The organism is Nocardia aurantia, from assembly GCF_009604425.1.
Classification (GTDB): domain Bacteria; phylum Actinomycetota; class Actinomycetes; order Mycobacteriales; family Mycobacteriaceae; genus Nocardia; species Nocardia aurantia.
This window is the reverse complement of sequence record NZ_WEGI01000020.1, coordinates 57,672-103,623: the sequence shown is the minus strand read 5'-3', so window position 1 is coordinate 103,623 and position 45,952 is coordinate 57,672. Positions and strand designations below refer to the sequence as shown.

Annotated in this window: 49 protein-coding genes (1 of these 49 running past the window's edge); 27 read left to right on the top strand and 22 right to left on the bottom strand. The window is 69.1% G+C overall.

Features of this window, described 5'->3' with window-relative positions; genetic code table 11:
* Positions 1 to 174: 174 nt before the first annotated feature.
* Complete coding sequence (locus NRB56_RS35760) at positions 175 to 1,071, bottom strand: RNA polymerase sigma-70 factor (RefSeq protein ID WP_194291116.1); 897 nt, start codon at positions 1,069 to 1,071, stop codon at positions 175 to 177.
* Between the two features lie 178 nt (positions 1,072 to 1,249).
* Between NRB56_RS35760 and NRB56_RS35755 the strand changes: the two genes are divergently transcribed.
* The gene (locus tag NRB56_RS35755) at positions 1,250 to 1,831 is read left to right on the top strand and encodes an NADPH-dependent FMN reductase (RefSeq protein ID WP_153348789.1); all 582 of its coding nucleotides are present in this window, start codon (positions 1,250 to 1,252) and stop codon (positions 1,829 to 1,831) included.
* Positions 1,828 to 2,529: an NAD(P)-dependent oxidoreductase gene (locus tag NRB56_RS35750; RefSeq protein ID WP_319944014.1), complete on the top strand. Its 702-nt coding sequence runs from the start codon at positions 1,828 to 1,830 to the stop codon at positions 2,527 to 2,529. Before NRB56_RS35755 ends, NRB56_RS35750 begins: the two co-directional genes overlap by 4 nt.
* Positions 2,530 to 2,536: 7 nt before the next feature.
* Here NRB56_RS35750 and NRB56_RS35745 read toward each other — a convergent pair whose 3' ends face one another.
* From NRB56_RS35745 to NRB56_RS35725, 5 genes are read right to left on the bottom strand one after another with little or no spacing between them, the layout of a single operon-like run.
* Entirely contained in the window at positions 2,537 to 3,718 is a 1,182-nt protein-coding gene (locus tag NRB56_RS35745; protein WP_153348788.1) for an acyl-CoA dehydrogenase family protein, read from the bottom strand.
* Between the two features lie 14 nt (positions 3,719 to 3,732).
* Positions 3,733 to 4,791 (bottom strand): acyl-CoA dehydrogenase, encoded by a 1,059-nt coding sequence (locus tag NRB56_RS35740; RefSeq protein WP_153348787.1) that lies wholly within the window; start codon positions 4,789 to 4,791, stop codon positions 3,733 to 3,735.
* A 23-nt stretch (positions 4,792 to 4,814) separates the two neighbouring features.
* Complete coding sequence (locus NRB56_RS35735) at positions 4,815 to 5,651, bottom strand: amidohydrolase family protein (RefSeq protein WP_153348786.1); 837 nt, start codon at positions 5,649 to 5,651, stop codon at positions 4,815 to 4,817.
* Positions 5,648 to 7,303 carry an AMP-binding protein gene (locus NRB56_RS35730; RefSeq protein ID WP_153348785.1) on the bottom strand — a complete coding sequence of 552 codons (1,656 nt, stop codon included), beginning with the start codon at positions 7,301 to 7,303 and terminating at the stop codon, positions 5,648 to 5,650. The genes NRB56_RS35735 and NRB56_RS35730 overlap by 4 nt, the downstream gene beginning before the upstream one ends.
* 6 nt (positions 7,304 to 7,309) lie before the next feature.
* Complete coding sequence (locus NRB56_RS35725) at positions 7,310 to 8,536, bottom strand: amidohydrolase family protein (protein WP_153348784.1); 1,227 nt, start codon at positions 8,534 to 8,536, stop codon at positions 7,310 to 7,312.
* 300 nt (positions 8,537 to 8,836) lie between these two features.
* On the opposite strand from NRB56_RS35725, the gene NRB56_RS35720 reads away from it, so the two are divergent.
* The 3 genes from NRB56_RS35720 to NRB56_RS35710 all read left to right on the top strand — a co-directional run bounded on the left by NRB56_RS35720 (position 8,837) and on the right by NRB56_RS35710 (position 12,261).
* Complete coding sequence (locus tag NRB56_RS35720) at positions 8,837 to 9,592, top strand: TetR/AcrR family transcriptional regulator (RefSeq protein ID WP_153348783.1); 756 nt, start codon at positions 8,837 to 8,839, stop codon at positions 9,590 to 9,592.
* Positions 9,593 to 9,708: 116 nt separating this feature from the next.
* Complete coding sequence (locus tag NRB56_RS35715) at positions 9,709 to 11,424, top strand: class I adenylate-forming enzyme family protein (RefSeq protein WP_153348782.1); 1,716 nt, start codon at positions 9,709 to 9,711, stop codon at positions 11,422 to 11,424.
* A gap of 36 nt (positions 11,425 to 11,460) precedes the next feature.
* On the top strand, positions 11,461 to 12,261 hold the full coding sequence (locus tag NRB56_RS35710; RefSeq protein ID WP_153348781.1) for an enoyl-CoA hydratase/isomerase family protein: 801 nt from the start codon (positions 11,461 to 11,463) through the stop codon (positions 12,259 to 12,261).
* A gap of 45 nt (positions 12,262 to 12,306) precedes the next feature.
* Here the strand turns inward: NRB56_RS35710 and NRB56_RS35705 are convergent, their stop codons facing one another.
* Positions 12,307 to 12,960: an arsenate reductase/protein-tyrosine-phosphatase family protein gene (locus tag NRB56_RS35705; RefSeq protein ID WP_153348805.1), complete on the bottom strand. Its 654-nt coding sequence runs from the start codon at positions 12,958 to 12,960 to the stop codon at positions 12,307 to 12,309.
* 364 nt (positions 12,961 to 13,324) lie between these two features.
* On the opposite strand from NRB56_RS35705, the gene NRB56_RS35700 reads away from it, so the two are divergent.
* Positions 13,325 to 14,152 (top strand): crotonase/enoyl-CoA hydratase family protein, encoded by an 828-nt coding sequence (locus NRB56_RS35700; RefSeq protein ID WP_153348780.1) that lies wholly within the window; start codon positions 13,325 to 13,327, stop codon positions 14,150 to 14,152.
* Here NRB56_RS35700 and NRB56_RS35695 read toward each other — a convergent pair whose 3' ends face one another.
* The gene (locus NRB56_RS35695; RefSeq protein WP_194291115.1) at positions 14,153 to 14,782 is read right to left on the bottom strand and encodes a TetR family transcriptional regulator; all 630 of its coding nucleotides are present in this window, start codon (positions 14,780 to 14,782) and stop codon (positions 14,153 to 14,155) included.
* A 131-nt stretch (positions 14,783 to 14,913) separates the two neighbouring features.
* On the opposite strand from NRB56_RS35695, the gene NRB56_RS35690 reads away from it, so the two are divergent.
* From NRB56_RS35690 to NRB56_RS35670, 5 genes are all read left to right on the top strand, one after another.
* Positions 14,914 to 15,357, top strand: coding sequence for a hypothetical protein (locus NRB56_RS35690; protein ID WP_153348778.1), 444 nt, complete (start codon positions 14,914 to 14,916; stop codon positions 15,355 to 15,357).
* Positions 15,358 to 15,413: 56 nt separating this feature from the next.
* On the top strand, positions 15,414 to 15,812 hold the full coding sequence (locus tag NRB56_RS35685; RefSeq protein ID WP_153348777.1) for a hypothetical protein: 399 nt from the start codon (positions 15,414 to 15,416) through the stop codon (positions 15,810 to 15,812).
* Between the two features lie 35 nt (positions 15,813 to 15,847).
* On the top strand, positions 15,848 to 16,147 hold the full coding sequence (locus NRB56_RS35680) for a hypothetical protein (protein ID WP_153348776.1): 300 nt from the start codon (positions 15,848 to 15,850) through the stop codon (positions 16,145 to 16,147).
* 310 nt (positions 16,148 to 16,457) lie between these two features.
* Entirely contained in the window at positions 16,458 to 18,497 is a 2,040-nt protein-coding gene (locus tag NRB56_RS35675; protein ID WP_227838608.1) for a TPR repeat region-containing protein, read from the top strand.
* Positions 18,494 to 19,102 (top strand): hypothetical protein, encoded by a 609-nt coding sequence (locus NRB56_RS35670; protein ID WP_153348774.1) that lies wholly within the window; start codon positions 18,494 to 18,496, stop codon positions 19,100 to 19,102. The genes NRB56_RS35675 and NRB56_RS35670 overlap by 4 nt, the downstream gene beginning before the upstream one ends.
* 8 nt (positions 19,103 to 19,110) lie before the next feature.
* On the opposite strand, the gene NRB56_RS35665 is transcribed toward NRB56_RS35670, so the two are convergent.
* Both NRB56_RS35665 and NRB56_RS35660 read right to left on the bottom strand, forming a co-directional pair.
* Complete coding sequence (locus NRB56_RS35665) at positions 19,111 to 19,275, bottom strand: SDR family NAD(P)-dependent oxidoreductase (RefSeq protein ID WP_153348773.1); 165 nt, start codon at positions 19,273 to 19,275, stop codon at positions 19,111 to 19,113.
* Positions 19,272 to 20,117, bottom strand: coding sequence for an SDR family NAD(P)-dependent oxidoreductase (locus NRB56_RS35660; RefSeq protein WP_153348772.1), 846 nt, complete (start codon positions 20,115 to 20,117; stop codon positions 19,272 to 19,274). Before NRB56_RS35660 ends, NRB56_RS35665 begins: the two co-directional genes overlap by 4 nt.
* Before the next feature lie 121 nt (positions 20,118 to 20,238).
* Here NRB56_RS35660 and NRB56_RS35655 point away from each other — a divergent pair, with 121 nt between their 5' ends.
* Entirely contained in the window at positions 20,239 to 20,772 is a 534-nt protein-coding gene (locus NRB56_RS35655) for a PadR family transcriptional regulator (RefSeq protein WP_153348771.1), read from the top strand.
* Positions 20,773 to 20,778: 6 nt separating this feature from the next.
* On the opposite strand, the gene NRB56_RS35650 is transcribed toward NRB56_RS35655, so the two are convergent.
* The 6 genes from NRB56_RS35650 to NRB56_RS35625 all read right to left on the bottom strand — a co-directional run bounded on the left by NRB56_RS35650 (position 20,779) and on the right by NRB56_RS35625 (position 25,653).
* A complete protein-coding gene (locus NRB56_RS35650; protein WP_319944012.1) occupies positions 20,779 to 21,546 on the bottom strand; it encodes an SDR family NAD(P)-dependent oxidoreductase in 768 nt (255 codons plus the stop codon).
* Positions 21,543 to 22,232: an acetoacetate decarboxylase family protein gene (locus NRB56_RS35645; protein ID WP_319944011.1), complete on the bottom strand. Its 690-nt coding sequence runs from the start codon at positions 22,230 to 22,232 to the stop codon at positions 21,543 to 21,545. Before NRB56_RS35645 ends, NRB56_RS35650 begins: the two co-directional genes overlap by 4 nt.
* 178 nt (positions 22,233 to 22,410) lie before the next feature.
* Complete coding sequence (locus NRB56_RS35640; RefSeq protein ID WP_153348769.1) at positions 22,411 to 24,021, bottom strand: acyl-CoA synthetase; 1,611 nt, start codon at positions 24,019 to 24,021, stop codon at positions 22,411 to 22,413.
* 46 nt (positions 24,022 to 24,067) lie between these two features.
* Positions 24,068 to 24,616: a nuclear transport factor 2 family protein gene (locus NRB56_RS35635; protein WP_153348768.1), complete on the bottom strand. Its 549-nt coding sequence runs from the start codon at positions 24,614 to 24,616 to the stop codon at positions 24,068 to 24,070.
* Between the two features lie 27 nt (positions 24,617 to 24,643).
* Positions 24,644 to 24,847, bottom strand: a complete 204-nt coding sequence (locus tag NRB56_RS35630) for a ferredoxin (RefSeq protein ID WP_153348767.1) — start codon at positions 24,845 to 24,847, stop codon at positions 24,644 to 24,646.
* Positions 24,847 to 25,653, bottom strand: coding sequence for an SDR family oxidoreductase (locus NRB56_RS35625; protein ID WP_153348766.1), 807 nt, complete (start codon positions 25,651 to 25,653; stop codon positions 24,847 to 24,849). The genes NRB56_RS35630 and NRB56_RS35625 overlap by 1 nt, the downstream gene beginning before the upstream one ends.
* Before the next feature lie 408 nt (positions 25,654 to 26,061).
* On the opposite strand from NRB56_RS35625, the gene NRB56_RS35620 reads away from it, so the two are divergent.
* The 8 genes from NRB56_RS35620 to NRB56_RS35585 all read left to right on the top strand — a co-directional run bounded on the left by NRB56_RS35620 (position 26,062) and on the right by NRB56_RS35585 (position 33,885).
* On the top strand, positions 26,062 to 26,814 hold the full coding sequence (locus NRB56_RS35620; RefSeq protein WP_153348765.1) for an SDR family oxidoreductase: 753 nt from the start codon (positions 26,062 to 26,064) through the stop codon (positions 26,812 to 26,814).
* 71 nt (positions 26,815 to 26,885) lie between these two features.
* Positions 26,886 to 27,779, top strand: a complete 894-nt coding sequence (locus NRB56_RS35615) for an NAD(P)-dependent oxidoreductase (RefSeq protein ID WP_153348764.1) — start codon at positions 26,886 to 26,888, stop codon at positions 27,777 to 27,779.
* Positions 27,776 to 28,174, top strand: a complete 399-nt coding sequence (locus NRB56_RS35610; protein ID WP_153348763.1) for a carboxymuconolactone decarboxylase family protein — start codon at positions 27,776 to 27,778, stop codon at positions 28,172 to 28,174. The genes NRB56_RS35615 and NRB56_RS35610 overlap by 4 nt, the downstream gene beginning before the upstream one ends.
* Before the next feature lie 10 nt (positions 28,175 to 28,184).
* A complete protein-coding gene (locus tag NRB56_RS35605; protein WP_153348762.1) occupies positions 28,185 to 29,717 on the top strand; it encodes an FAD-dependent oxidoreductase in 1,533 nt (510 codons plus the stop codon).
* A 36-nt stretch (positions 29,718 to 29,753) separates the two neighbouring features.
* A complete protein-coding gene (locus tag NRB56_RS35600) occupies positions 29,754 to 30,614 on the top strand; it encodes a TIGR03619 family F420-dependent LLM class oxidoreductase (protein ID WP_153348761.1) in 861 nt (286 codons plus the stop codon).
* Between the two features lie 58 nt (positions 30,615 to 30,672).
* A complete protein-coding gene (locus NRB56_RS35595; protein WP_319944010.1) occupies positions 30,673 to 32,097 on the top strand; it encodes a glycosyltransferase in 1,425 nt (474 codons plus the stop codon).
* Entirely contained in the window at positions 32,091 to 32,822 is a 732-nt protein-coding gene (locus NRB56_RS35590; RefSeq protein WP_153348760.1) for a class I SAM-dependent methyltransferase, read from the top strand. The genes NRB56_RS35595 and NRB56_RS35590 overlap by 7 nt, the downstream gene beginning before the upstream one ends.
* Positions 32,809 to 33,885, top strand: coding sequence for a glucosidase family protein (locus NRB56_RS35585; RefSeq protein ID WP_319944009.1), 1,077 nt, complete (start codon positions 32,809 to 32,811; stop codon positions 33,883 to 33,885). Before NRB56_RS35590 ends, NRB56_RS35585 begins: the two co-directional genes overlap by 14 nt.
* A 92-nt stretch (positions 33,886 to 33,977) precedes the next feature.
* On the opposite strand, the gene NRB56_RS35580 is transcribed toward NRB56_RS35585, so the two are convergent.
* Together NRB56_RS35580 and NRB56_RS35575 are read right to left on the bottom strand one after the other, a co-directional pair.
* Positions 33,978 to 34,337: a DUF1304 domain-containing protein gene (locus NRB56_RS35580; RefSeq protein WP_153348759.1), complete on the bottom strand. Its 360-nt coding sequence runs from the start codon at positions 34,335 to 34,337 to the stop codon at positions 33,978 to 33,980.
* 64 nt (positions 34,338 to 34,401) lie between these two features.
* Positions 34,402 to 36,036 carry a GMC family oxidoreductase gene (locus tag NRB56_RS35575; protein ID WP_153348758.1) on the bottom strand — a complete coding sequence of 545 codons (1,635 nt, stop codon included), beginning with the start codon at positions 36,034 to 36,036 and terminating at the stop codon, positions 34,402 to 34,404.
* A gap of 249 nt (positions 36,037 to 36,285) precedes the next feature.
* Here NRB56_RS35575 and NRB56_RS35570 point away from each other — a divergent pair, with 249 nt between their 5' ends.
* Together NRB56_RS35570 and NRB56_RS35565 are read left to right on the top strand one after the other, a co-directional pair.
* Positions 36,286 to 37,533: a cytochrome P450 gene (locus NRB56_RS35570; RefSeq protein WP_319944008.1), complete on the top strand. Its 1,248-nt coding sequence runs from the start codon at positions 36,286 to 36,288 to the stop codon at positions 37,531 to 37,533.
* 60 nt (positions 37,534 to 37,593) lie between these two features.
* Positions 37,594 to 38,079 carry a glutathione peroxidase gene (locus NRB56_RS35565; protein ID WP_319944007.1) on the top strand — a complete coding sequence of 162 codons (486 nt, stop codon included), beginning with the start codon at positions 37,594 to 37,596 and terminating at the stop codon, positions 38,077 to 38,079.
* Between the two features lie 16 nt (positions 38,080 to 38,095).
* Here NRB56_RS35565 and NRB56_RS35560 read toward each other — a convergent pair whose 3' ends face one another.
* Positions 38,096 to 38,656 (bottom strand): TetR/AcrR family transcriptional regulator, encoded by a 561-nt coding sequence (locus tag NRB56_RS35560; RefSeq protein ID WP_319944017.1) that lies wholly within the window; start codon positions 38,654 to 38,656, stop codon positions 38,096 to 38,098.
* 139 nt (positions 38,657 to 38,795) lie between these two features.
* Here NRB56_RS35560 and NRB56_RS35555 point away from each other — a divergent pair, with 139 nt between their 5' ends.
* The 3 genes from NRB56_RS35555 (at position 38,796) to NRB56_RS35545 (ending at position 41,741) form a co-directional block, all read left to right on the top strand.
* Complete coding sequence (locus NRB56_RS35555; protein WP_153348756.1) at positions 38,796 to 39,470, top strand: class I SAM-dependent methyltransferase; 675 nt, start codon at positions 38,796 to 38,798, stop codon at positions 39,468 to 39,470.
* Between the two features lie 301 nt (positions 39,471 to 39,771).
* Positions 39,772 to 40,263 carry a Fur family transcriptional regulator gene (locus tag NRB56_RS35550; RefSeq protein ID WP_153348755.1) on the top strand — a complete coding sequence of 164 codons (492 nt, stop codon included), beginning with the start codon at positions 39,772 to 39,774 and terminating at the stop codon, positions 40,261 to 40,263.
* 11 nt (positions 40,264 to 40,274) lie between these two features.
* Positions 40,275 to 41,741, top strand: a complete 1,467-nt coding sequence (locus tag NRB56_RS35545) for a catalase (protein ID WP_153348754.1) — start codon at positions 40,275 to 40,277, stop codon at positions 41,739 to 41,741.
* Positions 41,742 to 42,332: 591 nt separating this feature from the next.
* Here the strand turns inward: NRB56_RS35545 and NRB56_RS35540 are convergent.
* Positions 42,333 to 42,971, bottom strand: coding sequence for a LutC/YkgG family protein (locus NRB56_RS35540; protein WP_319944006.1), 639 nt, complete (start codon positions 42,969 to 42,971; stop codon positions 42,333 to 42,335).
* A 332-nt stretch (positions 42,972 to 43,303) separates the two neighbouring features.
* Between NRB56_RS35540 and NRB56_RS35535 the strand changes: the two genes are divergently transcribed.
* The gene (locus NRB56_RS35535; protein WP_153348753.1) at positions 43,304 to 44,662 is read left to right on the top strand and encodes a serine hydrolase domain-containing protein; all 1,359 of its coding nucleotides are present in this window, start codon (positions 43,304 to 43,306) and stop codon (positions 44,660 to 44,662) included.
* Here NRB56_RS35535 and NRB56_RS35530 read toward each other — a convergent pair.
* Complete coding sequence (locus NRB56_RS35530; protein ID WP_153348752.1) at positions 44,659 to 45,072, bottom strand: nuclear transport factor 2 family protein; 414 nt, start codon at positions 45,070 to 45,072, stop codon at positions 44,659 to 44,661. The two genes, NRB56_RS35535 and NRB56_RS35530, sit on opposite strands and share 4 nt — an antisense overlap.
* Before the next feature lie 105 nt (positions 45,073 to 45,177).
* On the opposite strand from NRB56_RS35530, the gene NRB56_RS35525 reads away from it, so the two are divergent.
* Positions 45,178 to 45,756: a TetR/AcrR family transcriptional regulator gene (locus tag NRB56_RS35525; RefSeq protein WP_319944005.1), complete on the top strand. Its 579-nt coding sequence runs from the start codon at positions 45,178 to 45,180 to the stop codon at positions 45,754 to 45,756.
* Positions 45,757 to 45,816: 60 nt separating this feature from the next.
* On the opposite strand, the gene NRB56_RS35520 is transcribed toward NRB56_RS35525, so the two are convergent.
* Positions 45,817 to 45,952, bottom strand: the 3' end of a protein-coding gene (locus tag NRB56_RS35520) for an aspartate-semialdehyde dehydrogenase (RefSeq protein ID WP_153348751.1). Its footprint extends 899 nt past the window's final position; only the last 136 of its 1,035 coding nucleotides appear in the window; its start codon lies beyond the right edge, outside the window; the stop codon is at positions 45,817 to 45,819.

The following is a 45,952-nucleotide window of genomic DNA, read 5'->3' as shown; positions in this document are numbered from 1 at the left end:
ACCGGTAGTAGCGGCTCGATAACCGACCACAACTCGTCGTTCACGACCCAAGGTGCTGCCACAACGAAACATGCTGCACAACAACATGTCTCAGCGCAAGCCGACCGAACCTGTTAGGAGCTCTAAGCACAATCAATTCCGCTCGGTCTGGAAGGCCCGTTTCGTGCCGATTTCTCAGCGGCTCATCGTCGTTTGCCGCACGACTCGGGAGAGCTTCTCCGGGTTGCGGACCGAGTAGACGCCGGTGATCAGGCCGTCGTCCATGCGGATCGCCACTACGCCGTCGATCTCGCCGTTGAGGCGGATGAGGAGGGCGGGGTGGCCGTTCACGTGGGTGGTTTCGGTGGTGACCACGCCGCCCATCCAGCGGGTGCCGCCGGAGAGGAGGCGGGCTACGGGGGTGCGGCCGAAGACGGGGTGGAGGAGGGCCTGTTTGATGCCGCCGCCGTCGCCGAGGAAGACTGCGTCGGGGGCGAGGAGGTCCAGGAGGCGTTGCAGGTCGCCGGTTTCGACCGCGCGCTGGAAGGCGGCCAGGGTGGCGCGGGCCTCCGCGGCGGAGACGGTGCCGCGGGGGCGGCGGGCTGCCACGTGGGCGCGGGCCCGGTGGGCGATCTGGCGGACGGTGACGGGGGTTTTGCCGACGGCGTCGGCGATCTCGTCGTAGCCGAGGTCGAAGACCTCACGGAGGACGAACACGGCGCGTTCGGTGGGCGTCAGGGTCTCCAGGACCAGCAGCATCGCCATCGAGACGCTCTCGGCCAATTCGATGTCGTCGGCCACGTCGGGGGCGGTGAGCAGGGGTTCCGGTAGCCAGGGGCCGACGTAGGACTCCTTGCGGCGGCCGAGGGTGCGCAGGCGGCCGATCGCCTGGCGGGTGGCGATGCGGACCAGGTAGGCGCGGGGGTCGCGCACCTGCCCCAGGTCCACGCCCGCCCATTGCAGCCAGGTCTCCTGGAGGACGTCCTCGGCGTCGGCGGCCGAGCCGAGCATCTCGTAGGCGACCGTGAACAGCAGGTTGCGGTGGGTGACGAAGGCCGCGGTGGCGGGGTCGATGTGCTCGGTGTCCGTCATGTTCGCTCCTGCCGTCGGCTGTCCTGTCATGCATATGTGGTCCGGGGCGCGGAATCGGTGACATGCGGGAGGGGTGGTGTTCGTCACACCGGCGGGCTGTCACAGGGCGGCGATGGCGCGCCACTGATGTTCGTCACTCGGCACCCGAGGACTGTTCACGACTTCGAGGAGATCGTTCATGACCACGATCGGCATCATCATCGGCAGCACCCGGCCCGGCCGCAACGGAGAAGGGGTGGCGCGCTGGGTCCGGGAGCTCGCGGTCGCGCATGCGGGCGATGCCGCGGACTTCGAGCTGGTGGATCTGCTGGACTACCGGTTGCCGCTGCTCGACGAGCCCATCCCGGCGGCCCGCGCCGACGGGACGCAGCCGCACACCCGGCACTGGGCCGAGCGGATCGCCGCCTGCGACGCGTTCGTCATCGTCACGCCCGAATACAACACCACCGCGCCTTCGTCGCTGACCAACGCGATCGACTATCTGCTTCGCGAATGGGCCGGGAAACCGGTCGGCTACGTGGGGTACGGCATCTACGGCGCGGTGATGGCGATCCACAAGCTCCGCGCGCAGGCGGGGGTGCTGCGGATGGCCGACATCGGGCCGCAGGTGGCGCTGACCCTCGCGGAGGATTTCGTGAACTTCTCCGAATTCCGGCCGCGGGAGTTCCAGGCCGGCCGGTTGCGCGAACTGCTCGACGAGTTGCTGGCGTGGGAGCGCGCGCTCGTCTCGCTGCGCACCGAGGCGGGTGCGGCCTCGTGACCGCCCATCTCGCGATCTTCGGGGCCAACGGGCGCACCGGCCGCCTGCTCACCGCGCGGGCGCTGACGGCCGGGCATCGGGTCACCGCGGTCACCCGGCAGCCGGATTCCTTTCCGCTGCACCATGATCGGCTCGAGGTGGTGCGGGCGGACGTGCTGGATCCGGCGGGGGTCGAGGCCGCGGTCGCGGGCCGGGACGCGGTGCTGTCGGCGCTGGGGGTGCCGCCGGGCAACGGTCCGATCACCACCTATTCGGCGGGTACGGCCAATATCGCGGCCGCGATGCGCGACCACGGGCTGCGGCGGCTGGTGGTGATCAGTTCGAGCGGGGTCGATCCGCGGCCGTACTCCGACGGTGGGGTGCTGTTCAACCGGGTGCTGCTGCCGTTGGTGACCCGGGTGTTCGGCCGGACCCTGTACGAGGACATGCGGCGGATGGAGTCGATGCTCCGGGACGGCGACCTGGACTGGACGATCGTCCGGCCGAGCGGGCTCTACCACCTACCGGAGGCGACGGACTACACCGTGGTCGAGGGGCATGCCGACGGCCGGTTCACCGCGCGGGCGGACCTGGCCGCGAGCATGCTGGACCTGCTCGGCGACGAACGCTGGGTCCGCCGCATCGCCGGGGTGATCACCACCGTCGCCAATCCGCCTCTGCTGCAATGGCTCCGGCGGGAGGCGATGGCCGGCGGCTGAATCCGGTTCAGCGCGGCGGGGCGTAAGCGGGACGGCCGAGGCCCAGGGTCTGCGCCGCGATGATGTTGCGGAAGACCTCCAGGGTGCCGCCGTAGATCCCGCACAGCGGCGCCCATCGGAACAGGTACTCGGCCCCGCCGCCGTCGTCGATCTCGGCGGCCTCGGTGGGCAGGGCCGCGGTGGGACCGAGTACGTCCATCAGTTCGGGGGCGATGTCGCGCATGGTCTGCGCGATCGCGACCCGCCCGAACACGCCGGGCGCGGACAGCGCGGCTTCCATCCGGGCGATGCTGTGCCCCAGGCGATATGCCACCGAGGCGTCGTCCAGGCGGCGCTGCCCGTCCGGTCCGGGCCGGGCCACCGCGGCGGCGACGTCGTCGACCACCGCGGCCATGTACGACCCCTGATGCGCCATGATCGAGACGTCCTGCAGACCGTCCGGCGCGGTGCTGCGCACGCCGTGCTCCTCGTTCAGTGGTCCCTGCAGCACCGCCCATCCGCCGTCCACCGGGCCGAGCCGATAGCGGTCGGGGATCCGGACATCGGTGTAGTACACGATGTTGGTGCGGTCGCCGTCGACGGTGCGGATGCCGTGGATCTCGATGCCCGGCGTGGACAGCGGCACCAGGAACATGGTCAGGTTGCGGTGCCGTTTGCCGGCCGGGTCGGTGTTGGTGATCAGGAAGACGTACTGGCAGTTGTGCGCGCCGGTGGTGAACATCTTGGCGCCGTTGATCACCCAGTCGTCGCCGTCGCGGACCGCGCGCGTCTTGCAGGTGGCCACGTCGGAGCCGCCCTCGGGCTCGGTGTAGCCCAGGCACAGGCGAATTCGGCCGTCGTATATTCCGGGTAGCACCTCCTCCTGTAGTTCGGGGCTGCCGTGCGCGCGCACCGCGGGCACCACGATGGCGGTGGTCCCCCAGGTCACCCACGGCACGCGGTAGCGCCGTTTCTCCAACTCCCACAAGCGGGTTCGCAGCCGATCGAAGCCGCCGCGGGCCGGCGACCGCAGTTCCCCGGCCAGCCAGCCCTCGGCGCCCATCGCGAGATGTACCGCCTCGTCGAAGTTGTCGCCGGTCTCGCGATCGCGCCGGCGTACCTCGTCGGTGACGTGGGTGTCGAGGAAGGCTCGCGCCCGGTCCCGGAACTCCTCGTCCGCCGCGGACAGTTGCACTCGTGCGAAATCCATTGCTGCTCCTGCCGTTATCGCGCCGAGAGGATCGCTGCCGGTTCGGCGGCCCGCGCGGCCACGATCCCGGCGACGCGCACCGCGTCGGCGCCCGGATCACCGGCGGCCAGCGGCCAGCCGCGGGCCCGTACCAGGTAGGCGGGCGCCGCGGATTCGGTGGAAACCCCCAGCCCGCCTTGGATGTGCACCGCGACGGTGGCCGCCCGCGCGGCCTCCGCGCTGAGGTAGACGAAGGCGGCGGGCGCCAGTTCGGCGCGCTCGTCCGGTTCGTTGTCGAGGAACCAGGCGGCCCGCCGCACCAGGTTCCGGCCGGCGTGTACCACCACGGCGATGTCGGCGAGTGGGTGGGAGATGGCCTGGAGTGTCGAAATCGGTACGCCCAGGGTGTATCTCGTGGTGGCGAAGGTCGCGGCGATGCGCATGGTCTCCTCGATCAGCCCGACCAGCGCGGCGGCGGTCAGCAGCCGCCATTCGTCCAGGGCGCGTTGATATTCGGCGAGCGCCGCCGGACCGGCGGCCAGTACCGTGCGGGTGCTCGCGGCGGCCGGGTCGATCGGGGCCATGGGCAGCCGGCCCACGTTGCCGACCGGGGGCGGTGGGGTGTCGTGGGTCAGCCGGACGATCTCGTCCCCGTCGCGGAGCACGACTTCGTCGGCGATCGCACCGGCGGCGACCAATCGCGAACCGCGCACGGCCCCTTGTGGATCCAGCGCGACGAGCCGTTGCCCGGTCACCGCCCCGGCGGGCAGCGCGCCGAACCGGGCCAGCAGCCGGGCGGCGCAGACGTGGTCGATCCACGGCACCGGGGCCAGCGAGCGGCCGATCTCCTCGGCCACCACGATCAGGTCGACCAGATCCGCGCCGTCACCGCCGGCCGATTCCGGAATCGCCATCGCGGCGGAACCGTTGGCGCACAAACGCTTCCACAGGTCGGGTGCGAATCCGAGCGGCTCGGCCGCGCGGACCACCGGCAGCGGGCACTGTGCGGCGAAGAATTTCGCGTACGTGCCCCGCAGTTCCCGCTGCTGATCGGACAGGCTGTAGTCCTGCCGCCGCAATTCGTAGCGGTCCATGATGTGTCCTCGTCCCCCGGCGGTCAGGCCGCGGAATTCCGTTCGGCGAAGAAGAATTTCTCGGCGTTGTGGTGGAGATAGTTGTCCAGCACGTCGGCGGCCAGATCCAGCGCCGTCGCCTCGGGAATCACCCGGCGCATCGGCAGCACCGGCCAGTCCGATCCGAAGATCACCCGGTCCTTGCCGCGGGTGCGCATGTAGTGCAACAGGCTCTCCGGCAACCGTTTCGGCGACCACGCCGAGGTCATCAGCCGCAGATTCGGGTATTTCAGCATCAACCGGATGGCGACGTCCCACCACGGATCCGCCCCGTGGATCATGCACAGCCGCAATTCCGGGAATCGGATGCACACCCGATCCAGATGTATCGGATGCTGGGCCTCGCCGGGAATCGGCGGACCCGGGATGCCGGTGTTGAGGCACAGCGGCAGACCGAGTTCCGCGCATTTGGTGTAGAGCGGATAGTAGACGGCGTCGCTCGCCGGATACCGGCCGTCGCCCCAGAAACTCGGTCCCATCACGGCATAGGACACCGGCAGGTCGGCGACGGCCGAGGCGAGTGTGCGCAGTGTCGGCATGGGGCGCAACAGATCCAGCCCGCCCATGCCGAGAGTGAACCGATCCGGCCGCGCCGTCGCGAATTTCCGCGCGGTGACCGACGGCTTCGACAGCGAGTCGAGCAGAATCGCCTTGCGGACCCCCGTTTCGTCCATCTCGTCGAGCAGTGCGCTCAGCTCGACCTGGTCGTACATCGACGACGGTCCCTTGAAGTAGTCGTCGCGCACCTTCAGCATCCAACCCGGCTGCTTCTCGGTCTCACCGAAATGCACATTGACCAGACAATCGATCGCCGCGGTCATCGTCGCTCCGTCCCGTTCACCATGTCCGCCGGATCCCCGAGGGACACCGCGTCCGCCGCCCGGGCCAGCGCCCAGCGGTAATCCGGTTTTCCGTTGCCGAGCCGCCGGATCCCGTCCACGAACAGCACCGCCTTCGGCACCTTGTATCCCGCCAGCCGGACGCGGCACGCCGCTCGCAACGCCTCGCCGGTGAGCCCCGCGGCCGGCCGCGCGTGTACCAGCGCCACCACCTCCTGGCCCCAGCGCGGGCTCGCGCGGCCGACCACGAGGGCGTCGGCCACCCCGTCCTGGGCCCGCAGCACCGTCTCCACCTCCTCGACGAAGACCTTCTCGCCACCGGTGTTGACCACCAGCGAATCCCGGCCGATCAGCCGGAGGTTGCCGTCGGGGTCGAGCGTCGCGCGGTCGCCGGGTATCGCGACCCGGACGCCGTCGATCACCGGGAAGGTCGATTCGGTGGCGGCGCGATCGTCGAAGTAGCCCAACGGAACTCGTCCGGTGCGCGCCGCCCAGCCGGTCTCGGTGTCGCCCGGCCGCAGGAATCGGCGGCGGTCCGCGGAGACGGCCGCGCCGCCGGGCATCAGCGCGAAGGTCTCCACGCGAGCGTCGTCGCGGCTGTTGCCGTATCCCATCCCACCGGTCTCCGACGAGCCGTACCCGTCCACGATGGCGACCCCCGGCAGCCGTTCGAACAGCGCGTCGCGATGGCGGGAATGCGTTGCGGCGCCACCGGTTCCGATCGACCGCAGGGCCGACAGGTCGTATTCGGCCCGGCGCAGCTGTTCGGCCAGCGGACCGGCGTAGGCGTCACCGACGATGGTCAGCATCCGAACCCGTTCCCGCGCGGCGATTTCCCAGGTGCGATGCGCGTCGAAGGGCTCGCGGTCGTCGTACAGCACGACGGTGTGCCCGTTCAGCGCGCCGGCCAGCACGGTCCAGACCCCGGCCGCGTGCAGCAGCGGCGACACCGCGAACCAGGTCTGCCCGCCGCGGCGCGCGATCTCGTGCAGCGCTTCGGTATTCGGGTGGTCGGCGCCGCCCATGGCGGCCACGTACATATCGCCCTGCCGCCACAGCACGCCCTTCGGCCGGCCGGTGGTGCCGCCGGTGCACATCATGATCAGGTCGTCCGGCGAGGTCTCCGGCACCCGCCCGGGATCACCGGACTCGACGGCCGCGTCGAAGGACACCGCGCCGGGCAGATCCGCTGTGGCGCCGCCGTCCTCGACCGAGACCAGCAGTTCGGCGCCGCCGGGGCCGAGCGCCTCGGCCACGGCCGGTCCGAAACTCCGGTGGTAGACCACCCCGCGCGGCCGGACGTAGGCGAGCAGGTCGCGGATCTCCTCGAGGGTGTAGTGATGGTTGACGTTGACCGGGATCACCCGTGCCTTCAGGCATCCGATCAACGCCTCGGGATAGCGGTCGTTGCGCATCAGCAGCGCGATCCGGTCCTGCCCGCATTCCCAGCGCGCCAGGCGTGCCCGCGGCGTGTGTGCGCCGAAACCCCGATCTGCCAAGAAGTTCGCGAACGCGCGAGTGCCGGCGGCCGCCGCGGCGAAGGTGGTCCGCCGGGCGCCGCACACGGTCATGAGCCGGTCCGGCACCGCCGCGGCCACGGCGTCGAGCACCGCGCCGAGTGTCCATTCGGGCATCGCGGCTCATCCGTTCGCGGCGGCCGCGGCCGGGACGGGCAGGCCGAGGAATTCGACGGCGTTGTCGCGCATGATCTTCCGGATTTCGTTCGGTCCGAACGCGGTCAGCTCGTCGACGAACGACAGCGGCCGCGCCAGGCCCTCGCCGTGCGGCCAGTCCGACCCGAACAGGATGCGCTCGACCCCGATCGCCGCGGCCAGCCGGACCAGATCCTCCTCGTAATACGGTGCGACCCAAACATGTTCGCGCAGCGCCTCGACCGGATCGTTCGGGAACGAGCGCGGCGTCTGGTTGGCGAGCTTGTGCAGCCGCTTGGCCAGCCGGTGCACCCACTCCGACCCGTTCTCGATGCTGGCCACCCGCAGCGCGGGATGCCGGTCGAACACACCGTGCACGATCAGCGACGCCATCGTGTCGTGGATGGCGCGATCGTCGACCAGGATCTTGTCCAGCGGATCGCCCGGACCGAACGGCTCGAAGGTGTCCTTGCCGCCCCACATGGCCGCGACCCGCAGATATCCGCTGTCGCCCAGATGGAATGCCACCGGAACGCCGGCCTCGGCCAGCCGCGCCCACACCGGATCGTGCGCGCGATGTCCCAGCGAACGCGGCCCGGTCGCACCGGGCACCGGCGCGGGCCGCAGGTGCACCAAGCGGGCGCCGCGGGCCAGCACGTCCTCGACCTCGGCGACGGCGGCCGCCGGATCGGCCAGCGAGATCATCGGCGCGGCCAGGATCCGGTGGTCCGGACGGTCGAATCCCCAGTCCTCGTCCAGCCAGCGGTTGAAGGCGTGCAGCGACGCCATGGTCGCCGGAATGTCCTCGCGCAGCGCCTGTTCCACCCCGCAGCCGAAGGTCGGGAACATCACCGCGGTGGCCAGTCCCTGTTGTTCGACCACCGCCACCCGCGCGTCCCGTTCGCGATATTCCGGCCGCAGTTCCAGCTGCTCGACCCGCATCAGCGCCGACCGATCGACCCCGTCCGGAACCTGGCCGCGGAACAGCAGATCCAGACAGCCGGGCACGATGATCGGATCGAACGTCGGGTTGGGGATGAACCGGTTCACCCGGTCACCGATGACGGCGGTGTAGTGCTTCCCGTCGTTGACCATCCGGACCCCGCGCCGCCGGAAGGCCTTGTCCAGATGGCGGGTGAACGCATCCAGCGGTTCGTAATAGTGATTGTCCAGATCGATCGGCCGGTAGTCGGGCCGCGCGTCGTGGTCGGTCATCAGCGTCCTTCCATCGCCTCCGGCCGAAGCGCCACCGCCGCTGACGGTTTCGCCGCGCCGAGACGGGCCGCGAGCCTTGTGGATAAACATACTGTATGCCTATCTATAATTCTTTCACAAGGTCCGGTCCCACGGGATCGCCGCCACCGCGCCGACCCCGGCGCGCACATCTTCGGCAAACAGGGAGGATAGGATGACCATCGGTAAGACTTACCGTGCCGCATTCCACTGCCACTGTCCGCCGGTGGGCACGAAGCCGGTCCACCCACCCCCGATACTGCGCGAAGGACTAGTTCAGCAATGACGAAGCGAGGCACCCCCGTCAAGGGGCAGCGACGCGAGCGCGGATCGCTGAATCCCGAGGACATCATCGACGGCGCGTTCGAACTGGCGGAACAGATCTCGATCGACAACATGAGTATGCCGTTGCTGGGCAAACATCTCGGCGTCGGCGTCACCAGCATCTACTGGTATTTCCGGAAGAAGGACGACCTGCTGACCGCGATGGCCGATCGCGCGTTGCGGCAGTACGCCTTCGACACCCCGTTCGTGGCGGCCGACGACTGGCGCGAGTCGCTGGCCGCGCACGCCCGGACGATGCGGGACACCTTCCTGGGCAACCCGATTCTGTGCGACCTGATCCTGATCGGGGCGGCCCTGAGCCCGAAGGCGGCCCGCCTGGGCGTGCGGCAGACCGAACAGGCCGTCGCCAATCTGGTGGAGGCGGGCCTGTCCCTGGAGGACGCCTTCGACACCTACTCGGCGGTGGAACTGCACGTCCGGGGTTCGGTCGTACTCGAGCGGCTGTACCAGAAGCGCCAGGAGGCGACCGAGGCAGACGCGGGCGCGTATTACGAGAACATGGTCGCAGCACCCGATACCGCGCCGCTGTTCGCCGAGGCCACCGCCCGCGGCCACCGGTTCGGCGCTCCGGACGAGCGCAACTTCGAATATGGCCTGACCTGCATCCTCGACCATGCCGCCGGCCTCGTGGCGCCGCCACCCACGGCCGCGAAAGCGCCTGCGCGCCGGAGCCGCTCGACCGCGGGCCGGTAGCGGGGACTTCCGCCGCACCGAGCGCGCCGGTATCGTTTACTGTATATCCGACAGTAATCGCTCGGTGCGCGGGCGAGCCCGTCCGCGGGCCGGCGGCGGAGGTAATGGCGATGCCGATGAGCGAGGATGCCGGGGCGGTACCGGACCCCGGCGGGCCGAACCGCACGGCACCCATACCCGCGGCAGCGGCGAACATACCCGCGGCAGTCGCGGACACATCGGCCGCGGAGCCGCGATTCGATACGATCGCCGGCGTTCTGCGGCGGCAGGTCCGCGCCCGAGGCGACCATCCACTACTGATCTGCGACGACGATCGACTGACTTACGCCGGGGCCGAACATCGTTCGGCGCTGCTGGCCCGCGGCCTGATCGCGCTGGGAGTGGGCAAGGGTACGCATGTCGGACTGCTCCACCCCAACGGCCCGCAATTCCTGATCGGCATGCTGGCCGCCGCGCGGATCGGCGCGGTCGTGATTCCGTTCTCCACCTTCGCTACGGCGACCGAACTACGAGAACAACTGGTGCACAGCGATGTTCGCGTGCTGCTGGCGGCGGCCGGCTATCGCGGCCACGACTACGTCCAGCGGCTGACCGAGGTGCTCGACGCGGCGCTGCCACCCCGCTCACAACCGCTGTTCCACACCGCCGCACCGCAATTGCGGCACGTGTTCTTCGAGGACGCGCCACCGAGCGCGCCGGGTACGGCCGAGCTGCTCCGGCTGACCGACACCGTCGATCCCGAACTGCTCGCCGCGCTGGAAGCCGATGTGCGCGAATCGGATCCGCTGGCGATCGTCTACACCTCCGGATCCACCGCGGCGCCGAAGGGAGTGATACACAGCCACGGCGCCCTGCTCGGTCATCAGCGCAACCTCGACGCCATCCGCGGTCTGACCGAACGGGATCGGCTGTTCTGCAACTCGCCGTTCTTCTGGATCGGCGGATTCGCCTTCGGCCTGCTCGCCACCCTCGTGGCGGGTGCGACCCTGATCTGCTCGAACGCCACCGACGCGGCGGACACCCTCGATCTGCTGGAGGCCGAAAGGCCCACGATGACCAACGGATTCGCCGCCGGCATCGCCCATCTGGCGCTGCACCCCAGCTTCCCGGGGCGGGATCTGTCCTCGATGCGGCGCGGAAACCTGTACCCGATCATGCCGCCCGAGCTGCGTCCCCGCGATCCGGAACTGCGGCACGCGATGCTGGGGCTGACCGAGGCGGGCAGCGTCGCCCTGATCGACCCCGACGAGACCGATCAGCCGGAGCATCGGCGTGGTTCCTTCGGCCGACCGGCCCCCGGATTCGATACCCGCCTGGTCGATCCCGAGACCGGCGCCGATGTCGCGGTCGGTGAACTCGGCGAGTTGTACCTGCGCGGACCGTATCTGATGCAGGGCTATCATCGGCGTAGCCGGGAGGACTGCTTCGATCCGGACGGCTGGTTCCACACCGGCGATCTGATGCGCGCCGACGCCGACGGCTACCTCTACTACGCGGGCCGCCGCAGCTCGATGATCAAGACCGCGGGCGCCGATGTATCCCCCGCCGAGGTGGAGAAGGCGATTGCCGCGGTGACCGGCGGCACCGTGGCGCACGTCCTCGGCGTGCCGGATCCGGAGCGCGGTGCGGTGGTGGCGGCCGTGCTGGTCGTCCCCGCCGGACGATCCGTGGACACCACGGCGCTGCGCGAGGCATTGCGGGAACGGTTGTCCGCCTACAAGATTCCGCGGCGGTGGTGCACCGTCCCGCCCGCCGGCGTACCCCTGATGTCCAGCGGCAAACTCGATCGGCCCGCGCTGCTCCGCTTGTTCGACGCACCCGCCGCACCGTGATCGACACCCGAGAACAGGTGTCCCGAAGGAGCTTCCATGTCATCGACACGCGTCGAACGGGCCGACGGCCTGGTGACCGTCATCTTCGACCGTCCCGCGAAGAAGAACGCGCTGGGCGCGGAGGACTGGGACATCCTGCGCCGCACCCTGATCGAGGTGACCGACGATCCGGGTGATCGGGCGCTGCTGCTCACCGGCGCCGGCGGTAACTTCTCGGCCGGCGCGGATCTGTCCGGCAGCATGAACTCCGGTGGCGGTCGCGGGCTCACCGGCGGTGAGCAGCAGTCGATCCTGTTCGAGATGCGCGCGGTCGGGGAGATCGTCGACCGCCTGCACCGGCTGCCGAAGCCGACCCTCGCCGCCGTCGACGGTGTCGCGTTCGGGGTGGCGCTGGGCCTGGTGCTGGCCTGCGATCTCGTCCTCGCCAGCGATCGAGCCCGGTTCTGCGAGGTGTTCGTCAAGCGCGGACTCGCCCTCGACGGCGGCACCTCCTGGTCCCTGCCGCGTCAGGTGGGCCAGCGCCGGGCCAAGCAGATCGCCATGCTGGGTGACGAATTCGGCGCGGACCGTGCGCTGGAGTGGGGACTGATCAACGAGGTGGTTCCCGCCGACGAGTTGCCGAAGGTGGCCCGCGATTGGGCGAACCGCCTGGCCACCGGACCCACCACCGCGCTGAGCCTGATCAAACGGTCACTCGACGGCAGCGACTCGATCTCGTTCGCACAGTCGCTCGAGGACGAGGCACGGGCCCAGCACATCGTGTTCACCACCCACGACATGCGCGAGGGCATCACCGCGTTCCTGGAGCGCCGGCCGCCGAAGTTCACGGGGCGTTAGCTCGTCGCCTCCCGCTCGGTGCCCCACCGCGCCTGAGGAGCCGGTTCAGCTCGCCACCGGTATGTGCAGATCGGAGAGCATCCGCACGACCCGGCGGCGCAGATCGTCGCGGATCGGCCGCACCTGCGCCAGCGACAGGCCCGCCGGATCGTCGACGATCCAGTCCTCGTAGTAGGTGTCCGGCAGCTGCGGGCAGATGTCGCCGCAGCCGAGGGTGATGATGATGTCGGCGGCCCGGACGATCTCGTCGGTCCACGGCTTCGGATATTCGTCGGTGATGTCGATGCCGACCTCCGCCATCGCGCCGACCACCGCCGGATTGAGCCATCGGCTCGGTTCGGTCCCGCCGGACCAGCCGATGGCCCGGCCACGCGCCAACTTCAGGAAGTACCCGAGCGCCATCTGGGAACGACCCGCGTTGTGCGTGCACAGGAACAGCACGACCGGCTTCGACGACGCCACGCGCCCTTCGGCTTTCGCCTGGGCCAGCAGCCGTTGCCGGGCGAACCGCTCGGCCAGCACGGGCAGGTAGAGGGTCACGCTCGCCTGCGCGACGAAACAGTCGTAGGAATCGTGCAGAATCCGGCGCACGGAATCACGGTCGAACACGGTCGCGAATTCCGCGCGCAGTCGAATCTCGGCGCGGGACAGCGCCGTCGGGTGGTCGAGCTCCAGAAGTCGGTAGGTCGGCGTCAGCAGTGCGTATCCGACCCGCTTCCGGTCACCGGGCTGAGACACCGCCCAAGGGTCCCAGCCGGGGATTGCGGGCAGGTGAACCGCGCTCTGCGTTCAGTCGACCGAATTCGCTCCACCCGAGACGGGCGATGAATACCACTGCCGTCCAGTCGGTTTCATCCCCACGCCGCTCAGCGCACCGGCAACCGCCGCAGCAGCCACAACGTGAGCAGGGTGGTGGCGCGCTGCTCCCTCGTCGCCCCGCCCCGCCGGCGATCGTCGCCGCCACGGATCCGGCCCATCCCACAAACTAGAACACGTTATTGTTCTTGGCAACGATGCGGGGTAACTTCGACCGGAACCCCGCCGGACACGAGAAGGAGCAGCGATGGCCGAGACGACCTCCGCCGCAGCGACGGCGACCGGGACCGAACCGCACGCCCTCGTCGAACGCCGCGGCCACACCCTGATCGTCACGATGAACCGCCCGGCCGTCCGCAACGCCCTGTCCGGCGAGATGCTGGAAATCATGGTGCGGGCATGGGACACCGTCGACAACGATCCCGACATCCGCAGCTGCATCCTCACCGGCGCCGGCAACGCGTTCTGCGCGGGCGCCGACCTGAAGGCGATGACCCGCAACGATCCCGGCAAGAACATGAGCGAGGGCGGCGCCTTCGACCCGGCCCGGATCCCCGGCCTGCTCAAGGGACGCCGCCTCACCAAACCGCTGATCGCCGCCGTCGAGGGCGCCGCGATCGCGGGCGGCACCGAGATCCTGCAGGGCACCGACATCCGAATCGCCGGGGAGAGCGCGAAATTCGGCATCTCCGAGGCCCGCTGGTCCCTGTATCCGATGGGCGGCTCGGCGGTCCGGCTCCCCCGCCAGATCCCCTACACGGTCGCCTGCGACCTCCTGCTCACCGGCCGCCACATCACCGCGCGAGAAGCATTGGGATACGGCCTGATCGGCCACGTCGTCCCCGACGGCACCGCCCTCGAGAAAGCCCTGGAGATCGCCGCCCTGATCGACGCCAACGGCCCCTTGGCGGTCCGCGCGATCCTCCGGACCATCCGCGACAGCGAAGGCATGCACGAGGAGGAGGCGTTCGTCGCCGACGCGAAGGTCGGCCTCGGCGTCTTCCTCAGCGACGACGCCAAGGAGGGCCCGAAAGCCTTCGCGGAGAAGCGGAAACCCGAGTTCAAGGGTCGCTGATCAACCCGGTTCCGCCGCCAGCCCGAGACTGAGCGGCACCGCGGCGAAGGCCGCCCGCAGGCGGTCGGCCAACCCCGGCCGGCCGCCCGCTCCGTCCGCCCGAACCCAGTCCCGCCCCGCGATGCTCCACGCCGTGGTGGCCAGTCCGGCGACGATCCGCAATCGCAGATCCTCGGCATCGAGCCCGAGTTCCGTTGCGAGCGAGCCGATCACCTCCTGCTCCACGCCGGTCCGGTGGTACTCCACATACCCGAGCAGTCCCGGCGTCGTGAGGATCAACCGCCGAGTCGTGACGTACCGCGCATCCCACTCCGGCGGCAACTCACCGACGGCCGCGATCAGACTGTCGCGCAACGCATCCAGCACCACACCGGATCCAGCGCGGCCCGGCACCGCCGCGAGATACGCGGCCCACAACTCGGTCTCGGCCTCCACCGCCGCCGCCTCCTTCGTGGCGAACGTGCGAAAGAACGTGCTCCGCGAAACTTCCGCGGCATCCACGAGTTGCTCCACCGTGGTGGCATCGAACCCACGCTCGGTGAACAGCCGCAGCGCCGCATCGGCGAGCGCCCGCCGAGTACGCAACCGCTTCCGTTCCCGCAGCGGCAGCGAACGATCATCCGGATCCATGTCCAGCATCGTAGCCCGGCCGATGCCCAGTGCCATAAGAAATCGAGTTCCTCAAGGCACTTGATTTCTACTGATACTCAGTATCAGAATGGAGTCACGCGAAACCCGCCGCACAGCCCGAGGAGCTCACCATGACCGCCCCCACCCTGAACCCATCCCTCGTCGGCCGCGCCGAGAAGCACCATTCGGCGATCCTGAGCCGGGCACTGTCCGGCACCACCCTCGACGAACAGCAGTGGATCACCCTCAACCTGGCCGTGGCCGCCGACGTTCCCCTCGACCGCGCCGACCACGTCACCCACGTCGCGACCCTCACCCGCTGGGACCCCACCGAGGTCGAGACCGCCCTGTCCCGCCTGCTCACCGCCGAGTTGCTGCACGAACTCCCCGGGGGCCGAGCCGAAGTCACCGCGACCGGTCGCGACCTGGTCGCTCGAATCCGCACCGAGACCGGTGAAATCGTCTCGCGCGCCTACAGTTCGGTCTCCCCCGCCGATCTGGCCACCGCGGCCCGGGTCCTGGCGACGATCACCGCCAACCTGTCGGAGGAACTGTCCCGGCCCTTCTCCGGATGACGAAAGCCGGTGCAGCCCTTAGGCTCGACGAAGCGTCGTTTCTCGGGAGGGTCGAGGTGAGTGCGCCGCAATCGGGGTCACCGGGCTTCGGTGAATCACTGGACGCCCGGATGGAACAGCTGGCGGATGCCCTGAACAACGGGCACGCCGCCCGCCGAGCCGACGGCGTGTATGTCGACGTCTTCGCGGACGGCCGGGTCAGAACCGTCGTCATCGATGCCGAAATGTTCCCCGGCTCCGGCCATCTGGGCGCGATCATCACCGAATTGATCAACCGCGCCCGGGAGGACGCACAGGCCGCCGCAGCGGATCTCGTACGCGACATCCGGGCCGATCCGAGGATCGCCGAGGTGGTCGAGAAACTCGGCGATGCCCCCGAAAGGCCGTTGCGCCCCATGACCGCCCAGGAAAAATGGGAGTACGACAACGACCCGCACCACCGGCACTCCGGGTAGCGGACGAACGAACCGAGTCATCAGGGAGCCCGGTAGTGAGCGATGATTTCCTCTACGTCGATCCGGAACGCGTGCGCGGATTGATCACGGCGATCGACGCCGGTGCGGATGCCCTCGGCGCGATCCACGTGGACCAGCAGGCCGGCGCGCTGTCCACCGCGCTACCCGGGACCACGGTCGGCACCGTCTGTTCCGCCGGAGCATTGTCGGCCGCCACCGCCATCGAGGCAACCGGCCGCGGCCTGCGCCGGCTCGCCACCGCCACGAACGCGGGCCTGTCCGCGGCGGTGGCGGCCGATCAGGACACCGCGAGCCGACTCCCGCAAGGACACTGAGCCGATGGCAGACCCCGCACCCCCGACCGTGTCCCAGGTGTCGAGCTGGCACCTCGACACCCTCGATACCCAGGCGACGACCTGGACACAGCAAGCGGCCACGCTGAAAACCGAGCTCGACACCGTCCACGGCGCAATCGGCAATTCGGTCGACCACCTCGTAGGAAAGTTCGGAAACAGTCTGCGCGACAGCGGATTGCTCCTCCGCGACGACGGCTACCGGACCGTCGGCGCGCTCGAAACCGCCGGCACGGCGATCACCACCGGATCCCCCGACCTGCGATTCGCGCAACAGACCGTCCGGCAGACGGTGACCACGATCAGCGCGGAGGGGTTCCGGTGGGCCGAGGACGGCACCGTGATCGTCTCCCTACCGCAGACCTCGACGGCCCTGGCCGATTCGGACCGCACCGGCGCGGCGATCAAACTCGCTGCGCTGCAACGAAAAGCCGACCAGTACACGACCACCTTGCGCGGCGCGTTACGAGTTGCCGGCGCGACCGCACAGGCCGTCGCCGACAACCTCACCGCCGCGTTCGACCAGCTACCCGAGGCCGCACAGGGCGCCAGACCCGGCTCGCTGACCGACCCGGCCGCCGCCGGTCGCCAGGGCACCGACGACGGCAGGCTCGTCGCGAGCGGCAAGGCCACGGATGCCGACCTGCAACGAATCGCCGCGCGACTCGCCGCCGCCGGCCTCACCGCCGACGATGTCACGGCCGTCGACGCCGGACAGCACGTCGAATTGCCGGAGGCACAATGGGATTACCTCCACGAGTTCTACAACACCGCCGGCCTGAACGGCCTGACCTCGATGAGCGAGCGCCTGAGCGCCCTGCACGACACCACGGCCGCGGCCACGGTCGCCGACCAGCTGAACACCCTATCCAACCCGAATGTCATTGCGGCAAGCCATGATCCGCTGCCTCCCGGTCAGCATCGGCACGGCGGCCTGGACCAACTGCCCGCCGACCTGCGCAACGTCCTGACCGCCGACTACCAGGTCAGGCCCGGCCGTCCGAGCGCCAACCTGGGCGCCTACGGATTGTCCCGAGTCGCGCACATGATAGATCTGGCCGATTCCCGATCCGCCCCGGGCAGCGAGATCAACAAGCAACTGATCCTCCGCGCGTCCGACATCGCCCCCCGGATCAACCCGTACGTCACCATCGACACCGATTGGCGCCACGGCACCGCGGAAGGTCTGGCGCAGGTGATGCTCGACGCCGGTGGACGCGACAAGATCGCCGTACACGACGTTCTCACCGACACCGGCCTGCCCATCGGCGCCCACACCACCGTGCTGGACAATCTGCTGCACCATCATTGGGCGGACGACGGCGCGGGCGTGCAGAAAATGTTGTCCTGGGTGGAATCCGACGCCACCGACCCGAATCCCGCGATCTCCGGCCGCGCCGGAGAAACAGCTTTCAAAGCCGCCGATTATCTGGCGAGCCACAAAAGTACGCTGCTCCACCTCGACGGCGACAAAGGGCCGTCACTCGGTGAGGTCAACCCACTCACTGTTCGCGGACTCGGCTCGGCGCTCGGTCCCTACATCGCCGACATGGTGGGAGTCGAGAGCGAATTTCTCAATACTCGACAGTTCGGGACACTGGGTGACGCGACAGCCGCAGGTCATCCCGGTGCTCAGGCAATCTTCTCGGTCATCGACTCCGATCGGGACGCGGCCGTCTCGTTCGATACCAAAGCGCTGTCGACAGCACAGCAACTACAGAGCACATGGCTGCAATCGGCCTTGGCCGACCCCGAGAATCCGCACAACGAATTGGCTACGAAGTCGGGAACGATTCTCGGGCTCGTCGATCGAGGGCTGAGCGATGAATTGGACACCCGCAAGGAGACAGAAATTCGCAAAGCGGTGCAAGCCTTCGCGGAGGAGGGAGCAGGATGGGACACCGGAAAGGGCGTGGTCAGCACCGGAGTCAAGTTGATCCCGGTCGTCAAAGATGTCTTCGGGCCGATCATCGACGTCTCCAATTCCTTTGCGAAGATGAACCTCATCGGCCTGGCCTATGAGGCACCCGACCCGGCTTCGGCCCACTACGACACCTCTCACGAGTATGCACCGGCACGAGCGTTGTACCAGGTGGCACAAGTCCTGGAGACAAAAGACGGCTCACTGGGACACGACCCGCGCTACGACAACTTGTTCACCGATGGTCGATTGAAAAGCTACGACAATGCCCTGTCCGCCACGTCCAGCGATCCGACAATTCTGGAGAGCCGGCTCGAAAACATACTCAACGCTTATCACGGAGGAATGCTGCACGAGCACCTACAGGATTTCCTCGTGAAAATCCAGGAAGGCAGGAGCGCTGTCCGATGAAAGGCCAAGGACGTTGCATCGAGCCGATGCTTTCACGACAAGCGGGATTCGCGGCTTCGAGCTTCGCAGTTATCGCGTCGCTGATCACCGCGTGCACGCCTGCGCACGATTCGGGAGGTAGACAATCCCATACGGCCCAAGACTTCTGTGCGCCTTTTCTCGAATACTTCCGAACAGATTTTCCGATCCATGACGTCAAGCTGTCCTACAATGGCAAGACATCCAAACCCGACCAAGCGTTGGACAGCTTCGAATACGGCCTTCAATGCCGTTTCGACCCCACCGGAAACACGTCACCCATCTGGGCCTCGATCAACCTACGGCCGACGCGATCGGACGACGACACGAAAGGTTTGGCCGCCTACCTCGGGGAAATGAAATTCACGCCGCTGACGGGATACGAGAAACCGATCTGGGTTCGAGACCAGCACACCGGTCAGACGCCGTTACAAGACAAGGGAACCATCGAACTCTATACCCGGATCGACCCATGGGTCGGCTCCATCGAGATCATCGACGAGTCCGCCCCGCTGGCTATCACCGATGCACAGGTAGCGAAAGCAGCGAACCTTCTCATCTCGACGACCGAGGCTGTCGGCAAGTAGTCACCCGGTCAGGTCTCATCTGTTGTAGTACGAGCGAGTTCGGCGCAGCGGGCAGCGGCCGGCTGCGGATCGCGGCCGATCAGAATCAGGCGATGACCGTCCCGGGCCAGCCGCAGCGCGGCACGGCGGCCCAGACCCGAAGTGGCGCCGACGAAGACGATGGTGCGGGTCACCGGGCGTCGGCCTTGCGGGCCGCGCCGGTCAGGCCGAAGGCGGTGGCGACCACGCGGTCGCGCAGCGGGTCCGGTAGGGCCGCGATGATGCCGAACAGCCGGACGCCGGCGCCGGCGGCGTAGCGGCGCTTGGGATTTCGCGCCGCGACGGCGCGGGCGACGGCCGCCGCCACCGGGTCGATCGGGCCGAGGGATTGGCGGGCAGCGGCTTTCGCGACGGCCGCGAGTTGGGCCTGGTACAGCGGGGTTCGGTCCATCGTCCGGGCCGCCACCTGTTCCGCCTTCGTGAAGATCTCGGTGCGGGTGCCGCCGGGTTCGACCAGGACGACCGGGATGTGCCAGGCCGCCAGTTCGCTGCGCAGCGCGTCCGACAGCGAGACCAGGGCCGCCTTGCTGGCGCCGATGGGTCCGAGGAACGGTACCGGGACGCGCGCGGTGGGGGCGCTGATGTTGACGATCCGGCCGTGGCCGGTGCGGACCAGCGGCAGGAAGCTGCGGCACACGTACGCGGGGCCGAGGGTGTTGACCGCGAACTGCCGTTGCAGTTCCGCCGGCGCGACCAGTTCGAGGGGGCCCTGCACGATGATGCCGGCGTTGTTGACGATCGCCCGCAGGCCCGCGTCGCCCACTTCGGCCGCGACCAGTTCGGCTGCGGCCGAGACGCTTTCGGGGTCGGCGACGTCGATCGGGATGGGCCGCAGGCCCGGCCGCGGGGTGGCCGCGGTGGTGTGGACGCCCGCGTAGACCGTGTATCCGCGCCGGACCAGCAGGTCGGCTGTCGCCGCCCCGATCCCGGCGCTCGCTCCCGTGATGAACACATTCCCCTGCCCGGACTCAGGCATGGTTCCTCCAAGTGTCGCAATCGACATGTTACTTTGAACAGGTGAGCCTGAAGGAACCTTCTCATGTGCCTACGGACATGTCAACAGGAACATGTCTCCGCGAACATCACGCCGGTGCGCCATGTCGTTGAGGCACGCGCTGCTCGGATTGCTGGCCGAGCAGCCCGCCAGCGGCTGGGATCTGACCCACCGCTTCGACGAACTGCTGGGGTCGGTCTGGCCGGCCGGGCATCCGCAGATCTACGGCGAACTGCGCAAGTTGCAGCAGGACGGGTACATCGTCGTGGACGGCGAGGGGCCCCGGGGGCGGAAGGACTACCGCGTCACCGATGCCGGGCTCGCCGAGGTGCGGCGGTGGCTGACCGAGGTCGAGGTCGACCACACCTTCCGGCTGGAACCGCTGCTGCGCTCGGTGTTCTTCTGGCTGATGACACCCGAGGAGCTGGCGGATCACCTCGAGCGGGAGGCCGCCTTTTACCACGGCCTCGCCCAGGCATATCGAAAGTTGTCCGCCGCCAAGGACAACGGCGAATACGGTCACAGCCCGCAGGTGGCCGCGCTGCGCGTCACCGCCGAGGCCGGCGTCCGGATCACCGAGGCGCTGGGCGACTGGGCCGACTGGGCCGCGAACCGGCCGCCCGCCGCCGAGCGATAGCGGTTCTCACACCGCCGGTTTGACCATCCTGGTCACCTGTCTACGGAGCAGGTTGGGGACGAAACGCCGCGCCAGCACCAGCGGCCGCGCGGAGCCAGGGAAGACGAACAGCGGCGCCTTCGGATCGGCCACGGCCTTCTCCAGTGCGTCCACGACCTTCTCCGGCGGCATGCCGTTCTGCCCGGCGACCACGGCCGGGTCCACCGACCGAATGCCGTCCAGCAGCGGTGTTTCCACCATCGGCGGGCAGATGCAGATCAGCCGGACGCCGGTGTCGTGCAGTTCCTGCGCGAGCACCTCGGTGTAGCCGATCACCGCGAACTTGGAGGCGGAGTAGGCCGCCAAGCCGGGCGAGGGCAGCCAGCCAGCCAGCGAGGCGAACAACACCACGGTGCCGGCCCCGGCCTCCTTCATCGCGGGCACCACCGCCTGGCAGATGTTCACCGTGCCCAGGTAGTTCACCGTCATGACCCGGTGCAGTTCCGAAACATCGTGCCCGAGCGCGGATCCCACCCGGCACAGCGCGGCGGCGTGCACGAGCAGGTCGATCGTGCCGAGGTCGGCGCGCGCCTTCGCGACGGCCGCGGCGACGGCCTCGGGATCGGAGACGTCGCAGGCGTAGCTGCTGGTGTTCGGTGAGCGCCGGGCGGTTTCGGCCAGGCCCATCTCGTTCAGATCCAGCGCGGCCACCCGGTGCCCGGCGGCGGCCAGTCGTCGCGCCACGAGCCGACCCATGCCGCTGGCCGCGCCGGTCACCAGAGCGGTCTTGCTCACGATAAGTCCTCCGCGTCGTCGAATTGCATGGTGAGGGAGCCGATTCGGCTGGTGAACAGGGCCCGCTTCGGCAGCCCGAGCGCCCGGAACCGGTCCGCGCCCGGATGCGTGCCGAGCTCGATCCGGCTGCCGCCCGGCATGATTCGCACCCCGGCCGGGTTCATCGTCCACGGCGTCCGGCGGAGCACGCCATCGCGATGGGTGTACGCGTCGACCGAGGCGCCACCCGCGCCGCCGGGAGCCGGGAGGCCGGAGGTGGTGTGGATCGCGATGATCCGCTCGCCGTCGGCGCGCACCTCGCAGCGGTGGCCGCGACCGGTGGCGGCGATGTCGACCTCGACGACCTCCTTGGGAAATCCCCAGATGTCGCGCCCGGCCACACACGCGAATTCCTGGTTCACCGGCAGCCACCCGATGAAGACGCCGATCCCGGACCGATCCGGATACCGGACCAGCAGGCCGAACGAGAACTCGTGGTACGGGCCGAGATCCGTGTCGATGTGCCGCACGAAGGCGATCGAGCACACCGCGCGACCGAGGTACCGCACCGGTGCGAGGCCGGTGCCCTCGAGCAGATCACGCGCGGCGGCCGGATCGACCGCGAACAGCGCCGAACACGCGGTGGCGGCCCGCACCTCGACCGGCGAGCGGACCTCTTGTCCCAGTACCGAATGCACCCCTGACACCCCGAAATTAGAACACGTTCTCATTCGTCGTCGGAGCCGAACCACGGAACTTCCCCGGCGAGTCCCGCTCCCGAGCGGGCCGGCAGCCACCCGGCGGTACCGGCCCGCCGGACGACCGGCCCAGCCCGGCCACGCCGAGCCGATGCCGAATCATCCGGCCCACGCCCGCAACTGGGGCTCAGTCGGCGTCGTGGTCCGGAACACGGCCGGCCGCAAGCTCTTTCGCCCAGCGATAGTCCGGCTTCCCGCTCGGGGTCCGCCCGACCTCCGCGACCACCCAGATCCGCCGCGGCAGTTTGTATCCCGCGAGATGCGCGCGGACATGCCGCTGGAGATCGACGAAGTCGATCGGTTCCGGCCCGGCGGCGGCGACCACCGCGGCCACCTGCTGACCCCAGCGCTCGTGCGGCACCCCGATCACCACCGCGTCGTAGACGGCCGGATGCGCCTTCACCACGGCCTCCACCTCCTCGGTGAACACCTTCTCGCCGCCGGTGTTGATCACCATGTTGCCGCGGCCCAGCAGGGTGATCGAGCCGTCCGGTTCCACCCGGGCGCGGTCGTCGGTGACGACGGTGCGCGCGCCGCCGACGGTGCGGAACAGCTCGGCGGACCGCTCCGGATCCTTGTAGTAACCGATCGGGACGTTGCCGGTCTTGGCGACCCAGCCCTCCCCGCCCGGCGCGACCGGCGCGCCCTCGTCGTCCACCACCAGCGCACCGCGGCCGATCTGCACCCGCGGACCGCGCCCCGGATCGTCGTCCTTCTGCGCGAAACCGATTCCGCCGAAACCGGTTTCGGACGAGCCGATGGAGTCGGTCAGGACCGTCTGCGGCAACAGCTCCAGCATCGCGTTCTTCACCGGCTGCGACAGCAGCGCCGCGCCGGATCCGATCGAGAGCACCGAGGAGGTGTCGGCCGGTTCGGCGCGCAACGCGTCGATCAGCGGCCGCGCCATCGCGTCACCGGTGATGACCAGCACCTGCGGCCGCTGCGCCGCCACCACCTGCCATACCCGGCGCGGGTCGAAGCGCGGTTCGAACACGACGCCGCTGCCGGACCACAACGCGTTGAAGGTCGGCATCATGGCCGCGGCGTGGATCAGCGGCGGCAGTACGAACCACAACCACGGATCGTTCTGCGCGCCGGTGCGGGACTGCTGATATTCGTCGGCGACGGGAACGCCGGTGTAGAAGTCGATTCCGCCGCCGAGCACCCGCCACATGTCCTCCTGCCGCCACACCACCCCCTTGGGCAGGCCGGTGGTGCCGCCGGTGTACATCACGAACCGGTCGTCACTGCTGCGCGGCTCGAAATCCCGCTCCGCGGAGGTGTTCTCGAAGGCGGCGGCATACGGCACGGATCCGCTGGGCAGACCCGCGCCGCCCTGGTCGTCCTCGACCACCAGGACGTGGCGCAGACCGGGCACCCGCGGCCGCACCACGTCCACCGTCGGCGCGTAGCAGCGATGGTGCACCAGTGCCGCCAGATCGGCGTTGTCGAAGAGGTAGCGCAGTTCCTCGGCGCCGTACCGGTAGTTGATGTTGATCGGCACCGCCCGCAGCTTGAAGCAGGCGAGCAGGACCTCGAGGGTCTCCACGCTGTTGTGCATCTGGAAGCCGACGTGCGCGTCGTGCCCGATGCCCGCGGCGGCGAGGTGGTGCGCCAATTGATTGGCCCGGCCCTCCAGTTCGCGGAAGGTGACCCGGCGTTCGCCCTCGATGACGGCGATCCGGTCCGGCATCGCGTCCACGGCATGTTCGAAGAGGTCGGCGAAATTGTTCGGCATGTGCGGTTCTCTCGTGGCAGGAGCGGTCAGCGATGCGAAATACTCGTCACCACAACGGGACCGGGGACTCGCCGATCCGGTACCAGCCCGGCAGCGGCTCTTTCGAGACCGAACGCGAGATCCGCTTCTGCATCCCCTCCGACAGCGCGTTGTCGGTGATCATGTCCACGAACAGCGCGGAGACGTTGCCGAAGTCGAAGAAGTCGCGCTGCCAGGACCATTGATAGTCACCGCCGTAACGGAACCAGCTGCCGCCGATGCCTTCCGGGCTGTAGTGGCGGCCGTCGGCGCGGGTGCGCTCGTTGATCTGCTTCCAGAAGCCGATCACGGCGCCGCGCTGTTCGTCGATCACGAATTCCTGGTACGGATAGGTCCAGCCCTCGAGGCCGGCCATCTCCTGGCCGAGCGCCAGCTCGCGGATCTCCTCGCGGCCGACGGCCATGAACTCCTGAGTGGGGCCGTAGTTCCACCCGTAGGTGGCGTCCTCGGTGTACATGTCGGCCAGCGGCCGCCAATCACCGGCGGCCTCGGCGCGTTCGTTCTCGACGACCCAGCGGCGGACCATCTCGTCCAGTTCGTCCCGGGAATAGGACATCGGTGTCCCTCTCTTGCCGTGCGGTACTCAGGGTTTCGGGTTGTCTTCGATGAGGGACAGCGCCTGGGTCGGGCAGTACCGGACCGCGGCGCGGACGGCCTCCAGGTCGGCGCCCGGATCGGCGCGGAGGATCTCCACCTTGCCGTGCTTCGGCACGGTGAACACCGCCCCGGCCTCGTCCTGGCAGACCGCGTGCCCCTGGCACAGATCCAGATCGACCTCGACGCGCATCAGCTCTTCCCTCCGGTCTCGTTCGAATCGCGTTCGCGCAGCGGCGCTTCCGGTTGCACCTCGACCAGCACCAGATGGGCGCCGCGCGGGGTGGACACCACCGCGGTCACCGCGGCGGCGATATCGGAGGCGCGCAGGAAGTACGAATGCCGGGCGAATCCCCAGCGCACCCAATTCTCGATCACCGGGCCGATCGACTCCGGCGCCGCGGTCATCCCCATCCCGGTCTGCGTCTGTCCCGGCCGGACCACCGAGGCGCGAACCCCGGTGCCCTCCAACTCCATTCGCAGCTGGTGGCCCATCGCCTCCAGTCCGGTCTTGGCGGCGACGTAGGCGCCCATGCCGGGCCGCGGGATGTCCGCGCAATCGGAGCCGATCAGCACGAAATCGCCGCGGCGGCGCTCGACCATGCCCGGGATCACCCGGTTCGACAGCCATTGCGCGCCGACCAGATGGACGTGCACCTGCCGCAGGAACACCTCCGGGTCCATCGTGTAGGCGTGCCCGAACTCCAGATCGCCCGCGCCGGAGACGGCGATCTCGATCGGCCCGAGCGCCGCCTCGGCGGCGGTCACGAATTCGTCGACCGACCGCAGATCGGTGACGTCGAGCCGATGGGCGAACGCCGTACCGCCGTCGGCACGGATCTTCTCGGCCAGCGATTCACAGATCTCCACCCGGCGGGCCCCCAGGGCCACCGGGTGGCCGAGTTCGGCCAGCGCCAGCGCCGTCGCGGCGCCGATGCCGGACGAGGCGCCGGCCACCAGCGCCGGCCGGCGCTGCGGATGCGGGGTGAAGCGGGGCATCAGCGAACCTCCACGGTGATCGGCCGATGTGGGTCCGGCCCCCACCCCGCTGCCGAGAACGAGTTCGGTCGCCCGCGGCGCCGTTCCGGCATCACGAGAGACACATAGCTGGACATGTGTCTGGACGCTACCACCGGCAGGCCGCGCCGACAATGCCTGCGGCGATCCACTCCTGATCATGCCGAAGTCCACCGCTCGGCGGGCCAGAATTGAAACGAGTTCTTGCGCGCCGAGAGCACTCGAACCTATAGTCCGTACACGTGTCCGGACACCTAGGGACCTACCGATGCGCGGGCTCGTGAGCACCGGCAACGCATCCCGGCCGGGCGGCGCCCGCGTCGTCGCCGGGCCACGGACCGGCACACGGGAATTGGAATTGATCGCGACCGTCGAACAGGAGCACTCCTCATGACCCGTTTCACCGGACGATCCGCGATCGTCACCGGCGCGGCCCGCGGCATCGGCGCCGCCTACGCGCGCGCACTGGCCGCCGAGGGCGCCAAGGTGGTCGTCGCCGACCTGAACGCGGAGGCGGGCGAAGAGGTCGCCAAGGAGATCACCGCGGCCGGCGGCACCGCCGTCTTCCACCGCGTCGACGTCTCCGATCCGGAATCCGCCACGGCCCTGGCGGAATTCACCGTCGCCGAGTTCGGCGGCATCGACCACCTGGTCAACAACGCCGCCATCTACGGCGACATGAAGATCGACCTGCTGCTGACCGTGCCGTGGGACTACTACAAGAAGTTCATGGGCGTGAACCTCGACGGCGCGCTCAACGTGACCCGCGCGGTGTGGCAGCCGATGGCCGCGAGCGGCGGCGGTTCCATCGTCAACCAGTCCTCCACGGCGGCCTGGGTGTACTCCGGGTTCTACGGCCTGGCGAAGGTCGGAATCAACGGCCTCACCCAGCAATTGGCCTACGAGCTGGGCGGCTCCAAGATCCGGATCAACGCGATCGCGCCCGGCCCCACCGACACCGAGGCCACCCGCACGGTCACCCCGGGCAGCATCGTCAAGGATATGGTGAACCGGATCCCGTTGAAGCGCATGGGAACTCCGGACGACATGGTCGGCGCCTGCCTGTACCTGCTGTCCGACGACGCGGCCTGGGTCACCGGCCACATCCTCAACGTCGACGGCGGTCAGGTGTTCCGGGCATGAACGGTCAAGGGCCGGAGGCGGCAGCGGAGCATCACCACGCAGGCCCTCCGCTCATGCCCCATCGAGACGGCATGAACGGGGACACCGAAACCCCGCCCGTACAGGTCGGTTTCATCGGCCTGGGCGATATGGGCAAGCCGATGGCCGAGCGATTGCTCGCCTGGCCGGGCGGTCTGGTGGTGTGCGATCTGCGGCCCGAGGTGGTCGAGCCGTTCACCGCCGCCGGGGCGAAGGCCGCCGCCACGGCCGCGGAAGTGGCCGCGCAGGCCGAGGTGATCTCGGTGGTCGTCGTGAACGACGACCAGGTCCGCGCGGTCGTCACCGGTCCGGACGGCATCCTGAGCGCCGCCCGGCCGGGCACCGTGATCGCGGTGCACTCCACCATCGCCGACGAGACCGCCATCGAACTGGCCGCCGAATGCGCCCGCCACGGTGTGGATCTCGTCGACGCCCCGATCAGCGGCGGCGCCGGGGGCGCGCAGCAGGGCCGCCTCGCGGTGATGGTGGGCGGCAGCGAGGCCGCGTACGCCCGGCTGCGGGAACCGTTCCGCTGCTTCGCCGATCTGGTCGTGCGCGCCGGCGAGGTCGGCGCGGGCACCCGGATGAAGCTGGCCCGCAACCTGCTGCACTTCGTGGCCTTCACCGCCGCCGGCGAAGCCCAGCGGCTGGCCGAGGCGGCGGGCCTGGATCTGCGGAAACTCGGTCGCGTGGTGCGGCATTCCGACGCCGTCACCGGTGGCGCGGGCTCGATCATCCTGCGCGACACCACCGCACCGATCCCGGCGGACGACTTCTGGTTCCCGATCCTGTCGCACGTGCGCAACCTGGGCGAGAAGGACCTGTCGCTGGCCCTGGCGCTGGCGGACCGGCTCCACGTCGAATTGCCCTTGGCACAACAGGCTTTCACCGAACTCGGCCCCGGACTGGGCGTCGGCGCCGGTGCACTCGCGAAGGAGCGACCATGAGCGGCAACGGTTCCGCACCCGACGACCGCCGGCAGCGCGGCCTGGCCCGGATGGGCGAGGTGTACGGGATGGCGTTCACCGACGGCCCCGGCGAGCATTTCGCCGTCACCGCGGACCACCTGTTCGCCGACATCTGGTCCCGGCCTGGCCTGAGCCTGCGCGATCGGCGGTTGCTGCTGCTCGGCGCGCTGTCCGCGCAGGGCCTGTTCGACGTCGCGGAGATCCAGATCGGCGCCGCGCTGCACAACGACGAGCTCACCGCCGAGCAGCTGCACGAGATCGCGCTGTTCCTCAGCCATTACGTCGGCTGGCCCGCCGGCACCAAACTCGACCACATCGCGGGCAAGGTCGCGGCGCAACGGAAGAAGCGCGAATCCGCCCGAGAGAGCAAGTGAGGTAACGCTGATGTCCGACACCGCGACCGTCCGCCCGCTGCGCGCCGCCGAGGTCACCGAGTGGGATCTGACCGCCGACGTGGTCATCGCCGGCTACGGCATCGCCGGCGCCTGCGCGGCGATCGAGGCCGCCCGGGCCGGCGCCGATGTCCTGGTGCTGGAACGCACCGGCGGCTGGGGCGGCGCGGCCGCGCTGTCCGGCGGCTATGTCTACCTCGGCGGCGGCACCGGGCTGCAACGCGCCCTCGGCTTCGAGGATTCGCCGGAGAACATGGAGAAGTTCCTGCTCGCGGCGCTCGGTCCCGGCGTGGACACTGCCAAGATCCACGACTACTGCGAGGGCAGCGTCGAACATTTCGACTGGCTGGTCGAGCAGGGCGTGCCGTTCAAGCAGGAATTCTGGGGCGAGCCCGGCTGGGAGCCGCCGCACGACGAGGGCCTGATGTATTCCGGCGGCGAGAACGCCGCCCCGTTCAACACCATCGCCTCCCCGGCGCCGCGCGGCCACCTGCCGCAGATGCAGAACAAGCGCACCGGACTGAAGGGCGGCGGCTTCATGCTGATGAAGCCGCTGTCCGAGGTCGTCGAATCCCTCGGCGTGCGTGCCGAATACGACGTCCGCCTGCAGCGGCTCGTGGTCGGCGACGACGATCGCGTGGTCGGTGTCGCCGCCCGGCGCTACGGCAAACCGGTGCTGATCCGCGCGCGGCGCGGGGTGGTGCTGGCGACCGGCAGCTTCGCCTACAACGAGCAGATGATCGAGAACTACGCGCCGCGGTTGATCGGCCGGCCCGGCGCGGCCATCGAGGAGCACGACGGCATCGGCATCCGGGTCGCGCAGGCGCTCGGCGCGGACGTGGCGCACATGGACGCCACCGAGGTGGCGTTCTTCGGTGATCCGCAGCTGCTCGCCCGCGGCATCCTGGTGAACGGGCGCGGTCAGCGCTACATCGCCGAGGACACCTACGGCGGCCGGATCGGCCAGGCCACGCTGATCCAGCAGGAGAACCAGGCGTATCTGATCATCGACGAACAGTCGCTGGAACAGGGCCAGGGCACCGAGACCGCCACCCCGTTCTTCCGGCAGCCGCCTAAATGGGCCGCGGAGACGGTGGCGGAACTGGAATCCGATATGGGCCTGCCGGCCGGCGCGCTGCAGGCCACCGTCGAGGTCTACAACCGGCACGCCGCCGACAGCGCCGATCCGCTGTTCGGCAAGAAACCGCAGTGGGTGCGGCCGCTCGGCACCCCGCTGGCCGGATTCGACCTGCGCGGCTTCACCGCCGGGTTCACCCTCGGCGGTCTGCGCACCGACCTGGACTCGCGGGTGCTGCACGTGTCCGGCGAGCCGATCGCGGGCCTGTACGCCGCGGGCCGCTGTACCTCCGGCATCTGCGCGGGCGGCTACGTCTCGGGCGCCTCGCTCGGCGACGGAAGTTTCTACGGCCGCCGGGCGGGTATTGCGGCAGCCGCGAATACCGCCGCGGCGGCGCCGCTCATGGACTCCGCGGCGGCGCCGCTCATCGACTCCGCCGATCAGTAAATATTCGCCGTGCACGATCGAAAGGATCACGGGCCCATGCGCTTCGGCATCGTCCTGTTCACCAGCGACCGCGGGATCACCCCGGCCGTCGCCGCGAAGGCCGCCGAGGACCGGGGTTTCGCCTCGTTCTTCGTGCCCGAGCACACCCACATCCCGGTGAAACGCGAGGCCGCGCACCCGACGACCGGTGATGCCAGCCTGCCCGACGATCGGTACACCCGGACGCTGGACCCGTGGGTGGCGCTCGCCACCGCGGCGGCGGTCACCGAGCGCATCGAATTGTCCACGGCCGTGGCGCTGCCCGCCGAGCACGATCCGATCACGCTCGCGAAGACGATCGCGACCCTGGATCACCTCTCCGGTGGCCGCGTCGCGCTCGGCGCCGGATTCGGCTGGAACACCGACGAACTCACCGACCACGGCGTGCCCGCGCACAAGCGGCGCACCGTGCTGCGCGAGTATCTGGAGGCCATGCGGGCGCTGTGGACCCAGGAGGAGGCCTCCTACGACGGCGAATTCGTCAAGTTCGGGCCCAGCTGGGCGTGGCCGAAGCCGGTCCGGCCGGATCTGCCCGTCCTGATCGGAACGGCCGGCACCGAACAGGGTTTCCGCTGGATCGCCCGGTCCGCCGACGGCTGGATCACCACTCCGTACGAGAACGAACTGCTGCTGGAGCGGTTGCGCCTGCTGTCGAAGGTCTGGCAGGACGCCGGGCGCACGGGCGCGCCGCGGGTGGTCGCGCTGGCCGGGAAGCCCGATCCGGCGCAACTGTCCGAATGGGCCGCCGCCGGGGTCACCGACGCGTTGTTCGGGTTGCCGGACAAGACCCCCGACGAGGTGCTGACGTACCTCGATAGGCTGGCCGGGAAGCTGGCCGCCGCGGGCGGGACCGGCTAGCCGTCGGATCGGCCTCCCGCCCCGTTCTTTTCGTTCCTCTCGAGATTGCGAGCCCCCTGTGCGTATCGCCCTGCTGTCGTATCGCAGCAAGACCCACTGTGGCGGACAGGGGGTCTACGTCCGGTATCTCAGTCACGGCCTGGCCGAGCTGGGACACGAGGTCGAGGTGTTCTCGGGGCAGCCGTATCCGGAGGTACTCGATCCCCGGGTGCGGCTGACGGAGGTGCCCAGTCTCGACCTGTACCGCGAACCCGATCCGTTCCGCACGCCGCGGCCCGGCGAGCTCCGCGATCGGATCGATCTGCTCGAACTGGGCACCATGTGGACGTCCGGATTTCCGGAGCCGCGCACCTTCAGCCTGCGCGCCGCGCGTCTGTTGCGCTCGCGCACGGGCGATTTCGACGTCGTGCACGACAATCAGTGCCTCGGCAGCGGGCTGCTCGACATCGCACGGCACCTGCCGCTGGTGGCCACCGTCCATCACCCGATCACCCGGGACCGCGCGGTCGATCTGGCGGCCGCGCGCTGGTGGCGGCGGCCGTTCGTGCACCGCTGGTACGGATTCCTCGGCATGCAGCAGCGCGTGGCGCGGCAGATCCCGGAGCTGATCACCGTGTCGTCCTCCTCGGCGGCCGACATCGCCGGCGATTTCGGGGTCGACGCGGGACAGTTGCGGGTGGTGCCGCTCGGGGTCGACACCGGCCTGTTCCGGCCCCGGCCGCGGCTGCGGGTGCCCGGCCGGATCGTCGCGGTGGCCAGTGCGGACAAGCCGCTCAAGGGGATCGCGCATCTGCTGCGCGCGGTGGCCCGGCTGCGCGGCACCTACGAGATCGATCTGCGCCTGGTCGCCAAGCTGGAACCGGACGGCCCGACCGAGAAACTCATCGCGGAACTGGGCCTGTCGGACGTGGTCACCGTCGCCGCCGGACTGTCCGACAACGAACTGGCCTTCCTGCTCAGCTCCGCCGAGATCGTCTGCATCCCCTCGATGTACGAGGGCTTCTCCCTGCCCGCGGTGGAGGCGATGGCCAGCGGCGCCGCCCTGGTGGTCAGCCGCGCCGGTGCGCTGCCCGAGGTGGTCGGCGATTGCGCGGTCCTGGTCGAGCCCGGCAACGTCGGGGAATTGGCGGCCGCGATCGGTGACCTGCTCGCCGATCCGGGCCGCACGGCCCGCCTCGGCACGGCCGGACGCCGCCGGGCGCTGTCCGTGTACAGCTGGGAATCGGTTGCGGCACAGACGGTCTCGATCTACGAGGAGGCGATCGCGCGGCACGCCGGGCATTCGCGGCCACGGCCACCGGAACAGCCGCGCACGGGCCACGGCCCGGCCGGACCGGGTCGTTCGACCGGACCCGGCGGCCCGGCGGCAGCCGTCGGCGGCATCACGACCGACCCGGATCCGCGCGATTCGAACGCCCTGCGCTCGAGTCCACCCGGCACGATCGCCGGGCACTCCGGCGCCGAGGAGGCACAGGCATGCTGACCGTGGACTTCGATCGGCTCCGGGTGGGTCCCGGCGTACGGGTCATCGACGTGGGCTGCGGTCAGGGCCGGCACAGTTTCGAGGCATATCGGCGCGGGGCCGATGTCGTGGCCTTCGATCAGAACGCGGACGATCTCGCCGACGTGAAACTGATGTTCGGCGCGCTGGCCGAGGCGCGCGAGGCGCCGGACCACGCGAAAGCCGAAGCGGTACAAGGTGACGCGCTGGCGCTCCCGTACGCCGACGGCGAATTCGATGTGGTGATCGCCTCGGAGATCCTGGAACACGTCCCCGAGGACGAGCGCGCGATCGCCGAACTGATCCGGGTGCTGAAACCCGGTGGCACACTGGCGGTCACGGTGCCGCGCTGGCTGCCGGAACGGATCTGCTGGCTGCTGTCCGACGAGTACCACGCCAACGAGGGCGGCCACGTCCGGATCTACCGGGCCGGCGAGCTGCGCCGCAAGATCACCGATCGGGGCGTGCGATTCGTGCACAGTGCGCACGCCCATGCCCTGCACGCACCCTACTGGTGGTTGAAATGCGCTGTGGGAGTGCGCAACGACGACCACCCGGCGGTCGCCGCCTATCATCGGCTGCTGGTCTGGGACATGATGAAGAGGCCAGCGGTCACGCGGCTCGCCGAGACCGCGCTCGATCCGCTGCTGGGCAAGAGTGTCGCCCTGTACTTCTCGAAGCCGGCGGTGCGCGGTGCCCGGCTCTGAACCACCCGCCCTACCGGGGGTACTGACCACTGCCCAATGCCTGCGCACCGCCGAATCCATCGCCGCCGCACAGGAATCCGACGGCGCGATCCCCTGGTTCACCGGCGGCCACACCGATCCCTGGGACCATGTGGAGAGCGCGATGGCGCTCACCGCCGCCGGACTGCTGGACGCCGCTCGCGCGGCGTACGACTGGTCGGCCCGCACCCAGCGGCCGGACGGTTCCTGGCCGTCGCAGTTCCGGGCCGGTGTGATCGAGAACGCGGACGCCGACACCAACTTCTGCGGCTATCTCGCGACCGGGGTGTGGCACTACGTCGCCTGCACCGGCGATCGGCGCTTCGCGGTTCGGATGTGGCCGCACGTGCGCGCCGCGATCGACTACGTGATCTCGATGCAGCGCGGCCGCAACGGCGAAATTCATTGGCTGCGAACCGAGTCCGGTATCGCCGCGGAAGCGCTGCTGACCGGCTGCGCGAGCATGTTCCACAGTATCCGCGCCGCGCTGGCGCTGGCCGATCTGCTCGGTGTCGCACAACCGGAATGGGAGGTGGCGGCGTTGCGGCTCGGCCACGCTGTCCGGCATCACCCGGACGCCTTCGCCGTCAAGGACCGGTACTCGATGGACTGGTACTACCCGGTGCTGTGCGGCGCGTTCCACGGCCCGGACGGGACGGCCCGGATCGACTCGCGCTGGGACGATTTCGTGGTCGGCGACCTCGGCATCCGCTGCGTCGACGACCGGCCGTGGGTGACCGGGGCCGAAACCTGTGAATTGGTGCTGGCATTGGACACCCTCGGCGACCGGACCCGGGCCCGGCGCCTGCTCGCCGCCATGCAGCACCTGCGGGAGTCCGACGGATCCTATTGGACGGGACTGGTATTCGCCGACGGCAAGCGCTGGCCGGAGGAGCGCACGACCTGGACCGGCGCCGCGATGATCCTGGCGGCCGACGCGCTGTCCCGCACCACCGGCGGCAACGGGGTCTTCCGCGACTTCGCCACGAACGTCGACGTCACGGCCGCCGGTTTCGCCTGCGACTGTGTGGGTTCCCGCCCCTGAGCGACGCGGACCCGGCCGGACGGCGCCGTGTCACAGCTCACCGGGCCTCGCGTCCGGCCTGCGACGTCACCGTGCCGGCGGGCGAGTCCGGGTCAGCCCGCGATCACAACGGCGATCAACGCGATCGCCGCGGGCAGCGACTGCGCGAACCAGGCGCGGCTCGCGCCGTTGACGGTGCCGTACACCCCGGCGACGATCACGCACAGCAGGAAGAACACCTTGAACGAGAACCCGGCGTGCCCGGCGGCCAGGCTCCAGAACAGCCCGGCCGCCAGAAAGCCGTTGTACAGCCCCTGATTCGCGGCCAACGCGCTGGTCTCGGCGGCGAATTCGGCGGTGGTGCCGAAGATGTCGCGCGCACGCGGTCCGCGCCACAGGAACATCTCCAGCACCAGGATGTAGCAGTGGATCAGCGCGACCAGCACCACCAGCACGTCCGCAACCACGGTCATGGCGCCACATGCTAGAACCAGGCATTCGCGTCACGAACGACGACACACCGCCGACCGCCGGGTATCACCCCGCGGTGATGAACTCCGCCGCCTTCTCACCGATCATGTAGCACGGCGCGTTGGTGTTGCCGCCGGTGATGCTCGGCATGATCGAGGCGTCGGCGACCCGCAGGCCCTCGATGCCGCGCACCCGCAGCTGCGGATCGACCACCGCGCGCTCGTCGGCACCCATCCGGCAGGTGCCGACCGGGTGGTAGACCGAGTGGATGCGGTTGGGCAGTTCCCGCCGCAGCGCGGTCTCGTCCGCGAAATCGGGTCCGGGCGAGAGCTCCTCGGTGACCGAACCGGCAATGGTCTTGTGGGCCATCACCTCCCGGATCAACCGGATGCCCTCGATCAGGAAGTCCGCGTCGGCCGGATCGGACAGGTAGCCGGGGTCGATCAGCGGCGCCTGCAGCGGATCGGCCGAGGCCAGCCGCAATTCGCCGCGACTCTTCGGGTAGATCAGGGTGGGGAAGATCGTCATCGCCTGCCGGCGATCCACCATGTGCAGCTTGTCCTCGTCCTGGTTCGGGCTCGGGTAGGACCACGGCAGCGTGTGGATCTGCATGTCGGGCACGTCCTTGGCGAACCGGGTGCGCACGAACCCGGCCACCTCGAACACGGTGCGGCCGAACCAGGAACTGCCGCGGCGCAGCGTCTCCTGCAGCACGCCGGCGGCGAAGTGCGACGGAATGCCGCGGTGCAGCGCCTTCTTCGAGATGTAGGTCATCGGCACGAACAGGTGGTCGTGCAGGTTCTGGCCGACGGGCAGGTCCGCGTGCACGTCGATGCCGAGATCACGCAGATGCCCGGCCGGGCCGATCCCGGACAGCATCAGGATCTGCGCCGACGCCATCACCCCGCCGGAGACCACGACCTCCTTGCCGGCCCGGATGATCCGGCGGGAGCCGCCCTCGATCACCTCGACGCCGGTGGCGCGGCCGTTCTCCACCACCACGCGCGCCACGTGCGCGCCGGTCACCACGGTGAGGGTCGGATTCGACCGGTTGGTCAGGTATCCGCGAGCGGAGCTGTAGCGCAGGCCGTCCCGGACGCTCTGCTGGAAAATGCTGATGCCCTCCTGGGATTCGCCGTTGTAGTCGGCGATCCGGGGCGCGCCCAGCGTCTCGGTGGCGGCGGCGATGAACTCCTGGGCGATCGGGGTGAGCTCCTTCTGCCGGGTCACCTCGATCGGGCCGCCGGAGCCGCGGAAGTCGTCGGAGCCGCCCTCCCAGTTCTCCAGCCGCTTGTAGGCGGGCAGCACGTCCTCGTAGCTCCAGCCCTCGCAACCCTCGGCGGCCCAGGAGTCGAAGTTGGCCTTGTTGCCGCGGACGAACAGCATGCCGTTGACCGAGCTGGAGCCGCCGAGCACCCGGCCGCGGGTCATCGGGATCGTCCGCTCGTTGGCGTGCTTCTGCGGAACCGAGTACTGCGACCACGTCACCCGGTGCTTCAGCTGCGGCACGGTGTGCACCATCGTGATCATGCCCGGGCTGGTCACCAACCGAGTGTTGTCCTTGCGGCCCGCCTCGAGCAGGATGACGGCGGCACCGGTCTCGGCGAGCCGGCTCGCCACGGTGGCACCGGCGCTGCCCGCGCCGATGACGACGTAATCGGCCTCGGAGGCGGACGACTGGGTGCGCGCTGAGTCGGTCATGGTCGATGGTCCTCGCTGATCGGTCGGAGTTGTCGCCGCGGGCCGCCGTACCGCACAGTGCGGCACCCGCCTCGGATCACTCTAGAACAAGTTCTAATCTTGGTGAAGATACTGCCACTCGGCACCATCGAAAGTCGGCACTTCCGAACGCGCAATTCCCTACGCTGACCAGCACTCCCATGGTTCAATCGACGTAGAACATGTTTCATTTCCATTGTCGGCGCGGCGCTGCGCCAACAGGAGGAAGCCGTGCCAGTTCCATCCTCGTCCGACCCCCAGCTCCCGGCCGGATTCAACTTCACCGATCCGGATCTGTGGGAGTCGCGCACCCCCGCCGCGGAATTCGCCGCACTGCGCCGGACCGCCGGCGTGTGGTGGAACGCGCTGGCCGACGAGGATTCGGCGCCGTTCCACGACGGCGGCTACTGGGTGGTGAGCCGGCACGAGGACGTCAAGGAGATTTCGCGGCACCCGGAGCTCTACTCGTCGAACCGCAACGGCGCGATCATCCGGATGCCCGTCTACACCACCCACGAGCAGCTGGAACTCACCACCGAGGCCCTGCTCGTGAACATGGATCCGCCCAAGCACACCAAGATCCGGCGGATCGTCTCCCAGGGCTTCACCCCCCGCGCGGTGGAGAGCCTGCGCGCCGCGCTGACCGAGCGAGCGGAGCGAATCGTGCTGGCCGCCAAGGAGTCCGGTGGTGGCGATTTCGTGGCACAGGTCGCCGCGGAACTGCCGTTGCAGGCCATCGCCGATCTGCTCGGCGTCCCACAGGACGATCGGCACCGGCTGTTCGAGTGGTCGAACAAGCTGATGAACACCGAGGATCCGGAGTTCGCCGGCGAATCCGTCACGGCCAACGCCGAATTGCTCGGCTACGCCTGGAACATGGCCGAACAGCGCCGGGCCCGGCCGCTCGACGACATCGTCAGCCGGCTGGTGTCGGCCGACATCGACGGGGAGGCATTGGGTTCCGACGAGTTCGGATTCTTCGTGATCCTGCTGACGGTGGCGGGCAACGAGACCACCCGCAACGCGATCACGGCCGGGATGAAGGCGTTCGTCGACCATCCCGGCCAGTGGGAGCTGTTCCGCGAGCAGCGGCCCGGCACCGCCGCGGACGAGATCGTGCGCTGGGCGACGCCGGTGAGCGCGTTCCAGCGCACCGCGACCGCGGATCACGAACTCGGCGGGCAGGCCGTCGCCGCGGGGCAACGGCTCGGATTGTTCTACAGCTCGGCCAATTTCGACGAGACGGTGTTCGAGGACCCGTTCGCCTTCGATGTCCTGCGCGATCCCAACCCGCACGTCGGGTTCGGCGGCACCGGCGCGCACTACTGCGTGGGCGCGAATCTGGCCCGGCTGGAGATCGACCTGATGTTCAACGCCATCGCCGACACCATGCCCGACCTGCGCCAGCTCGCCGAACCGCAACGGCTGCGGCACGGCTGGATCAACGGCATCAAGCACTGGCGCGTCGCCTACTACTGACAAGGCGCGCAGCGAAACGGAGCTGTTCTCTCAGCTTCCGGAAAACTAGGATCGGGTTCCGTGACCATTCGCGAGATCCCGGTACGCACCCTGTCCGACGACCCCACCACCCTCGCCGACCTCGTCGGCGACAAGGCCCTGCTGGTGGTGAACGTGGCCTCCCGCTGCGGCCTCACCCCGCAATACACCGGCCTGGTCGAATTGCAGCAGACCTACGGCCCGCGCGGATTCTCCGTCGTGGGCGTGCCCTGCAACCAATTCATGGGCCAGGAGCCCGGCACCGCCGCGGAAATCCAGGAATTCTGCTCGACCACCTACGGCGTGGATTTCCCCCTGCTGGCGAAGGTCGACGTCAACGGCGAGGACCGGGATCCGCTGTATCAGGAATTGGTGCGGACCCCGGACGCCGAGGGTTCCGCCGGCGATATCCAGTGGAATTTCGAGAAGTTCGTCGTCGATCGTGACGGCAAGGTGGTGGGCCGTTTCCGGCCGCGCACCGAACCGAAGGATCCGACGGTGATCGCCGCGATCGAATCGGTGCTCTGATCCCGCGAACCGGCGTTCAGCCCGGCAGCACCTGCCGGGCCGATTTCTCCAGCCGGTCCGCGATTTCCACATAGGACACGTATCCGACGCCGGCCCGGACCAGTGCGCCGGCATAGAGCAGTTCCAGTGTCTCCACGATGTCGAGATCGGGATCCGGCCCGAGGGCGAGCAGCAGTCGACGCCGGATCTCGGCCCCGATCCGCAGCCGCAGATGCGCGGCGTCCGGATCGGTGCCCAGCAGCGCGCTGGTGACGGCCCCGGCCAGCGCCGGTTCGTCCGCGACCAGCATCGCGATCTGCCGCAGCACCGCCACCGCCCGCGTGGTCCGGTCACCGTCCTGCGGCGGTTCCGGCGCGGCCGCGAGCCGCCGCCAGAAAACCTCGGCGACGACGTGTTCCTTGGAGGAGAAATAGGTATAGGCCGTCGCCGTGCCGACTCCCGCCGCCGAGGCCACCATGCGCACGGTGAGACCCGCGAAACCCTCGCGCGACAGCACTTCCAGCGCGGCCCGCGTCAATCGGTCGACGGTATCGGCCTGTTTCTCGGTGAGGCGCCGCCGGGTGGCCTCCAGATTCACCGGGACAGCCGCCGGGCCGGGCCCGGTGGAAACGGGATCGGACACGTGTCCAGATGCTACTATGGTGCCGCTTCGGGGGCAACTCACCCGCCTCCCGGCAATCACCGCCCGGCCGGGCGGAGGAAAGGTTTCACAGCTGATGACTCGCGCGCAATCCGCCATTTCCCCCGACACCCGGGAACTGTTCCGGCTCGCGGAGCAAACCACCGGTTTCATGCCGCCGGCCGAGGGCGAGGCGCTCTACGAGGCCGCCCGCCGATACGCCGGCGACGGGACGATCGTGGAAATCGGCACCTATTGCGGAAAGTCGTCGATCTACCTCGGCGCGGCCGCCCGCGAGACCGGAGCGGTGGTGTACACGATCGATCACCACCACGGCTCCGAGGAGCATCAGCCCGGGTGGGAGTACCACGACACCACGATGGTCGACCCCGAGACCGGGCGGTTCGACACCGTGCCCGCCTTCCGCCGCGCGATCGTCCGCGCCGGCCTCGGCGACAGCGTCGTGGGCATCGTCGGCGCGTCGGTCACCGTCGCCCGGATCTGGCGCGCGCCGATCCGGCTGCTGTTCATCGACGGCGGTCATACCGAGGAAGCGGCGCAACGCGATTACGACAACTGGGCGCACTGGGTCGCGGCCGGCGGCGCGCTGGCCATCCACGACGTCTTCCCCGATCCCGCCGACGGCGGCCGCGCGCCCTACCACATCTATCGGAAGGCGTTGGACAGCGGCCGATTCCGCGAGGTCGCGGTGACCGGTTCGCTGCGGGTCCTGGAGCACGACGCCGGCTGCGGCGGCCGCCCGCAGGACTGACCGGCCCGGCGCGCCACCACCTCCCCACACCGCACCGCGGGCACCCGAGGCCCGCGGTGCGGTCGTGTGCGTGATCATGGGCACGCACCGTGGACTGTGGGCATCGCCACGCACACAACCCCATCCGTCCGTGCGGACCGCGCGACGGCGCACACTGGACGATGAGCATGCTCCCGTTCGCCCTGGTCGCCGGGTGATTGCTCTCCGGCGGGGTACCCCCGGCCCGGGTCGCGGTGGCGTGATCCGGCCGAAAGTAACCGACCGGTCTTTTCTTGACTTATTCCAGAATAGGGGCATACTCATGGTCATGCACATCAGCGGATTCGATCCGCGCGAACGCTTACGCGCGGTCGGCCTGCGGGTCACGGCCCCGCGGGTGGCGGTGCTGGATGCTGTTGTGACCCAACCGCATTCGGATGCCGACCAGGTGGCTGCCCGGGTTCGGGAGGCGCTCGGCACGGTGTCGACCCAGGCGATCTACGACGTCCTGCACGCCTGCGTCAACGCCGGGCTGCTGCGCCGCATCGAACCGGCCGGCTCCGCCGCCTTGTACGAGGCGCGGATCGGGGACAACCACCACCACCTGGTGTGCAGAAGTTGCGGCACGGTCGCCGATGTCGACTGCGCCGTCGGACATGCCCCGTGTCTCGATCCGTCGGACGCGCACGGTTTCGCGGTCGACGAGGCCGAGGTCGTGTATTGGGGCCTGTGCCCGAACTGCCGGGCGGACAGTACATCCGCCCCCGAGAAATCCGGCAGCTCTCCGATCGAGGAGGTTGCCCGCCGGCCCTAGGAGGGTTCCGAATGACGACATCCGAGCCGACCACGACCAACAGCGGTATCCCGGTCGCCAGCGACGACGAATCGCTGACCGCGGGCCCGCAGGGACCCGTCGCCCTGCACGACTTCTACCTGATCGAGAAGCTGGCCCAGTTCAACCGCGAGCGCGTGCCGGAACGCGTGGTGCACGCGAAAGGCGCGGGCGCACACGGTGAATTGGTGGTCACCGGCGACGTGAGCCGCTACACCTCCGCGAAACTCTTCGCCCCCGGTGCGCGCACCGCGTCACTGGCGCGGTTCTCCACCGTCGCCGGCGAGCAGGGCAGCCCCGACACCTGGCGCGACCCCCGGGGTTTCGCGGTCAAGTTCTACACCCCCGACGGCAACTACGACCTCGTCGGCAACAACACCCCGGTCTTCTTCATCCGGGACGCGATCAAATTCCCCGACTTCATCCGCTCGCAGAAGCGGTTGCCGGGCAACGGACTTCGCGACCACAACATGCAGTGGGACTTCTGGACGCTGCGCCCGGAATCCGCACACCAGGTGACCTGGCTGATGGGCGACCGCGGCATCCCGAAGACCTATCGCCACATGAACGGGTACGGATCGCACACCTATCAGTGGACCAACGCCGCGGGCGAACGCTTCTGGGTGAAATACCATTTCAAGACCGACCAGGGCGTCGACTTCCTCACCCAGGCCGAGGCGGACGAGATCGCCGGCCGGGACGCCGATCACCACCGCCGCGACCTCTGGGACGCGATCGAGCGCGGCGACTTCCCCAGTTGGACGCTGTACGTGCAGATCATGCCGGTCGCCGAGGCGGAGTCCTACCGCTTCAACCCCTTCGACCTCACCAAGATCTGGTCGCACCGCGACTATCCGCTGACCGAGGTCGGCAGGTGGACACTGAACCGCAACCCGGCGAACTACTTCGTCGAGATCGAGCAGGCCGCCTTCGAACCGTCGAATCTCGTTCCCGGAATCGGCTTCTCACCGGACAAGATGCTGCTGGGCCGGGTGTTCGCCTACAGCGACGCGCACCGCTATCGGATCGGCGCGAACTACGCCGAGCTGCCGCCGAACCGGCCGCACGCGGCCGAGGTGCGCTCCTACTCCAAGGAGGGCGCGATGCGGCACGGCTTCAACGCCCCGGAAGTGCCGGTGTACGCGCCGAATTCGTTCGGCGGACCGCATGCCGACCCGAATGCCGCCGGCGACGAGGGCCGCTGGAGCTTCGACCCGGAACTGGTCCGCACGGGTTACGTCCGGCACGCCGAGGACGACGATTTCGGTCAGGCCGGCACGCTGGTCCGCGACGTGCTCGACGACGCACAGCGTGATCGCTTGGTGGGCAACGTGATCGGCCATGTGCTCGACGGGGTGCGGGAACCGGTGCTGTCCCGGGTGTTCGAGTACTGGAAGAACGTCGACCCGCAGATCGGCAAACGCATCGAGGAGGGCGTGCGCGCCGCCACCGATCGATAGGTCTCCGCACGAGTCGAGCCCCGGTCCGCGCGGACCGGGGCTCGACTCGTGTTGCACGCACACGTCTTTCCGCACGTCGCTTTCATTTCGATTGCGGTGCAGGACGTTACGTCCTATCGATGGCTTACACCATTCCCCACCAATAGAACAGGCAGGCCAGTATGAAGACTGCAACGGTGTCCATCGCGTTCCCTCCCGATCCTCGTGCCACTCGTCCCTGCCATCATCCCTCGAGAACGACGGGGCCGAACGAACTCGGGTGACACGGCCGGCCTGACACCCCTCGTGGACAGGCCGGCCGAATCCGTTCCGCGCGGCCGCGTTCCTGCCGCCCCCTCCGAACGGCAGGAACGTGGTGCGGTGCCGGGTGCGACCCGCCACCCCTCGTCGGCGGGCCGCCCCCGAGACCCCACCCGTGCGGTGGTTCCGGAGATACCGGATCAGTCGAAGGTGAGTGCGGTCATCGTCTGTCTCCTTCGAACCGGAATCGGTGTCGATACAGACAATGCGGCCGCGCCCTTGGCGCGGCCTTAAGAAGATCTTGTGATCGGGATCGAAGCCGGTGGTGGACGCTTTGTCGCCCGCGACCGATCATTCGACGATCAGAACCACCAGCTGACGCATGCTGTGCCGGCCGTGCGCCCGTTCCTTCTCGGGATCGGCGGGCGCGGAGGGGCCGCCGACCCAGGTGATCGGGCGACGCGGATCGAGTTTGTCCAGCACATCGGGCAGCGTCGGATCGATCTGCCCGACCTGCACCACGCACACATGGCAATTGGGCAGCAACGCACCGCGCGCACCCTGACCGACGCCGCCGTCGAGCACGATCGCGCCGGAGTCGGCCACGGCGCCGGCGCATGTGGTCAGCACGGCGTCGGGCACCTCGGCATGGTCCACCGGACCGGTCAGCACCCGGTGCTGCGCACCGGTGGCCCATTCGGCCAGCCAGTCCTCGGACAGTCCGTCCGGCGCCAGTACCGACGCCACGTTGTGGCTGCGCAGCGCGCCGGCCACGGTGTCCGCGATGGCCTGTTCGGTGATGCGGTGCACCTGGGCGCCGTTGTGCTTCATGCGCTCGGCGAACAGGTCGACGATCTCCGCGCGGTCCTCGGGGGTCAGTTCCGGGGCGTTGCGGCCGTAAGCGCGCGGCACCGGAACCGTGCGGCCGTCGTCGGGCAATGCTTTCAACCCGTCGCGCACGCGGCGCAGGATCTCCTCCCGCGACGTCACGGTAGCCTCCCGTTCGAGCTCGCCTCCGGCCTCGGGGCCGCCGGATCGCCGATGTTCGTTGCGTGGTGGCCGCTGCCGAGTGCCCGGCGACAGCGCGCGCGGAACGACTCCCGCCGCAGCAGCAGACAAAACAGAGTATCCGGTTTCGGCGGACAGACCGGATCGTCGGGATGTGGTTACGTGTGATCTTGTTCGCCAGAATACCCGCGTCGATACCCGTTTACGCCCGGCTCGACCGATTCGCGCGAGTATTCCGGACGGTTGGATCCCGATTCGATCGCGGCGGCCGTGGCAGCGCCGATCGGCGCCGTTTTCGCCGATAACCTGCGGAAATGGGGCGCATTCTCGGCTGGGTGACGGCCGTCTCGATAACTCTGACGGCCACCTCGATCGCACCGACGGCCGCGGCGGCACCGGCCGTCGCCGGGCCCGCGGCCCAGGCCCGCTGCGCGGCGACCAGCGGGCGCGACCTGCCGCGCGCAGCCCCCGAGGAGGTCGGATTCGATCCCGCGCGGCTGGCTGCCGCACTGGCGACGGCCGCCGGCCGCAACCGCCTCAACGTGCAGGTCTTCCGGCACGGCTGTCTCGTGGGCGCGGGACCGCTCAACGATCGGACCGGCGAGATCGCCTGGAACGTGTGGAGCGTCACCAAGAGCGTGGTGTCCCTGATCGCCGGCATCGCCTGGGATCGGGGCCTGCTCGATCTGGCCGCGCCGATCGACCGCTACCTGCCGACCGGCCTGGGCGACGCCGCGCACCGCGCGATCACGGTGGAGAACCTGCTCACCGAGACCTCCGGGCTGCGCGTCGCCGTGGTGAACGAGGGGATCACCGGCATCGTCCCGATCGAGCCGAACAGCGCGGTGCAGGCGCTCGGCGTGCCGCTGGACCATCCGCCGGGGACCACCTTCGCCTACAGCCAGCGCAACGTCGATCTGCTGTCGTATGTGACGGAACTGGCGATCGGCGAGCCGCTGCAGCGATTCGCGCAGCGTGAGCTGTTCGATCCGCTGGGCATCGAACCCGGCGACTACTACTGGTCACGGGATCGGGCCGGGCACACCTACGGCTACGCGCACCTGACCATCCCACCCGACGATCTGGCCAAACTCGCCCTGCTGCTCGGCAACGACGGGCGGTGGGGTGCCGCCGAGGTCGTGTCCGGGACGTACCTGACCCGGGCGCGACGACCCTCACCCGCCAATCCCTGTTACGGATATTTGTTCTGGACCGGCGGCGGATGCGTCGAGATGCCGGCGTTCCTGCCCCCGGACACCTTCGAGATGTCCGGGCTGGGGATGCAGAACGTGTTCGTCATCCCCAGCCTGGATCTGACGGTGGTGTGGACCGGCGCGTTCGGCAGCCGGTCGGTCGCCGGGCCGATCGGGGTGCTGAACGGTTCGACCGAACTCAGCCACGAATTCTTCCGGGAGCTGTTCGCCGCCTTCGAGGAGCCGCCCGTGCCGGATCCCGGCCCGTACGTGGAACTACAGCGGCGGGTGGATCCGCGCACCCTGTTCGACCCGGACATGACGCTGGCGATCTTCGGCGTGGGCCCGGACGCCTACCCCGGCTGCGACGTGCTGTCGTGCCTGGACGCCCCGCTGGCGCCGCCGTTCGCCGCCGTCCCGCCCGGCTGTCTGGTGGTGGTGTGCCTGGGCCCGGACCCGCGGACACCTCGAATTCGCTAGTCGCCCTGGGTAATCCGCGCGAAACGACCGGTGTCCATGTAGTCGCGGAACAGCAGCACGCGCCCGTCCCGCACCCGCACGACATTCACGGAGGTGTGCGACCGACTGCGGCCCACGCCGGGCCGGGTCATGTCGACCTCGTTCTCGACGATGACCACCTCCGGATCCGCGGTCTCGTGGAACTGCGTGTGGATGCCGTGCACCTCGATGGTCGACAGTCCACCGGACCACCGCTGCCGGAGGTGATCACGGATGGCCTGCGGGCCCACCAGCCGGGTGGGCATGCCGGGGATCGGGAACGGGATCTCGAACACCCCATCCGGCGCGAACAGCGACGCGAAGGCGTCGGCGTCACGGGCCGGAAGGTCGTGGAACATCTGCTCGACGAGTTCGCGTGGGGTACGGGTCATGACGAAACCTCTTCCGGGACGGGGAAAGAATGAAACGGAACGCGCGCCCCGCCAAGTATCCGGAACGATCGCCCCGCTTGTCAACGCGCCGGTACACTCGCCGTTGTGACCGACAGCAAGCCCGAGGCGACTGCCGGGCGCCGCACCCAGCGCGCCGACGCCCGCCGCAACCGCGAGCGCGTACTCGCCGCGGCTCGCGAAGCCTTTGCCGCCGAGGGCATTTCGGTTCCACTGGACGACATCGCCCGACGCGCCGGCGTCGGGCCGGGCACGGTCTACCGCCACTTCCCCACGAAGGAAGCACTTTTCCACGCCGCCATCCTCGACAACATCGAGCGGATGACCGAGGCGGCCCGATCCCTGACCGACGCCGACGACACCGGCGCGGCCTTCTTCGGATTCCTGGACCGGATCGTCGCCGAAGGTGGCGTGAAACGTGATCTGGCGGAAGCGATCGGCGATCGCGCGCTGGAATTCTCAACTCCCAGAAAGAAATTCCGCGAAGAATTGAACGTGTTGTTCTGCCGGGCCCAGCGCGACGGCGCGGTCCGCGACGACATCGATATCGACGACTTCCTGCGAATCCTGCAGGGCGCCTTCACCGCCGCCCATTCCGCCGGCCTCGACGCCGAACGCCGCCGCCGCACCTTCGCCGTCGTCTTCGACGGATTGCGTTCGCGCTGAGGCCCTCCGGGGCACGAAAAAGGCCGCCCGATCGCGAGGGATCGAGCGGCCCGCCTCGGCTCAGCGCTGCGTGAGCAACACCTCGGCGATCTGAATCGTGTTGAGGGCAGCGCCCTTTCGGAGGTTGTCGCCCGAGACGAACAGGGCGAGGCCGCGACCGGAGGGGGCGCCGGGATCCTGGCGGATCCGGCCGACG

Excerpts from the sequence above, each read along its gene's own strand:
- NRB56_RS35760 (WP_194291116.1), bottom strand. The coding sequence starts at position 1,071 with ATGACGGACACCGAGCACATCGACCCCGCCACCGCGGCCTTCGTCACC.
- NRB56_RS35755 (WP_153348789.1), top strand. The coding sequence starts at position 1,250 with ATGACCACGATCGGCATCATCATCGGCAGCACCCGGCCCGGCCGCAAC.
- NRB56_RS35745 (WP_153348788.1), bottom strand. The coding sequence starts at position 3,718 with ATGGATTTCGCACGAGTGCAACTGTCCGCGGCGGACGAGGAGTTCCGG.
- NRB56_RS35740 (WP_153348787.1), bottom strand. The coding sequence starts at position 4,791 with ATGGACCGCTACGAATTGCGGCGGCAGGACTACAGCCTGTCCGATCAG.
- NRB56_RS35735 (WP_153348786.1), bottom strand. The coding sequence starts at position 5,651 with ATGACCGCGGCGATCGATTGTCTGGTCAATGTGCATTTCGGTGAGACC.
- NRB56_RS35730 (WP_153348785.1), bottom strand. The coding sequence starts at position 7,303 with ATGCCCGAATGGACACTCGGCGCGGTGCTCGACGCCGTGGCCGCGGCG.
- NRB56_RS35725 (WP_153348784.1), bottom strand. The coding sequence starts at position 8,536 with ATGACCGACCACGACGCGCGGCCCGACTACCGGCCGATCGATCTGGAC.
- NRB56_RS35720 (WP_153348783.1), top strand. The coding sequence starts at position 8,837 with ATGACGAAGCGAGGCACCCCCGTCAAGGGGCAGCGACGCGAGCGCGGA.
- NRB56_RS35715 (WP_153348782.1), top strand. The coding sequence starts at position 9,709 with ATGAGCGAGGATGCCGGGGCGGTACCGGACCCCGGCGGGCCGAACCGC.
- NRB56_RS35710 (WP_153348781.1), top strand. The coding sequence starts at position 11,461 with ATGTCATCGACACGCGTCGAACGGGCCGACGGCCTGGTGACCGTCATC.
- NRB56_RS35700 (WP_153348780.1), top strand. The coding sequence starts at position 13,325 with ATGGCCGAGACGACCTCCGCCGCAGCGACGGCGACCGGGACCGAACCG.
- NRB56_RS35695 (WP_194291115.1), bottom strand. The coding sequence starts at position 14,782 with ATGGATCCGGATGATCGTTCGCTGCCGCTGCGGGAACGGAAGCGGTTG.
- NRB56_RS35690 (WP_153348778.1), top strand. The coding sequence starts at position 14,914 with ATGACCGCCCCCACCCTGAACCCATCCCTCGTCGGCCGCGCCGAGAAG.
- NRB56_RS35670 (WP_153348774.1), top strand. The coding sequence starts at position 18,494 with ATGAAAGGCCAAGGACGTTGCATCGAGCCGATGCTTTCACGACAAGCG.
- NRB56_RS35660 (WP_153348772.1), bottom strand. The coding sequence starts at position 20,117 with ATGCCTGAGTCCGGGCAGGGGAATGTGTTCATCACGGGAGCGAGCGCC.
- NRB56_RS35655 (WP_153348771.1), top strand. The coding sequence starts at position 20,239 with ATGTCGTTGAGGCACGCGCTGCTCGGATTGCTGGCCGAGCAGCCCGCC.
- NRB56_RS35640 (WP_153348769.1), bottom strand. The coding sequence starts at position 24,021 with ATGCCGAACAATTTCGCCGACCTCTTCGAACATGCCGTGGACGCGATG.
- NRB56_RS35635 (WP_153348768.1), bottom strand. The coding sequence starts at position 24,616 with ATGTCCTATTCCCGGGACGAACTGGACGAGATGGTCCGCCGCTGGGTC.
- NRB56_RS35630 (WP_153348767.1), bottom strand. The coding sequence starts at position 24,847 with ATGCGCGTCGAGGTCGATCTGGATCTGTGCCAGGGGCACGCGGTCTGC.
- NRB56_RS35625 (WP_153348766.1), bottom strand. The coding sequence starts at position 25,653 with ATGCCCCGCTTCACCCCGCATCCGCAGCGCCGGCCGGCGCTGGTGGCC.
- NRB56_RS35620 (WP_153348765.1), top strand. The coding sequence starts at position 26,062 with ATGACCCGTTTCACCGGACGATCCGCGATCGTCACCGGCGCGGCCCGC.
- NRB56_RS35615 (WP_153348764.1), top strand. The coding sequence starts at position 26,886 with ATGAACGGGGACACCGAAACCCCGCCCGTACAGGTCGGTTTCATCGGC.
- NRB56_RS35610 (WP_153348763.1), top strand. The coding sequence starts at position 27,776 with ATGAGCGGCAACGGTTCCGCACCCGACGACCGCCGGCAGCGCGGCCTG.
- NRB56_RS35605 (WP_153348762.1), top strand. The coding sequence starts at position 28,185 with ATGTCCGACACCGCGACCGTCCGCCCGCTGCGCGCCGCCGAGGTCACC.
- NRB56_RS35600 (WP_153348761.1), top strand. The coding sequence starts at position 29,754 with ATGCGCTTCGGCATCGTCCTGTTCACCAGCGACCGCGGGATCACCCCG.
- NRB56_RS35590 (WP_153348760.1), top strand. The coding sequence starts at position 32,091 with ATGCTGACCGTGGACTTCGATCGGCTCCGGGTGGGTCCCGGCGTACGG.
- NRB56_RS35580 (WP_153348759.1), bottom strand. The coding sequence starts at position 34,337 with ATGACCGTGGTTGCGGACGTGCTGGTGGTGCTGGTCGCGCTGATCCAC.
- NRB56_RS35575 (WP_153348758.1), bottom strand. The coding sequence starts at position 36,036 with ATGACCGACTCAGCGCGCACCCAGTCGTCCGCCTCCGAGGCCGATTAC.
- NRB56_RS35555 (WP_153348756.1), top strand. The coding sequence starts at position 38,796 with ATGACTCGCGCGCAATCCGCCATTTCCCCCGACACCCGGGAACTGTTC.
- NRB56_RS35550 (WP_153348755.1), top strand. The coding sequence starts at position 39,772 with ATGGTCATGCACATCAGCGGATTCGATCCGCGCGAACGCTTACGCGCG.
- NRB56_RS35545 (WP_153348754.1), top strand. The coding sequence starts at position 40,275 with ATGACGACATCCGAGCCGACCACGACCAACAGCGGTATCCCGGTCGCC.
- NRB56_RS35535 (WP_153348753.1), top strand. The coding sequence starts at position 43,304 with ATGGGGCGCATTCTCGGCTGGGTGACGGCCGTCTCGATAACTCTGACG.
- NRB56_RS35530 (WP_153348752.1), bottom strand. The coding sequence starts at position 45,072 with ATGACCCGTACCCCACGCGAACTCGTCGAGCAGATGTTCCACGACCTT.